36 protein-coding genes (1 of these 36 cut by a window edge) are annotated in these 46284 nt (G+C 46.9%); 4 read left to right on the top strand and 32 right to left on the bottom strand.

Features of this window, described 5'->3' with window-relative positions; translation table 11 throughout:
* From MHH93_RS15220 to MHH93_RS15200, 5 genes are all read right to left on the bottom strand, one after another.
* On the bottom strand, positions 1 to 1730 hold a 1730-nt coding region (locus MHH93_RS15220), incomplete at its 3' end, for an ATP-binding protein (RefSeq protein ID WP_500054710.1).
* Positions 1727 to 2911 (bottom strand): exonuclease SbcCD subunit D, encoded by a 1185-nt coding sequence (locus MHH93_RS15215; protein ID WP_500054709.1) that lies wholly within the window; start codon positions 2909 to 2911, stop codon positions 1727 to 1729. The genes MHH93_RS15220 and MHH93_RS15215, both read right to left, overlap by 4 nt.
* A 75-nt stretch (positions 2912 to 2986) precedes the next feature.
* Positions 2987 to 7411, bottom strand: a complete 4425-nt coding sequence (gene addA, locus MHH93_RS15210; protein ID WP_500054708.1) for a helicase-exonuclease AddAB subunit AddA — start codon at positions 7409 to 7411, stop codon at positions 2987 to 2989.
* The gene (addB, locus tag MHH93_RS15205; RefSeq protein ID WP_500054707.1) at positions 7408 to 10911 is read right to left on the bottom strand and encodes a helicase-exonuclease AddAB subunit AddB; all 3504 of its coding nucleotides are present in this window, start codon (positions 10909 to 10911) and stop codon (positions 7408 to 7410) included. The genes addA and addB overlap by 4 nt, the downstream gene beginning before the upstream one ends.
* A gap of 391 nt (positions 10912 to 11302) precedes the next feature.
* Positions 11303 to 12679, bottom strand: coding sequence for a class I SAM-dependent rRNA methyltransferase (locus MHH93_RS15200; RefSeq protein WP_047843789.1), 1377 nt, complete (start codon positions 12677 to 12679; stop codon positions 11303 to 11305).
* 349 nt (positions 12680 to 13028) lie between these two features.
* Here MHH93_RS15200 and MHH93_RS15195 point away from each other — a divergent pair, with 349 nt between their 5' ends.
* Complete coding sequence (locus MHH93_RS15195) at positions 13029 to 14030, top strand: Na/Pi cotransporter family protein (RefSeq protein ID WP_500054706.1); 1002 nt, start codon at positions 13029 to 13031, stop codon at positions 14028 to 14030.
* A 57-nt stretch (positions 14031 to 14087) separates the two neighbouring features.
* Here MHH93_RS15195 and MHH93_RS15190 read toward each other — a convergent pair whose 3' ends face one another.
* The 18 genes from MHH93_RS15190 to gpr form a co-directional block, all read right to left on the bottom strand.
* Entirely contained in the window at positions 14088 to 14522 is a 435-nt protein-coding gene (locus MHH93_RS15190; protein ID WP_500054705.1) for an NUDIX hydrolase, read from the bottom strand.
* A gap of 107 nt (positions 14523 to 14629) precedes the next feature.
* The gene (gene mtaB / locus MHH93_RS15185) at positions 14630 to 15976 is read right to left on the bottom strand and encodes a tRNA (N(6)-L-threonylcarbamoyladenosine(37)-C(2))-methylthiotransferase MtaB (protein WP_500054704.1); all 1347 of its coding nucleotides are present in this window, start codon (positions 15974 to 15976) and stop codon (positions 14630 to 14632) included.
* A 2-nt stretch (positions 15977 to 15978) separates the two neighbouring features.
* On the bottom strand, positions 15979 to 16743 hold the full coding sequence (locus MHH93_RS15180) for an RsmE family RNA methyltransferase (RefSeq protein WP_500054703.1): 765 nt from the start codon (positions 16741 to 16743) through the stop codon (positions 15979 to 15981).
* 138 nt (positions 16744 to 16881) lie between these two features.
* On the bottom strand, positions 16882 to 17562 hold the full coding sequence (locus MHH93_RS15175; protein ID WP_500054702.1) for a site-2 protease family protein: 681 nt from the start codon (positions 17560 to 17562) through the stop codon (positions 16882 to 16884).
* A gap of 3 nt (positions 17563 to 17565) precedes the next feature.
* Complete coding sequence (gene prmA, locus MHH93_RS15170; RefSeq protein WP_500054701.1) at positions 17566 to 18531, bottom strand: 50S ribosomal protein L11 methyltransferase; 966 nt, start codon at positions 18529 to 18531, stop codon at positions 17566 to 17568.
* 191 nt (positions 18532 to 18722) lie between these two features.
* A complete protein-coding gene (locus MHH93_RS15165) occupies positions 18723 to 19115 on the bottom strand; it encodes a hypothetical protein (RefSeq protein ID WP_500054700.1) in 393 nt (130 codons plus the stop codon).
* Positions 19108 to 19287 (bottom strand): YfhD family protein, encoded by a 180-nt coding sequence (locus tag MHH93_RS15160; protein WP_017687220.1) that lies wholly within the window; start codon positions 19285 to 19287, stop codon positions 19108 to 19110. Before MHH93_RS15160 ends, MHH93_RS15165 begins: the two co-directional genes overlap by 8 nt.
* A 221-nt stretch (positions 19288 to 19508) precedes the next feature.
* Positions 19509 to 19877: a hypothetical protein gene (locus MHH93_RS15155; RefSeq protein ID WP_017687219.1), complete on the bottom strand. Its 369-nt coding sequence runs from the start codon at positions 19875 to 19877 to the stop codon at positions 19509 to 19511.
* 241 nt (positions 19878 to 20118) lie between these two features.
* Complete coding sequence (gene dnaJ, locus MHH93_RS15150; RefSeq protein WP_091013948.1) at positions 20119 to 21243, bottom strand: molecular chaperone DnaJ; 1125 nt, start codon at positions 21241 to 21243, stop codon at positions 20119 to 20121.
* 129 nt (positions 21244 to 21372) lie between these two features.
* Positions 21373 to 23217 carry a molecular chaperone DnaK gene (dnaK, locus tag MHH93_RS15145; RefSeq protein ID WP_500054699.1) on the bottom strand — a complete coding sequence of 615 codons (1845 nt, stop codon included), beginning with the start codon at positions 23215 to 23217 and terminating at the stop codon, positions 21373 to 21375.
* Between the two features lie 161 nt (positions 23218 to 23378).
* Complete coding sequence (gene grpE, locus MHH93_RS15140) at positions 23379 to 23945, bottom strand: nucleotide exchange factor GrpE (protein ID WP_500054726.1); 567 nt, start codon at positions 23943 to 23945, stop codon at positions 23379 to 23381.
* 41 nt (positions 23946 to 23986) lie between these two features.
* Positions 23987 to 25018, bottom strand: coding sequence for a heat-inducible transcriptional repressor HrcA (gene hrcA / locus MHH93_RS15135; protein WP_336761980.1), 1032 nt, complete (start codon positions 25016 to 25018; stop codon positions 23987 to 23989).
* Between the two features lie 254 nt (positions 25019 to 25272).
* The gene (locus tag MHH93_RS15130) at positions 25273 to 25743 is read right to left on the bottom strand and encodes an N-acetyltransferase (protein WP_017687214.1); all 471 of its coding nucleotides are present in this window, start codon (positions 25741 to 25743) and stop codon (positions 25273 to 25275) included.
* 118 nt (positions 25744 to 25861) lie between these two features.
* Positions 25862 to 27046 carry a radical SAM family heme chaperone HemW gene (hemW, locus tag MHH93_RS15125; RefSeq protein ID WP_091013944.1) on the bottom strand — a complete coding sequence of 395 codons (1185 nt, stop codon included), beginning with the start codon at positions 27044 to 27046 and terminating at the stop codon, positions 25862 to 25864.
* A gap of 163 nt (positions 27047 to 27209) precedes the next feature.
* Positions 27210 to 29024, bottom strand: coding sequence for a translation elongation factor 4 (gene lepA, locus MHH93_RS15120; protein ID WP_500054698.1), 1815 nt, complete (start codon positions 29022 to 29024; stop codon positions 27210 to 27212).
* A 146-nt stretch (positions 29025 to 29170) separates the two neighbouring features.
* The gene (locus tag MHH93_RS15115) at positions 29171 to 29530 is read right to left on the bottom strand and encodes a hypothetical protein (RefSeq protein ID WP_500054697.1); all 360 of its coding nucleotides are present in this window, start codon (positions 29528 to 29530) and stop codon (positions 29171 to 29173) included.
* Between the two features lie 53 nt (positions 29531 to 29583).
* Entirely contained in the window at positions 29584 to 30879 is a 1296-nt protein-coding gene (locus MHH93_RS15110; RefSeq protein WP_500054696.1) for a stage II sporulation protein P, read from the bottom strand.
* A gap of 146 nt (positions 30880 to 31025) precedes the next feature.
* Positions 31026 to 32027, bottom strand: coding sequence for a GPR endopeptidase (gene gpr, locus MHH93_RS15105; RefSeq protein WP_440390575.1), 1002 nt, complete (start codon positions 32025 to 32027; stop codon positions 31026 to 31028).
* 175 nt (positions 32028 to 32202) lie between these two features.
* On the opposite strand from gpr, the gene rpsT reads away from it, so the two are divergent.
* Positions 32203 to 32475 carry a 30S ribosomal protein S20 gene (gene rpsT, locus MHH93_RS15100; RefSeq protein WP_024628504.1) on the top strand — a complete coding sequence of 91 codons (273 nt, stop codon included), beginning with the start codon at positions 32203 to 32205 and terminating at the stop codon, positions 32473 to 32475.
* A gap of 193 nt (positions 32476 to 32668) precedes the next feature.
* On the opposite strand, the gene holA is transcribed toward rpsT, so the two are convergent.
* From holA to MHH93_RS15085, 3 genes are all read right to left on the bottom strand, one after another.
* Positions 32669 to 33685 (bottom strand): DNA polymerase III subunit delta, encoded by a 1017-nt coding sequence (gene holA, locus MHH93_RS15095; protein ID WP_500054695.1) that lies wholly within the window; start codon positions 33683 to 33685, stop codon positions 32669 to 32671.
* 256 nt (positions 33686 to 33941) lie between these two features.
* Complete coding sequence (locus MHH93_RS15090) at positions 33942 to 35219, bottom strand: anti-sigma factor family protein (protein ID WP_500054694.1); 1278 nt, start codon at positions 35217 to 35219, stop codon at positions 33942 to 33944.
* Positions 35216 to 35764, bottom strand: coding sequence for an RNA polymerase sigma factor (locus MHH93_RS15085; RefSeq protein WP_017687205.1), 549 nt, complete (start codon positions 35762 to 35764; stop codon positions 35216 to 35218). The genes MHH93_RS15090 and MHH93_RS15085 overlap by 4 nt, the downstream gene beginning before the upstream one ends.
* Positions 35765 to 36116: 352 nt before the next feature.
* On the opposite strand from MHH93_RS15085, the gene MHH93_RS15080 reads away from it, so the two are divergent.
* Positions 36117 to 36419, top strand: a complete 303-nt coding sequence (locus MHH93_RS15080; protein WP_017687204.1) for a hypothetical protein — start codon at positions 36117 to 36119, stop codon at positions 36417 to 36419.
* Between the two features lie 138 nt (positions 36420 to 36557).
* Here MHH93_RS15080 and MHH93_RS15075 read toward each other — a convergent pair whose 3' ends face one another.
* The 5 genes from MHH93_RS15075 to MHH93_RS15055 all read right to left on the bottom strand — a co-directional run bounded on the left by MHH93_RS15075 (position 36558) and on the right by MHH93_RS15055 (position 44903).
* Positions 36558 to 38582, bottom strand: coding sequence for a copper amine oxidase N-terminal domain-containing protein (locus tag MHH93_RS15075; RefSeq protein WP_500054693.1), 2025 nt, complete (start codon positions 38580 to 38582; stop codon positions 36558 to 36560).
* Between the two features lie 1316 nt (positions 38583 to 39898).
* Positions 39899 to 40441 carry a nucleoside deaminase gene (locus MHH93_RS15070; protein ID WP_500054692.1) on the bottom strand — a complete coding sequence of 181 codons (543 nt, stop codon included), beginning with the start codon at positions 40439 to 40441 and terminating at the stop codon, positions 39899 to 39901.
* A gap of 352 nt (positions 40442 to 40793) precedes the next feature.
* A complete protein-coding gene (locus MHH93_RS15065) occupies positions 40794 to 43604 on the bottom strand; it encodes a ComEC/Rec2 family competence protein (protein ID WP_500054691.1) in 2811 nt (936 codons plus the stop codon).
* 103 nt (positions 43605 to 43707) lie between these two features.
* A complete protein-coding gene (locus MHH93_RS15060) occupies positions 43708 to 44229 on the bottom strand; it encodes a deoxycytidylate deaminase (protein ID WP_339306667.1) in 522 nt (173 codons plus the stop codon).
* 38 nt (positions 44230 to 44267) lie between these two features.
* Positions 44268 to 44903 (bottom strand): ComEA family DNA-binding protein, encoded by a 636-nt coding sequence (locus tag MHH93_RS15055; RefSeq protein WP_500054690.1) that lies wholly within the window; start codon positions 44901 to 44903, stop codon positions 44268 to 44270.
* 186 nt (positions 44904 to 45089) lie between these two features.
* Here MHH93_RS15055 and comER point away from each other — a divergent pair, with 186 nt between their 5' ends.
* On the top strand, positions 45090 to 45935 hold the full coding sequence (comER, locus tag MHH93_RS15050; protein ID WP_036615122.1) for a late competence protein ComER: 846 nt from the start codon (positions 45090 to 45092) through the stop codon (positions 45933 to 45935).
* Here comER and leuS read toward each other — a convergent pair.
* Positions 45916 to 46284: the 3' end of a leucine--tRNA ligase gene (gene leuS, locus MHH93_RS15045; protein WP_500054688.1), read on the bottom strand. Its footprint extends 2076 nt past the window's final position; the window shows 369 of its 2445 coding nt (coding positions 2077-2445); its start codon lies beyond the right edge, outside the window; its stop codon occupies positions 45916 to 45918. The genes comER and leuS overlap by 20 nt on opposite strands.

Raw genomic sequence — 46284 nt, 5'->3', positions numbered from 1 at the left:
TCCTGCAGCTCCGCGTGCAGGCTGCGCAGCAGTTCCAGGTCCGCATCGCCTGCGTGCGGACCTTCTCCCGGCGGCGCAGCCGGGAGCGGGTGATGCGGCGAGCCGCACACCGGGCATGGCTCGCCGTCACGCAGCTCGGCGCGCAAAGCGGAGGACAGCCGGTGCAGCTCCTGCTCACGCATCGTGCCACGCAGCTGTTCCTCCGCAAGGGCCAGCAGGCTCTGTTCGCGGCTGATGTCCTGCTCACAGGCAAGCAAGGCCTCAAGACCTGTTGACGCCTGTTCTACCAGATGCTGACGCTGATCATTCAGGCGTGTTTCTTCCTCAGCCGCCGCCTTCAGCTTGTCGGCTCCCTGTTCTGCCGACTGCTTATAGGCCTGCATGTCAGCCTTGTTTTGCTGTAACTGCTCCGCAGCAGTATCCACACGATGCTTCAGCTCAAGCGCAGCCTGAAGTTGCCTGCGTTCCTCTGACTTCACCTCATTTGGCTTGAGGCTCTCCTGTAGCTCCTCACGCCGTTTGCGCCCGCGCTGCTGCAATTCCTTTTCTTTCTCAAGCTGCTGACCCAGCGCAGTCTGTTCACCCTGCCCCTTTTCCAGCAGCTGCGCGAGACGCGAGCAATCGGCTTGAAGTCCGTCCCGTTCCCGTTGCAACTCTTTCGCTTGTTCGAGTTGCTCCAGACGCAGCAAAAGTTTTGGTTCTTCCTCAGTCATTTGCTTGCGTGCCGTCTCGGCCTTCTCCGCTTCCTGAACAGCCTGTCGCTCATGTTCCAGTGCTTGCTGATGAGATGTCTTGGCGGTATCTTGCCGCTGCTTCTGTATAGCCGTGGCATCTCGAACCGTCTGCAATGCAGGCAGTATGGCATCTGCCGCAACGGATTGTTTTAGCCGTTGTTCGCCTGCCTCTATCTGTGGTTCCAGTGCTTTCAGCTTCTGCTGTTCATCCGTCCGGGCCTGCCGTTCGTGACTTAACTCACGAATTTTGCCCAGTTGTTCAGCTTCCTTCGCAGCTTCATCCAGCGCTTTGCGGGACAATTCAGACTGCTGAACAGCGGCTTGAAGAAGACGTTTCGTCTCATTCAACGTTTCCTTCCCGGCATTGCCAAGCCCCTGTTGCTCCGCAGCAAGAGATTGGTGAACCATATCATTATCCTTGACCCGCCGACTTAATTTGATAGCCAACTGGTCACCATACTTCTCCAGATGGAATAATCGTTGTAACATCTGGCGACGTTCACTACCTTTGAGTGACAAAAACTCGGCAAATTTCCCTTGAGGAAGCACAACTGCCCGTGTAAAATCATCCATCTTCAAACCGATCACATCTTCAACGCAGCGATTCACATCTGCCAATTTATCGGCAAGTACCTGCTCTTCGCCATGGACCGTCTCTATGAATTTGCTGATCGTGTTACTTACCGACACTTCATTATTTCGTTTGAAACGTCGCTCAACTCGAAACCTTCGCGTGCCTTCCGCCGACATCAATTCGAATGTAAAAGCAACCGACAACGAATCCTCTGCATGATTCATGATGCCCTGCGTGCCGTTCACCGCACGTTCCACTTTGCCATACATGGCAAGTGTGATGGCATCAAGCAAGGAAGATTTACCACTGCCCGTAGGACCGAAAATACCGAACAGCCCCGTCTCCGTAAGCACGGTAAAATCAATCTCCTGCATCTCCCGATAGCTTTGCAGTCCGGCAACTTTTAATAGAATTGGCTTCATCTTTCCTCAACCTCCTCACGCACACCCGGCTCGTCTTCATCCACAAGTTCCAGGAAAAGCTGTACGAGGCTATCTTCCGGTTGGGCACCACCCGTCTGACGCTGATAGAATTTACGGAACAGCTCGTGAACCGGCAGCTCGGATCGTTGCTCCAAAAGTCCTGCAGCAGCCATCTCGGGATACACCGGTCGAATATGAATGATACCCTCATGTGATTTGCGAAGCTGCTGAATCTCCTTCAGGGACATCGCCTCGTCCAGCCACACTTCCATGTCGATAAAAGCTTGCGGATCACGTCCCTCGTCCAGCCAGCGATATACTTCTGGCAGACCACCACGTGCCTGCCAACGCACAAGCGGACGTCCGGACGTTAACAAAACTTCTTCTACCTGTGCAGCTCCGCCCGGTGCGAGATCAACCATCGTGACAGACTTGCTCTGTCCTGCTTCCGAGAAGCTATAGGCCAGAGGAGAACCACTATATCGAATCACACCGTCTCCTTTGACAGCCTGTGCACGATGAAGATGCCCTAGCGCCGTGTATTGTGCACCAGTCGATAAAGACGAAGGGTCCACCGTGTAGGCCCCACCGATCTGAATCGGACGTTCCGAATCACTCTCAAGTCCGCCGAGCACGTAGATATGGCTCATGGCCAAGTTCACGGTATCCGGGCGGAAAGAAGCCGACAGACGCTGCATTAACATGCCCACCCGTTGACTGTATGCCTGACGAAGTACATTTTCGTCTCCATCCGTTGTCAGTAATTCATTCAATCTGGCTTCAGAAGGATAAGGTAATGCCGCAATTAGCCCAGTCTCTCCGGTCCGCTTTGCATGTATGGTCACTGCTTCTGAAGTAGGCATACCTACGAGTGTGATACCCTGCCTGTTCACTAGTGGCGTGACAGAAGCTACACGCTCTGGCTGATCATGATTGCCTGCAATGACAACGAGAGGCCTTCCATGCTCGGTCAGACGCGCTGCTGCTTCGTAAAAAAGCTGCTCCGCCGCTGCGGGAGGATTCACCGAATCATACACATCCCCGGCCATCAATATGGCATCCGCCTGTTGCTCATCCGCCAGTCTGACGAGTTCATCAACGAAATCCTCCTGTTCACGCAGTCGACTTCGTCCCTCCAACGTTTTTCCCAAATGCCAGTCCCCTGTATGCAAAATACGCATCTTCCGTTCCACCCCTCTCCCATATGAAATCCATGGTTTTGAATTCCGATCCAATTCTTTGATAATTTAACTCTTTTATAATTTCACTGCATGTCCACCATCAAAAAAGTACAGCCATTTCCGATCCACTTTCCTACCTAATATATCTTCAATAGCCCGTCCATACAGGTCCAGCTGGAAGCGATAGTTTTTGGTGAGTTCACCCAAACCACCACGATGCTCCAACACCCGATCCGTCTTGTAATCAAGCAAGACAAGCTCGCCGTTCACCTCATACAAACAGTCAATAATCCCCTGTACAAGCACGGTTTCATTTTCAATCGTTGCCTTCATTTTGTTATCTATATTTAGTGCCTGCATATCTGAATTCGATGCCCGTTCATGTAACCATTCCACAGGAGATTGATGTGCCGGAAGCCCATATACAAACGGGATCTCCCGTTTTACCCAATCTGCACCCAACAGTTCTTTCCCTGGTTCTGTATCGAAAAATCCGACCAACTCTTCCGGTTCGATAGCCTCCGCATGATGGGACAGCAGAATCTGGAGCTTCACCAGTCGCTCAATGGTCTGCTCAATAAGCTGTGAATCAATGGCCGATCCATCTATGGGAAGATGCTGCATCAACGTATGATATACGTTCCCCCGTTCTGCTCCTGTCAGTTGGTTCTCACCCATAAATTTGGGACGACGCAGATGCAATTTGAATGACGTACCCGCAGATCCTGCATCAGGAACATTCACCGCACCGCTCGAATCTGACCTTGACCCAGTCTCATGCTCGTTCAATTCACTGGATAAGCCATGTAGGTCATGGCCTGCTTCATCTTTGGTGTAATTCATTCCTGGGGTGCTGTGATCCAATAATGTCTCGGATTGCTCTCCCAGTTCCTCCATTACCTCTACAGACTGGATATCCTGCATCGCAAGTAACGTTTTCAACTCCGTGACAGATGTACTGGCTGCCACTTGAGTTGCTGCTTCATAGGCATATGTCCACGAAAGCCGTTGATCAACCTCATGGATCAGCCGTGTCTCTTCTTCTTGAAGAGCTACCGTATCTGCACCTGCACCTGCATCTTGAATGTTTTGGTTAGCCGTATCTTGTGCACTCTTTGTCAACTCTTCTACAGTTGATAATGGAAGCAACTTTACAGGCTGAACCGCCTTTAGTGCAGCAATTCGTTCTTTCCGCACCACAGTCATCCCGTCTTCTTCTCCGAGTGTCTGATCCACCACATGGTCACGGGACACCTGATCAGCAGAGATTATAGAAATTGCCCATCGAGATTCATCCTCTGCCAGACAGGCTGAGAACGAATCATTGCTTCCGGCAAGTTCACGCAGCTCAGCCGCATCTGGATGTCTCATCAGGGATGGTCCAATCCAGTCCAGGTAGCTCCGTCCCGCAGCAAGCAGATAATCTGGCAATGCCAGTTCAGGACTGTCCTTGACCTGAGACCACGCCAACGCTTTTTTCGCCGCATCTTTTACAGTACCCAGCAAAATCATTTTCTCTTTGGGACGGGTCAACGCAACGTACAACACACGCATCTCTTCAGCAAGCAGTTCGAATTGAGCCCGACGACGAATCGCCAGATTCGCTAATGTAGGATAGGCAACCCGGTTCTCACGATCCACATACCTCGGACCAAATCCCAGTTCCTTATGCATGAGAAACGGTGCGTTCAAATCCTGCTGATTGAACATCTTGGATATGCCTCCGACAAAGACAATCGGAAACTCCAGACCCTTACTCCGGTGAATCGTCATGATACGTACAGCGTTGTCCTGCTCACCGGAACTACCCGCTACAGTCCCCAGGTCTCCCCCGTTTTCCCGCAATCTTGAGACATAGGTCAGGAAACGGAACAAGCCGCGATTTGCAGTTGATTCCTCGTATTGTCGTGCCCGATCGTACAATGCCTTAAGATTACTTTGACGCTGCAGTCCTCCGGGAAGACCACCAACCCAATCCAAATACCCGGTTTCCCGATACATACGCCAGATCAATTCACTTAGACTGCCTTGTCTTGCCTCAAGTCTCCACTGCTGCAATTGACGCATAAAACGAATTAACTTTTGCTGCAACTCCGAGCCTGAAATCTCCGTAACACCCATACCCTCGCCAGGATGTCCAGTAAAACCAGCATCTTGCATTCCATCTGTATGCACATCGAATTCATATCCATGGTCAAGAATCTCTGCCTCGACAGTAGCTGCTGTCTCCCGCTGTCCTTGTTCCATCTCTGACCAAGCTTCCGGCCACTGTAACTGGACGATATTGGAATCAGGATGATTCTCCTGCCCGGATTGTTGTAAGGCATTAGTGGAGGAATCGCCCCATTCTCCAGCAGCTGTTATAACTGCATCGTAGAAAGACTGTCTTTTGTCACCAAGCCGAATCTGTGCCAGTTCTTCTTCATCCAGTCCGACAATCGGGGAACGAAGCACGGAAGCAAGTGGGATATCCTGCCTTGGATTATCAACAAGCTGAAGCAGAGACATCATGATTTCCACTTCTGTAGCCTGAAAATAACCCTTGCTCTGTTCTCCTCCAGCAGGAATTCCCTGCTGTCTGAATTCCTCAATCATGAGCGGAGCCCACATCAAGGTCGAACGCAGCAAGATGACCATGTCACCGTAACGTGCCGGGCGCATCGTTTGCAGGGCTTTGTCATATACATGGAGGGCAGGTTTGTCTGTATCCCCAACCATCTCACGAATACGCTTTGCGATCGTCCTCGCTTCCAACTGTGCTGTTTCGAGTTCGGCACTCTCCAGTTCTGCGGAGACCGATACATCCCCATTCTCATCCGTGCTCTCTGTCAGATCCGGACCACCACCCTGACGATCGATCAGCATGAGTTCAGGTGTATACGCCTCATCACCAAGTGTTTCTGACGGGAAGGTAGCCCCATATGCCAGTTGAGCTCGTTCATCGTAAGCAATCTCAGCCACACCTTCGTTCATGAGTTGCCGGAATATCATATTGACCGAATGCACGACTTCCGCACGACTGCGGAAATTTCGTGCCAGATCAATACGTTGACCTGTACGATTCAGGTGATCTTCACCACTTCTGTCCTCAAGCGTGCTCGCTCCGTACTGGCGATACTTGTTCATAAACAGACCTGGCTCAGCCAACCGGAAACGGTAGATACTCTGTTTGACATCACCTACCATGAATCGGTTACCCGGGTTTTCTCTGGAGATCAGTTTCACGATATCTTCCTGAACCGTATTGGTATCTTGATATTCATCCAGCAACACTTCATCGAATCGCGAGCGGTACTCCATAGCCGCGTCAGAAGGCATCGACAGTTCAGGCGTTGAATCCTCATGTCGCAAAATGTGAAGACAGTAATGCTCCAGATCACTAAAGTCAACTTGCCCACGTTCCTGTTTAGCCTGTCGATAACGTTCTCCAAATGTACTCACCAGCCTCGAAAGTTCCTGCATGAGTGGTGCCGCCTGCTCCAGCTCCTGCCAGAACGAAAATGCACTTCTCCCGAACAATGAGCCTTTCAGATCGGAAACTGCCTTTTTCGCAGCCTCTCGGAGTTCCTTCACTTGATCTTGTAAAGCCGGGTCCGTTTGATCCTTTTTGCAGGGTTTCAGTTTGCCAAATGCAGCGGGTTGAAACACTTCGGGCAACCTTTCCCATGGCATAACCTGGACCGCAGACAACAGCTCCTCCACCATCACCAGATCTTCTTTTAACGTATCTGCATAAGGTGCAGGGCCTTCAGGCTGCATGGAAATATTGATGCCTTGACGGAGCAGTCCTGCTGCACCACTTAAAGCAAGAGCCGCATCACGCAAAATACTCTGAACCCATGCAGAATGTCCCAGCTCCTCCACACTTTCCACCTGAAAAGCGGATGCCATCTCTGAGAGCCAATGATCCGGCCAGGAATGGCTGCGGGAGAAATCATACAAGCGTTGCACCAGTCGGTGCATGGCATCATCGTTTCGTTCTCCACTGAACCAGTCCACCAATTCACGGAATGTGCTGCCTTCATCCTCTTCGCCATACTTTTCCTCAAAAAGTTCTTCCAGCAGTTCCTGTCGCATGATTTCCGCTTCATTTTCATTCAGGATACGGAAAGCCGGGTTCAACGGAATTTGCTGGTAGTACCGGCGAATGACTTCCATACAGAATGAATGCAATGTGGTTATGGATGCCCGCCCAAGCAGGGACAGCTGCTTACGCAAATGTTCTTCTCCCGGCTGTTCTTCAAGCGCACGTTCCAGTGCTTCCCGAATCCGCTGTTTCATCTCGGCGGCGGCCGCTTTGGTAAACGTAGCTACAAGCAAACGATCCACACTGAATCCTTGGGAGGGATCTGCGATCTTGCGAATAATTCGTTCAACCAGTACGGCTGTCTTGCCTGATCCTGCCGCAGCAGCAACCAGGATGTCTTCTCCGCTTTCGGAGATGGCACTCCACTGGTCATCACTCCAGAAGCTACCCTCCGGTTTGGGCATATTTGTCATGATGTTTCCCCTCCCTTAGTGTGAGATAACATATCCCAGATTTGCTGTTTGCCCGGTTTGGACAACAGGTTGTATTCATTTCCTTCTATATTCTCATCAAACTGACAAACAGGTTTATACGGACAGAACGTACATGCCACTTCCTGCTGAATACGATAAGGCTCAATGGCCACATCCCCATCCGTAATTCGGGTACCAATCTCACGGATATTACTGCGAACCGAAGCAAGCAGCGTATCCCATTGCTCTGGCGTAGCTACAGCAGCACTGCTATAAAAGCTTCCATCTGCCTTAAGGGCAACCGGAATAATAGCTGAATACCCCTTATCCAGAGTGTTATCCATTTGAGCGATTGCATCCCGATCCGCCAGCAGCAACCCTTTCATTTTGAACCGTTTCAGCAGTTCTTGTCCGGCCTGCTCCGATGTCATACCGTTTGCGGATTGCAGTAGCGGGTTATGCACATGGAAATACAACGTTCCTCCCGGCATCGCCGTTTCTCCGAGCCATTCTTCGGCAGCACTAAGCAGCACCTCCAGATAGGTGAGCATCTGCAATGACAGACCATAGTACACTTCATGTAACTTGAGGTCCGTCTGGCTTGATTTATAGTCAATGACACGTAAGAGCAGACCATTCTCGCCTTCTGCCACATCCACACGGTCAATCCGTCCCACAATCTCCATCACACATCCGTTCTCCAGTTCAAAACGGAGTGGCGGCAGTGTTTTATCAGGTCCAAAATCAAGCTCCAATCCGATCGGTTCAAAACTTCCACGTCTGGACTGTTCACCGAGAATAACGGATGCCCGGCTAACAATGTCCTTCAATTTGCGGAAAATATAACCGTATCGCTTGGTGCTTAACAAAATCTCCCCTTGCAGCTGTGGTGCAATCTGCTCCACGGTTTGCTCGGCTTCCTTACGGCATTGGTCTGGGGTCAAACTGCCCCAACTACGATTTTCTTCACGCAAACGCATAGCCAGCTGGCTTAGTGCAGCATGAAACAGTTGTCCGATATCAGGAGCCTGAAGGCGGTACAATTGCCGCTCTTTAAGACGCAGCCCGTGCGAAGCAAAATGAGAGAACGGACAGGCTACGAACCGCTCCATTCGCGAGACACTCGTCCTCACCTCTGTGCCATACAATCTGCGACTGGTAGCTGTACGTAGTGGCAATGCCCGATTACGATAAAAGATCGATCCCATCAACCGCTCCAGCTGAGGTCTGCTTTCCTCCTGAGATACATGCCAATTGTAGACCGCCCACCATATTTCAGGGATATCTTCTCCGCGACGCCATTTACGCAGTTGTCCAATGAGAGCAGACAAACTTTGACCTAGATGGGTGACATAGGACCAATGTGCTTCTTCCGAGTTCGCAACCGGTGGTTGAGCGAGTAATAGCTGTTCTTGTAGACCAAACATTTTCCGTACATGGCGGACAATCTCGGAAGGAAGCAGTGCTTTCCCCTCATCATCAGCCACCGGGTAACTCAGCCACAACTGGCTGCTTGCTGCTGTAAGTGCCGTATAGATTAGAAAACGTTCATCCAACATTTGCCTCGTTGCACCAGGTCCAAGCGCCATGCCTCTTTCCGTCAGTAACGCTCTCTCCAGTTCAGTTAATACGCCATCATCTTGAGGTACGGCAGGCAATTCACCATCAACTGCACCAAGGATAAATACGTATTTGATGTCCTGAAGACGTGTACGGTCCATTGAGCCAACCAAAACCTGATCAAGTGCTGGTGGTACCAGACCCAGTTTCAGTTCCGTCAATCCGGTCTCAATCATCCCGGCAAAAAGAGTGATATCCAGCCGCTCGTTGCCCATCATATCCACCATCTGATCCAATAGATCCAGCACTGCTCCCCACATCTGCCGATGTTCTCTCGACCGTTCGGGGTCACCTTGTGCTTTAGCTTCAGCAGACATGTTCTCCAGCTTCCATGGGATCTCGGCTTCTTCCAGTAGTCTGTATAATGCCTCACATTGGGCTTTCGCTGTCTTTGCCTTTTTCATCCGTTTCTCAAAAGCACCCAAGGCATCTGTAATGACCGCTCGACAACGCTCCATTAAAGAAAGCATTTGGTCCCGTCCTCGACTACGTCCATCCTGACCGTTGTCTTCAAGCGAAAGGCTTGGGACATACTTCCACGGTTTGCCGTCAGTCCAGCGATATCCATGAATACCACAAGCCAGTACATAATTCTCGAGCTGGTCCATATCTTCACGGGTGATGGAACCATCACGCGGAAGCAGCAGATCCGTTTTGACACAGCGAAATACATCCTCGTAACGCCAGTGGCGACGAACAATATCCAGTGCTGAACGGATAAACTCGGATAATGGATGATGAAGTTCATTTCTTCTGCGGTCCAGAAAGACCGGCACGCCATAATCCCTGAATAGCGGTTCAGCAATATCCGCGTAGGTATCCAACTGACGAACAAGCACCGCCATATCCCGATATCTCGCACCTTCGTTTTGTGCCAGGCGTCGCATCTCACGGAGTGCTCCCTCCATCTCAGCTCGACGGTTCTCCGCTGCAATCAGGCGGATTCCGGAATCAAGACCCTCACCTTTCCACCGGATTCGGCGGTCGAAACCAGCCTCCAGATGAGCAAGTCCCGGACGATCCTTGTATCTCGGTGGAATCTCTGCATCCAGCACGGTGATATCGCTCGGTACACCCAGTTCTTCAGCCATGCCTTTGAGACGCGCGTAGGCACTCGCCGTGGGATAGAACAGTTCCAGTTCTCCAGGCAGAGCCCCGTGATCATACGGACGATCCAATGTCAGTGCAATCGTCACGGAAGAGCACTGCAACATCAGGCGATCAATCACACTCATTTCCTGTGGCGTGAATCCCTGAAAACCATCAATCCAGATCTGTGCATCCTGCAGCAATGTACTTTCAGACAGGCGCTCTGTCAGTTCGGTCAACGTATCTTCATCATCAATATATAAATTGGTCAGTTCCTGTTCATAGTCACGATAGATCAGATTCAAGTCATGCAACTTGTCCTCCAGAATTGGTGAAGAGGATGAGGTATACCCTCCAGATAACCCTTCTTCCAGCAAAGATGGATCAACTTCATAACGTTTAAACTCACTATATAAGTCATTTAATTCGCCTATAAAACCCAGCTGGCTGCCGGATGCACCAAACAGCTTCAATTCTTCTTTACGGCGCTGGATGACTTTGTAGAGCAACATCTTTTTGCCTTCGGCTCCGATCGGAATACGAGCAGAACCGCCTGCTTCCTGCATTATACGGTAGGCTAATCGGCGAAAACCGAGCACTTCTGCACGCATGGTACCTTTAATTGCTCCAGAAGAGACCAATGCCTGCTCTGTTCGAAAAGAACTCTGTTCGGGAACGAGTAAAATCAAAGGTTTACCTTGCGGCTCCTTTTGAAGCAAGGATGTAATTTCCCGGGTAATCAGCGAGCTTTTGCCGCTGCCTGCCCGGCCAATAACAAAACGAACGGACATGTCTAATCCTCCAAACCACACGTACAAGATTTTAATTCCCAGTATAACATATCTGACTTGGTTCGGAACATACGTTTGCCACTATCCGGTAAAACCGGAGATCATCTCCGTTAACACAGTAAAACAGCAAAAAGCCCGCAGCTATCACACTGTGGACTTTTGACTTGATCTATAGATTAAATTAAAGATTATTTACACTTGCCACTCCGATGACAGAACAACCCTCCGATCGCTGTTATTCCCAGATTTTTTTGATTCAATTTTTAAAAAGTGAAAAAATCCGAGAATAAAGGCGAACACTCCGCTTCTTCAGGTTATTTCTGTCCTCTACGTTCTCGTGTAAATGTTTAAGTCCAATCTATACAGTTAAATTAGAAGGGAAATCATACAATTAATTCTTTTTACTGCGCACTTCGAAAATAGCAAATTTCAGGTAATGTCCTTCATCCACGCCCAAAATTTGCGGGTGGTCCTTACCTGCTGCCTTCCAGTCGATCAGACGAAGCACTTTACCTGCATCTTCCGCTGCATCGGCGATCGTATCCAGGAAGAGGTCTGGACGCATGTGATACGAACAGCTGGCTGTTACCAAATATCCGCCCTCATTGACCAGTTTCATTCCTTGCAGATTGATATCCTTATATCCACGGCATGCACCCTTGACCGCTGATTTCGTTTTGGCAAAAGCTGGGGGATCGAGGATAACCACATCAAACGTTTTACCGCCAGCTGCAAGTGCTTTGGAAGTATCCACTTTTTGTTCACCAGCACGCGCACGTGCGGTACGTTCATCCAGTCCCTTTACTTGTTCACGCAAGTACTGGAATGCATCAGCAACGACGAATTCAACCCGGTCAGTAAAACCATTCAGCTCTACATTGGTTCGTGCACTCTCAATAGCGTGCTCCGAAATATCAAGACAAGTTACTTTCTTGGCTCCATACTTGCAAGCATTTAACGTGAAGCTGCCCGTGTGTGAGAAGCACTCCAGTACGGTGGCACCATCCCAATAAGGGAATGTAACTACCTTACCGCTTTTATTCACAGGCAAGAGCTGCTCTGTGCCGTCCTGCTCAGTCGTTTGGAGTGTGATTCCACTCTTATAGCCCCAACCCTTCATAAGCGGTTCGATCGCTGCACGATTCTCACGTTGGTCGAAGAAGTAACCTGTCTTCTGTCCTTCCACGATGTCCACTTTAATAAGTAGTCCATTCTCGGTAACGGTGACATGTCTTGGGCATTCTCCATACAATGGACCTTTGGTCTGCTCCAAACCTTCCAGTTCACGAATCGAGACATCACTGCGCTCATATATGCCTTCAGGCTGCATTACTTCAATGAGTGCCTGAACGATAGCTTCACGGCAACGATCCATGCCAAGTGTAAGCAACTGTACAACGAGGATGCTGCCGAATCGGTCAACGATCAATCCGGGCAGAAAATCAGCTTCGCCGTACACGAGACGGTACGCCTCTCCATCCTGAATAAAACGTTCCCGATGACGCAGGCAATCGCGGAAACGCGCTGCAAAGAACGCCGTATCCATCTGTTCGGACTCCAGGGGTTGATAAGCTACAACCCTTACCGTGATCTGAGATGCGGGATTGTAATAACCTGTCGCCAGATAGCGACCTTGATGATTCAATACATTAACCAGATCTCCCGGCTCCGGGTTTCCGTCAACCGATGCAATTTCATTGTTAAATATCCATGGATGTGCATGTTCAAGCCGCTTTTTGCGACTGCGTTCGAGTGTAACTGATGGCAAGGTAGATCCACTTCCTTTAATTTAATAGTTCAAAAGATAGGTTAGGTGCAAAGGAGACGCTACGGCGACGAATTGTTCCTCTGATCGCTGTTATCCCCAGATTTTTTTGATTCCCTTTCTTAAAGGGGAAAATCCGGGGATAAAGGCGAGCGCTTCGCTTCTTCGGTAACAATTTCGTCTTCTTCGCTGCGTTTGCACGAATCACCCTATCTTTCGAATTGGGGTGCGGCAATTAAAATACTTACATTGAGGGAGGTTCGCTTCCTCTGAATTCCTTTAGGCTTGTCATGGTTGTCTCTATTTACTCATAGGATGAGGTAAGGAACCGGACGGAAGGAATGATATTTCTATGTTTAGAGATGTAATATTGCCCCTACTCTATGGGCTTATTATCTTTTTTGGTGGCATGAAGCTGATGGAGACGGCCTTGCAACGTATGGCTGGGCCCATGTTGGCAGGTTGGCTCAATCGCGCCACCTCTGCTCCATGGAAAGGCATGGCTTTCAGTGCAGGTGCAACGGCCTTGTTACAGAGCAGTACTGCGGTCACCGTACTCACCATTGGACTGGCGAATGCAAGATTAATTACCTATGGACGCACACTCGGCATCATCCTTGGCACCAACATCGGGACGTGTTTGACGACGGAGCTGGTGGGACTGCAGATCGGACGTGCTTCCCTGCCGCTACTTGTCCTGTCGCTGACCGGCTGGGCCATGTTTGTTGTACTTGGTGAACGCAATCTGGCCGCTCCTGAACGCACGCGCCGGACTCTGTTTAACATCCAGTACAGCTTCCTGGCAGCTGCGGGATTTGCACTTGTCATGACAGGCATACAGGTGATGCAATCCATTGCATTGCCACTGCGGAGTATGGGTGTATTTCAATGGTTTCTCGACCGCTCGGCCGACAGCCTGTGGTGGGGCTTCCTGGCAGGCGCATGCCTGACAGCGCTCATTCACAGCAGCGCAGCTGTCATTAGCATGGCGATTACGCTCGCAGCCACAGGGGTATTACCTGTGGAGATCGGCATCACTATTGTGATTGGGTCCAACGTGGGGACCTGCATCACCGCTGTGATTGCTGCCGCAGGCGGAGCATCCGCAGGCAAATTTGTCGCAGCCTCCCATGTGGTATTAAACATTGCGGGAGCGCTGCTGTTTATGCCGCTGATCGGCCAGCTGCATGCAGCTTCGGCCTGGCTGTCAGCGGACAACGGGGCACAGATTGCACATGCCCAGACTCTTTTTAACATCACTAGTTCACTACTTGCTTTGCCATTCTGTTACTTGCCGATCTGGCACAAAAAACCACCAGTCCACGCTCCCGCGGCGAAGTCACCCGTGACTTGATGAGCTGCCCGTCCAGGCCCACAGTACGCGCGGCTAACGGACCAGGACTATAATGCGTTATACGTTAATGCCTAACTTGTTCAGGGCTACACGCAAGATATCATCGTTATTGTCATATCCGCTCTGCTGCTGTCTGGACCATGCTTCTTCCGGAGCATACCAATCCACACCCTTGATTTCTTCAATCTGAGGCTGCAGATCACCACTCTCGGCTTCAACGAGATAATAATGAACTTCCTTGTCCACCGGACCAAAATCTGCATGTTGGTACGTATAAGCAATGATATCAACGGGCTCTACAATGCGGCCCACCATACCTGTTTCTTCCAAAATCTCGCGCAGTGCTGTCTGTTCGATTGTTTCTCCATCTTCCATTTTGCCCTTGGCGAGAGTTGTTTTACCATAACGATCTACGATAAGCTGAATTTGAAGACATCCGTCTTCCTCTTTTCTATACACAACTCCGCCTGCTGAAATTTCTTTTTTGTTCATCGTGCTCTCCCCCATCGACTTCAATATCTTATTTTTTGCAAAAGAAGGACCTCATCTCCCCGGGTAAGCTCCCCAAGGAAATGAAATCCTTGTTTCTGACGCCTCGATCACATCGCGGCGGACTTAAGATTTTCTTCCAACACACGTACCAGCGTAGCCTGACTCTCGTTGACACCAGCTTCAACCACTTTGACTCGGCACACTTTACCCACCATATCCATGGTTCCATCAAAGACCAGTTGAATGTAGTTATCGCTATAACCGTGCAGCTTGCCGCTTCCTTCGCGGCCCTTCGCTTCACCTTCGGGAATAACATCCAGTACCTGTCCGACAAACTGCTGAGCGTACTTCAGCTGCATCTGCTCAGACAAGTCAATCAGTTCATGCACACGTGCATTTTTGACCTCTTCGTCCACCTGATCTTCCATGCGCGCTGCTGGCGTACCTGTACGCTTGGAATAAGGGAATACGTGCATTTCGGAAAATCCGATCTTACGCATCAATTCATAGCCATTACGATACATCTCGTCGGTCTCACCCGGAAATCCAACAATAATGTCTGTCGTAATCGCTACATCCGGCATCGCTTCCCGAATGCGAAGCATCTTATTGTAGAACTCTTCTGTGGTATATTTGCGGCGCATGCGTTTCAACACCGTATCATCACCCGCTTGCAGCGGAATATGGAAGTGACGAACCAGTTTGTCCGAACGTTGGATTACGTCGAGCATGCGGTCATCGATCTGGCTGGCTTCAATCGAGCTAATTCGAATACGCTCCAAACCCTCTACCTTGTCCAGATCCCACAGCAGATCGGTCAAATCATAATTTTCCATGTCATCGCCATACCCACCTGTATGAATACCAGTCAGAACAATCTCCTTGTATCCGGCGTGTACGAGTTGATGCGCCTGTTGAATAATGCTGTTTGCCTCACGGCTACGTGAAAGACCACGAGACCAGGGAATAATGCAGAATGTACAGAAGTTGTTGCAACCATCCTGAATCTTCAGGAATGCGCGAGTACGGTCAGCAAAATCTGGTACATCCATTTCTTCAAAAACACGGGTTTTCATAATATTGCGCACCGCGTTAACCGGTTGACGGGACTCCTGAATTTCATTAACATATGGCAAAATCTTGTCACGGTCTTGTGTACCGATAACCAGATCCACGCCAGGGATGTCCAGAATCTCTGCCGGAGAAGTCTGCGCGTAGCAGCCTGTAACAGCCACGATCGCCTCCGGGTTGCGCCGAATGGCACGACGAATAATTTGACGGCTCTTTTTGTCGCCGGTATTGGTTACTGTACAAGTATTAATCAAGTATACATCCGCTGTCTGTTCATCAAAGTCCACTTGATCGTAACCTTCGTTTTTGAACAATTGCCAAATCGCCTCTGTATCATAGAAATTAACTTTGCAGCCTAAGGTGTAAAACGCCACGGATGGCATAATTACATTCCTCCCATTTCTCCGGATTCATATAGCACGCAAGTTAGTGCTGCCATTCCAGCTGTCTCAGCACGCAAAATGCGTTTGCCCAGTCCAACAGATACAGCACCTGCCTGATCAGCATCTGCCGTCTCCTTCTCAGAAAATCCACCTTCCGGTCCAACAACAATCAGTACTTCTGCACTTGCACCAGGTGCAAGCTGCTCCACAAACGGCTTCAGCACATCTCTCAGCTGTTTACCGTTTTCTTTCTCATAACAATAACATACCAGGCTATAGCCCTCAAAAGAAGATAACAGCCCTTTCCAGGAAAGAGGTTGCTCCACGGATGGAATGCGATTCCGGTGACTCTGCTCGGCAGCTTCCTTAGCAATTTTCCGCCAGCGCTCCAGCCGTTTGCCTTCTTTCTTGGCATCATATTGCACAATCGTACGCTCTGATAGGAAGGGTACAAAGGATACCGCCCCAATCTCAGTACATCTCTGAATGACTGTTTCCATCTTGTCACCCTTGGGCAAACTCTGTGCCACGGTTACACGAATTCGTGCTTCATGGTCCATCTCAAGAGGTTCCACAATATTGGCTGTCACTTGGCCAACTTCAATAGTCTCAATTTCCACAAGAGCTTCTCTGGAGTTTCCGTCACTGACAATCAGTTTATCTCCAGGTTTACCACGCATGACCTTGCCGATGTGGCGTGCATCATCACCTGTGATGATCACAGCATGTTCATTAAACTGTTCTGCAGATACAAAATATCGCTGCATTAGTCAATCCACCCATTCTGTCCTGTTATGACTGGAATTCACCCTGCCTGATGTCAGGCATGAATCCGGTCGCCACAGATGATCATACAACTTTTACGTGTTTCTGACCAGTATACCGGCCCAATGCCAGATGCGCTTTTAGCGATATAATTCAATAATCACCTTTGCCAGATCCACATACATTGTTTGCGCAAACTCATACAAAGGCTGAATCGTCACATTTTGCAACGGAGGTATAACAAGAATCAAGAGGAAGATAAAAACGGACCATTGCTCCACCCCTTGTAGCTTGCGGCTGATTGAAGGTGGCACTACATCTTCCAGAATCCGATAACCATCCAGTGGAGGTAACGGAATCAAGTTAAACAGAAACAGGAAAAAGTTGGTTAAGTTAAAAATAGCGAAGAACGTTGTGATTGCTGTCAGCAACCGTTCATTATCAATACCGCCGAGTGCTCCCGAACCAACCAGTGAAGCATAGATGATTGTACCGATGATTGCCAGCAACAGATTACTCAGAGGCCCTGCAGCGGAAACGATGATGCCCATCAATCTCGGCTTGTCGAAATTAGCACGATTAACCGGGACCGGACGTGCCCAACCGAAGCCGGCAATAATGAGCAACAGCACACCAAACAAGTCAAAGTGTACAACCGGATTCAGTGTGACCCGCCCCAATAGCTTGGCTGTCGGATCACCGAATTTGTTGGCAAAATACGCATGCGAGAATTCATGCACCGTAAATGCGATCAGGATCGTCAGCAGGAAAAACGGAAGCTGATCGATCGGATAACGAAAGAACGAATTCCAAAAGTCCATACGTTACCCCTTTCTGGCTACAAACGCGAGCCAATCCTCATCACGGTGGATGGCACTCACTTCGAACCCAGAGGCTACCAGTGCATCATGCACAACCTGCTCTTTGTTCTTCCAAATGCCGGATACAATATAGGTGCCACCCGGCTCAAGTGCATTGTACACATTGTCCACGAACAACAAAATGATCTCAGCCAGAATGTTCGCAACAACAACCTTAACCGGCAGTTGTACACCAAGCGCAGGGTCCTGATTCCCGAGGACAGACAACAGATCACTTTCTTTAACCGTAATTTGTTGCTCCAGCCCATTCAGTTCCACATTCTCCCTGGCACTGATTACCGCAACCGGATCAAGATCGAGCGCCAGCACATGTTTTGCGCCAAGTTTAATCGCCCCTATAGCCAAAATACCAGAACCTGTACCTACATCAATGACTTCCTCGCCGCCCTGAATAACCGTTTCCAGTGTGCGCAAGCAGAGAGAGGTCGTTGGATGTGTTCCTGTACCAAAAGCCATGCCGGGATCAAGCTCAATGATTTTCTCATCCGGACTTTCTGGCGTATACTCTTCCCATGTTGGTTTAATCGTCAGACGTTCCGATACACGTACTGGCTTGAAATATTGCTTCCAGGCTGTTGCCCAGTCATTTTCATCCACTGTACGCGTCTCATAACGAACCTCCCCTGTATCAATTCCGAATTCGGAGAGTTCCTCGATTCTCGGATGTACTTCAGACTGTAATACAACCATATCCGTTCCTTCGGAGAAGTAACCTTTGATGACCGCAAAACCTTCCGGAATATCATTCAAAGGAACGTCGTATAACTCACCATATGTGGTATCCCGTTTTTTATTTAAAGTACCGGACTCTTCTATCGAAACCCCTCCGGCACCCGCTTCATGTAAAAAATTCGAAATCATCTCCACAGCTTCTTCTGTGGTATGTATTGTTAATTCATGCCATAACATACTTGGTTTTTCCTCCTCATTTTTCAAACATCCCAACTATTGTACTACACAAGCGAGCCGGAGTACAAAGCCGCACCAGTAAAAGAAAAACAAAACAGGATATCCGCAGTCTGGCTGCTCGAATATCCTGTCGTCTAATCATACATATCTGTTTCATTTTACTTCAGCATTTTGCATCATTCAAATCTGACTTAGCAAAAACGTCCACCATTCTGAGTGATCATCTCTGCGGCTTGCGGGAGCGAATCGTTGGATACGGACACGGTCAGCAAAATTTCTTGTTTTAACCTGTTTGCCGAATCCTCTTCGGGTGTATCATACACCTGACCATTGGACAGCATTTCCGTTTCATCACTAATCAGAGCAAGTACATTCAGTTCGCCACTGAATCCACCGACAATGGCTGTAGGAGAACTATCGTAGCCTGTAACATCGTGTGAGTCCAATGCAGACGCTTCATTACCAAGGCTCTCAATACTCAATTGGTTCGGGTGCAATAACTCCAGGGCTCTGCGTGCAGACTCGGCCTCAGTCCAGCTTGTAAAAACCGCTTCGAGGGTCACTGCCGAGCGATCTTCAGTCATGAAGCTCCCGTCCCTGACGTCGATCAGCCGCTTCACTACGGCGTAATGCTTCTATATCTTCATGATCCGCAGCTTCAGCGCTGAATTCCACGTCTTCATTTTTCGCGGATTGCATACGTTTCATCTTTTCCGTTTTTGTTAGAATCTTGCCCGGGCGTTCATGTTCTGCCATTGTAATGCTCCTCCTCTAAATTAAAATGAACTAAGAAGTGTTACACTGTAACACTCCGATTGTAGTCCCATCCTCCGATCGCTGTTATCCCCAGATTTCTTCAACTCCCTTCTTCAAAGGGAAAATCCGGGGATAAAGGCGAACGCTTCGCTTCTTCAGATTGGTTCTACACTCTCCGTTAAAGTGTAATTATCTGTCCATCTTATATGGATTTTTTGAAACTAGATCATTCCACCGGCTTGTTCGATTATGGACATGGCGCGGTGATGTACCGATTCATCTACGATGACAGTAAGTAATACATCCCTTCCTGTAGGTCCACCTTGTCCACCATCACTCATGCCGCTTGCAGAAGGGTCCGCCGCAGCCATGATTCCAGCACTGGCATTCGTTTGCATCGAATCGGGTACCCATGATGAAAAACTGCCGGAAACGCCCGGCTTGTAGGAAGCCCCACTTGGTCCTACACCCGCATATCGGCTGAATCGATTAATGGACAGGTCCTCCACTCGCAATGCCTCCAGTTTTTTGGCTGCCCCTTGGGCCTGCTCCGGGCTGTGAAAGTACGCCAAAATATTTTTCTCGGTCATCCGCTTCACCTGCTTCCCTAATTTCTCGCATATCAGCTATGCATATCATTCTCGCCATGCTATCTTTCCGCAAGTCCGCTCAGAATATACCGAAATGCTCCCACAAATTGCTGTCGTTCTTCGTAGCATAATTTCCATGGATTTTGCCAAAATCACTGGAGCACTAAAAAAAGACGTAAAAAAGGACACCCTGCGGTAAAAAACCGCTATGGTGTCCTTTTGGACTTGCTATATGTTATTCTCAGTCGCCGCGGAAGGCGCGTTTAACTCGATCAAAGAAAGATTGTTCATGCTCATGTGTTTGCTCTCCATCCAGCGCGGCAATTTGGCGAAGCAGATCTTTCTGCTCGTCATTCAGCTTACTAGGTGTAACTACAACCACTTTCACATGTTGATCCCCTTGCCCCATACCGCGCAGACGTGGTACGCCTTTGCCTTTGAGACGGAAATACGTTCCCGTTTGTGTACCGGCTGGTACTTTCAACTTCACTTTCTCGGTCAACGTCGGGATCTCAACCTCATCTCCCAGAGCTGCCTGAGCAAAGGTAAGTGGGATTTCGCAATAAATATCGTCGCCTTCACGCTCGAAGAAATCATGGGTTTTCACGCGAATGACAATATACAGATCTCCCGCTGGTCCGCCACGCAGGCCACCCTCGCCCTCACCTGTCATACGCAGTTGCGCGCCGTCATCTACGCCCGCTGGAATGCGAACATGGATTTTGCGTTGCTTGCGGACTTTACCGCTACCACTGCACGTTGTACATTTTTCTTTGATAATTTGGCCCGAACCACTACAGTTCGAACATGCACGACGATTTACCATACGACCAAACGGTGTATTTTGCACGACTTCCTGCTGACCGCTACCTTGGCAGACCGAACAAGTTTCCGGTTTCGTTCCAGGTTTGGCACCTGAGCCATGACAGGTATCACAGCCTTCGGTACGCGGAATCGTAATATCGGTTTCTTTACCGAATACGGCTTCCTTGAACTCGATCGTCATGGTGTACTGCAGATCATTTCCCCGTTGCGGAGCATTTGGATCACGTCGTCCACCGCCACCGCCGCCAAAGAACATGTCGAAGATGTCGCCAAATCCGCCGCCGCCAAAATCACCGCCACCACCGAATCCACCTTGATTCGGATCGACATGGCCATATTGATCATATTGTGCACGCTTCTGACCGTCACTCACTACGTCGTAAGCTTCTTTAACTTCTTTAAATTTAGCTTCCGCATCAGCAGCCTTGTTTACGTCAGGGTGATACTGACGGGCAAGCTTACGGTAAGCCTTTTTAATCTCATCGTCGTTAGCCGTTTTACTAACGCCAAGCACCTCATAATAATCACGCTTTTCAGCCACTCTTCCACCCCCATATCATTCACCTTATCGCACATCGTGACAAAAGGAAAGCCAAAGCACGGGAGCCCCGGCTATGACTTTCCCTCTAATTCGAACGTCACCGATGTTTAATTCGCGTATAACTACGAATTAGTTTTGTTTTTTATCTTCATCCACAACTTCGTAATCAGCGTCTACGACGTTGTCACGTTTTGCAGAACCTTGTTGCTCTTCTGCACCTTGCGTTTCTTGCTCTTGCGCCTGAGCTTGCTCATACAGTTTCACGGACAGTTGTTGAACGATCTCTGTCAGTTCTTCTGTAGCAGCTTTGATATCTTCCAGGTTGTCGGAAGCGAGAACACCTTGCAGTTTTTCTTTGGCAGCATTTGCTTTTTCAACTTCGCCAGCATCTGCTTTTTCGCCAAGATCTTTGATCGTTTTGTCAACAGAGTAGATCAATTGATCTGCACTGTTTTTCGCTTCAACGAGTTCTCTGCGTTTTTTATCTTCTTCAGCGTGCAACTCAGCATCTTTCATCATTTGCTCAACTTCAGCATCGCTCAAACCGCTGGAAGAAGTGATTGTGATTTTTTGAGTTTTGTTCGTACCTTTATCTGTTGCAGATACGTTAACGATACCGTTGGCATCAATATCGAAGCTAACTTCGATCTGTGGAACGCCACGTGGAGCTGGTGGAATATCACCCAACATGAAACGTCCAAGTGATTTGTTACCCGCTGCCATCTCACGCTCACCTTGCAGAACATGAATCTCAACACTAGGTTGATTGTCTGCATACGTGGAGAATACTTGAGATTTGCTTGTAGGGATCGTTGTGTTACGCTCGATCATTTTTGTGAATACGCCGCCCGCTGTTTCAATACCCAGGGACAATGGAGTTACGTCGAGCAATACAACGTCTTTCACGTCACCAGTCAGTACGCCCGCTTGTACAGCAGCACCCAAAGCTACAACTTCATCCGGGTTAACGCCTTTGTGAGGCTCTTTACCCGTCAGTTTTTTGATTGCTTCTTGTACTGCAGGAATACGTGTGGAACCACCAACCAATACGATCTTGTCGATATCGTTAGGCGTCATACCCGCATCGCTCAATGCACGACGAGTTGGTTCAAGCGTACGCTCAACCAGACCTGCAGAGATTTCTTCAAATTTCGCACGGCTCAGGTTCAACTCCAAATGCTGAGGAACGCCATCAGCAACCGTGATGAACGGCAAGGAGATCGTTGTAGTCAATACGCCGGAAAGTTCTTTTTTCGCTTTTTCCGCTGCATCTTTCAAACGTTGAACCGCTGCTTTATCTTTACTCAAGTCAATGCCTTGATCTTTTTTGAATTCACTTACGAGATAATCAATGATCACTTGGTCAAAGTCATCCCCACCCAGTTGGTTGTCCCCGCTAGTTGCTTTAACTTCGAAGAAGCCGTCACCCAGTTCAAGAATGGATACGTCGAACGTACCGCCACCCAGGTCATATACGAGAATCGTTTGGTCTTCGGATTTCTCCATACCGTATGCCAAAGCTGCTGCTGTAGGCTCGTTGACGATACGCAGAACTTCCAAACCTGCAATTTTACCCGCATCTTTAGTCGCTTGACGCTGACTGTCATTGAAGTAAGCTGGTACAGTGATAACGGCTTGAGTTACCGTTTGACCCAGATAAGCTTCAGCATCGGATTTCAATTTTTGCAGGATGATTGCAGAGATCTCTTGTGCAGAGTAGTCTTTGCTATCGATTGTTTCCTTGTGGGAAGTACCCATGTGACGTTTGATCGACATGATGGTACGATCCGGATTGGTGATCGCTTGACGTTTTGCTGTTTCACCAACAACGCGCTCTCCATCTTTTTTGAAACCAACTACGGATGGAGTTGTACGTGCGCCCTCCGGATTTGGAATTACGACAGCCTCGCCGCCTTCCATTACTGCTACGCATGAGTTTGTTGTTCCTAAGTCAATACCAATTACTTTGCTCATCCGAAAATTTCCTCCCTCAACAATATAAAATGAATGGGTCTGATCTGACCCTTATTTAGATGTTCATGTTGCTAATCGTGCTCTATGTGTACAAACCTTTATATTAAACTTCGCCCACATTGTTCAACCAAGGAGCCTACTCATACCTTCCTATAAGGAAATTATGAGCTGACTTTAACCATAGCTGGACGAAGCACTTTATCTTTCAGCATGTAGCCTTTTTGGACTTCCTCCACAACGATACCTTCTTCGTACTCGTCGCTCTCCACTTGCATAATGGCTTGGTGGAATTCAGGATTGAACGGTTGTCCTACCGATTCCATTGCTGTCAGACCTTCATTATTCATCACCGTTTCCAATTGACGGAAAATCATTTGCATGCCCTTGGAGAAAGATTCGACCTCTGCTCCTTCCGGTACAGTAGCCATGGCGCGCTCGAAGTTATCAATAACCGGTACCAGTTCGGTGACCAGCTTCATCGAAGCATATTTAGCCAATTCTTCTTTTTCCTTCTGCGTACGGCGACGGAAGTTGTCAAAATCAGCCTGTGCACGGACATAACGCTGCTGTTGCTCCTCAGCTTCTGCCTTCAGACGTGCAAGCTCATCCTGCTCCTGATCAGCGATCTCTTCAGCTTGTGCTTCTGCAGCGCCAGCTTCATTAATAGGCTCCTGCTCAGCTGTTGTTACCTCTTGTTCTTCTGTAAATGATTGCTCCTCTTTCAAGATGTTCACCTCCTTATACGAATGAAATGGTTCATTCCCGAATCTTATTTGAAACGATGCGTCAGCATCGCCGTCAAGTCACGGGATAGTGTATTTAGAATATGAATGACACGTGCATAATCCATTCGCGTGGGTCCCAGAATACCAATCGAACCCAAAGCCTCACCGTCCAATGAATAGGAGGCTGTAATCAGGCTGCAGTTGGCAAAGGCTTCATGATCATTCTCAGTGCCGATTCGCACTTGAATACCAGATCCACCCGGCACGGGCATCATCAATTTCATGAGTGTTGGTGTCTCTTCCAGCAGGTCAAGAATATCTTTTACCTTTTCGATATCTTTAAACTCCGGTTGAGTCAACATATTGGTGGCACCACTGAGGAACAGACGATTATCATGTTCGTTATCAAAGGCACTGTTCAGCACCTGCATAACTTCCTCATAACGTGTAATATGCCGCTCCATCTCTTGCCCAAGTTCGGAATAAAGACGGGACTTCAATTTGTAGATGGGTACGCCCACAAGCTTGGTATTTAACAAACGAACCACATTTTCCATCTCGGCAACCGAGATTTCTGGTGGAATCTGTACCGTCTTGTTCTCCACCTGACCTGTATTGGTCACGATGATTGCTACAGCCTCACTCTCGTTCAGCGGAAGCAGTTGGAAGTGACGCAGGGACGTGTGGAATACTTCCGGTCCAAGCAGGATCGAAGTATAATTCGTCATATGTGACAAAATATTGGATGCATGCTGAATAACTTGTTCCATAACGTTCAGCTTTTCGGCGAAGAACGACTTCAGGTCATCCAACTCTTGAGGCTCCACCTGATTCCAGGGAACCAAATGATCGACATAATATCGATAGCCTTTATGGGATGGAATGCGTCCAGCCGATGTATGCGGCTGTTCCAGAAAGCCCATATCTTCAAGGTCCGCCATTTCATTACGGATCGTCGCCGGACTGTATCCAACATCTCCCCTTTTGGAAATGCTCCGGGACCCTACGGGCTCAGCTGAACGGATATAGTCATCCACTATAGCGTTCAGAATCATTCGTTGACGCTCTGTTAACATGGTGAGTATTCCCTCCTTCTGACTGTACTGTCCCATGTCGTTAGCACTCCGGTTAGATGAGTGCTAAGCGGTAATACAAAAATACCAAACTGACGTGAACATTGTCAAGTGAGTTTGATGAGTGGGCTCATCTATTTATAGTATAGACCAATGTCGGCGAGTCCTAACAACTTTATTGTACATCTTTTAAAGTAAAAAGGACTGCATGTAGGGCAGAGGCTGACTCGGCTCAATCCATGCAGTCCATTCTGTTGTTAGGCTGAAACGTTAAGTTCTTTCAATACCGCAATCTCATCGCAACAATCCTGCTTGCTGCAATGAACACAGTCGGTCCATACTTTCTCGGGGAAAATTTCTTTTTCCACAACAGCAAAGCCGTTTTTGAGAAAGAAGGATACCTCATATGTCAACGCCATAACCTTAGGAATCTGTTGTTTCTCCGCTTCTTCTACAAGTCGGTCCAGCAATCTGGAGCCAATACCGAGCCCTTTGTGCCCTTCCGAAATACCGAGTGATCTGACTTCTACCAGATCATTCCCCAGACGACAAAGCGATCCGCAACCCACCACTTCACCATCAACTTCGGCTACAACAAAGTGCTCCAGCTGCCGGTGCAGTATTTCCCGTGATCGCGGAAGCATGATCCCACGCTCTGCATAGCCCTTAATCATTTCATACAGTGGTTCAACATCTTCCGGCACGGCTTTTCTGCATATTACCGACATCCTGCTCTCCTCCTATTACCAAGCTTTCCAGAGGAAAGCTGACTTCGTAGTTGTTAAATTAACACGCTCTGTAAAATCAATATGAATAAATATACAACAGAGCGTATAGAATTTCAAGCTACGAATTCAGCGATATGGACCCGATAAACTCCGCAAAAACGTCATTTCCGAACAGGATACCCTGCTCGCTCAGTCGGAAGCCGTCTGCCGTACGCTCAAGTAATCCTGCGTTCAACATTTTACCCAAAGGCTTCGCAAACACTTCTTCCATGGACTCTCCGAACTGTTCGCTAAACCGTGAGGCTGAAGCCCCCTCTAACATTCTCAACCCGACCATCAGATAATCTTCCATAGCCTCCGGGCGAGCAATCTCAAAATGATCCAGACGAGGCAGTCCTGCTCGTGAAGCTTCAACATAAGGATTTATACCTTTAATATTCATATGCCGTTCGCGGCCTACATATCCATGTGCACCTGCACCCAACCCGTAGTAGTCTTCATTACGCCAGTACGTAATATTGTGACGACTCTCGAAGCCCGGCTTGGCAAAGTTACTGATCTCGTATTGTCCATAGCCTGCTTCTTTCATACGTCTCATTAATAGAAGATACATCTCCAGCTCATCATCTTCATGCGGAAGAGGGAGTTGGTTTTTCTGATACAGTGTGTGGAAAAGGGTATTCTCTTCCACTTTCAGGCTGTAGATGGAGTAATGCGGCAGATCCAGTTCCAGCGCTTTGTCGATGCTCTCATTCAACATCTCTACAGTCTGGTTTGGCAACCCGAACATCAGGTCAATGGAGAGATTAGTCAGTCCCGCTTTTCGAGCGTTCTCCAGACTCCGATATACATCATCCGTATTATGAATACGGCCAATGCCCGTCAGCAGATCATTCTGAAAAGCCTGCACGCCAAAGCTGACACGGTTTACGCCGCCTTCTTTCATTGCAGCAAGCTTCTCCGCATCGGTTGTTCCCGGGTTCGCTTCCATCGAAAATTCAATGTCGTCCGCCCAATTTGGGAAATACGTCTTCACGGAACGAAGAAATACGGCCATCTCATCCGGTTTCAGAGCTGTTGGCGTACCCCCACCTACAAATATGGTCTTGATCTCACCTGGTGGGTTTGCCTTAACTGTATGTTCCATCTCCCGCTCCAGCGCTTCGAGATATTGCATCACGGGCTGATCTTTTAGAACGTAGGAGTTAAAGTCGCAATAAAAACATTTATTTGTGCAAAAGGGAATGTGAAGATACACCGCTTGGGGCGCACCTGTCTTCCGGCTGTGTGCTGCCAATGTCATGGCAAGTCCCCCTCTATTTGAAAAAAGGAAAGCCATCCGGCTTCCCTTTCAGCTTAGTTATTTAATATTCTGTGTTGTACCTGAGAAAAAATATCGTTTATCCTTTCATACACAAATTATTGATGTACCGAAAGGATTCACGTGACGTTTGCAAGCAAACGTCTTAATCATCAATTTTCAGTACCGCCATGAATGCCTCTTGTGGCACCTCAACGTTACCAACCTGCTTCATCCGCTTCTTACCTTCCTTCTGCTTCTCAAGCAGTTTCCGTTTCCGCGAGATGTCACCACCATAACACTTGGCAAGTACGTTTTTACGCATGGCTTTTACCGTTTCACGAGCAACAACCTTAGTACCTACAGATGCCTGAATTGGCACCTCGAACATCTGCCGTGGAATCAACTCGCGCAGTTTCTCACAGACAATGCGTCCGCGGTTATAGGCACGGTCACGGTGAACGATAAAGGACAAAGCATCGACCTGCTCGCCATTGAGTACAATATCCATTTTCGCCAGATTGGACTGACGGTAACCGGACAACTCATAATCCAGGGATGCATATCCTTTGGTACCGGATTTCAACTGGTCGAAGAAGTCATATACAATCTCGGACAACGGAATCTCGTAGGTAATGGTAACCCGAGTCGTATCCAGATATTCCATATTCACATATTCGCCACGCTTGTTCTGACATAATTCCATAATAGTACCTACATAATCATTCGGTACGATAATATCTGCCTTGACGTATGGTTCCTCGACGTAATCAATCCGTCCCACCTCAGGATAGTTGGATGGGTTGTCGATTTTCATCACTTCACCATTCGTTAAGGTGACGTGGTAGATTACACTTGGTGCCGTTGTGATCAACGGAATGTTAAACTCCCGTTCGATCCGCTCTTGGATCACGTCCATGTGAAGCAGTCCAAGGAATCCGCAACGGAATCCAAAACCGAGTGCACTGGATGTTTCCGGTTCAAAGCTCAGAGACGCATCGTTCAACTGCAATTTCTCAAGTGCTTCACGCAGATCAACATAGTCCGATGTTTCAATCGGATAGAGCCCACAATACACCATTGGGTTAATTTTGCGATAACCCGGCAGAGGTTCCGGTGTTGGATTTTTGGCATCTGTCACCGTATCCCCGACTTGTGTATCGCCGACATGCCGAATACCGGCCACAATAAATCCAACATCACCCACATTCAGCTCGTCCACGATAGTCATGCGAGGTTTGAACGCTCCAACTTCAATGACTTCAAAGGATTTACCCGTTGCCATCATTTTGATTTTGGAACCGGATTTGATTTTGCCATCAACAACACGTACATATACGATTACACCTTTGTACGGGTCATAGTGCGAGTCAAAAATCAGCGCTTTCAAAGGCTGGTCAGGATCACCAGTCGGTGCCGGAACACTTTGCACCACTTGCTCCAGAATCTCTTTGATCCCGATACCCGATTTGGCCGAAGCCAAAACCGCATTACTTGTGTCCAAACCAATTACATCTTCCACTTCCTGCTTCACCCGTTCAGGATCAGCACTTGGAAGGTCAATTTTGTTGATAACTGGTAAAATTTCAAGGTTGTTATCCAATGCCAGATACACGTTAGCGAGTGTTTGGGCTTCAATTCCTTGAGCCGCATCCACCACAAGCAGAGCGCCTTCACATGCTGCAAGGCTACGTGATACTTCATACGTGAAGTCTACGTGTCCCGGTGTATCAATCAGATTCAATAAATATTCTTCACCGTCATCAGCTTTGTAGCTCAGCGCAACTGCCTGTAGCTTGATCGTTATTCCACGTTCACGTTCAAGGTCCATCTTATCCAGAACCTGTTCCTGCATTTCACGTGAGGTGAGCGCACCTGTGTACTCCAAGATCCGGTCCGCAAGTGTTGATTTGCCGTGATCTATATGTGCAATAATAGAAAAGTTACGAATTTTACGTTGTCTTGCCCGAATGTCAGTCATTCCTTACCCCCAGAAACAGCCTAGTGTCAATCACTTCATTATAACAGTTGAACCACAGTGCATCAATCCCGTGATGTCTTAACTTTTATAATAAAGTGTGATCATGAACTCCCTGAGGTACTATTGTACCTTTAAATTATGGTATTTTATTCAGCAACGCCGCTAAAAAGAGAGACCACCCACTTGATTCCACTGTGTGAGAGATTTTGCAAAAGTCCAGCCGTTTTGTCCGCCAACACATCAACCGGAGCCTTACTCTGATCTGCCCCAAGCACTTGGCTTGGGGACTGAACAGGCACAAACGTTGGTTCTTTGATTTCCTTTTGGACAGGTGCAGCTGGAACAGATTCGGTAACTGATGAAGTTGGCTCCGTTGTCACAACGGTTGACGTGCCTCCTGATGGATTGCCCATGTGAAAGTTGCTGCCTGCCAGCTGCATTCCAAACAGCACACCCAGCAACATTAATACAGCGATGGATAACAGTCTTTTACCGAATCTGGACATGTTATTTGCCTCCTGTCACTCTCTACTATTTTCATCTTCTTGCATATATAGGCTTACCCACCCTGCGAAGAGGTCTTTGCACTAGCTTTGTCCACTTTCTGATCTTCCCAGTACACTTGGGCAATCATGTCAGCGAGAATCTTCGATGTCCGTTGTAATTCAGCTCCTGTGTTGTCGATCCCGCCAATCTCAATCAAAATGCTGTTGGGTGAAAGGGTCTGGTTATACTCTCCATTGTTGGCTCCTCCGCCATCTTTGCCCCACACACCACGGGATACCCCAGGATATTTAGCTTCCAATTTCTTATGAATTTTCGCTGCAAAGGCTTCATTCTGCCGCCAATTCGGATTTTCATGTCCAATAATGAAATACACTTTGGCGTAGCCCAATTCATTAATGGTCGTTGTTGTTTTGCCATGACGCTGTGAATCGCGATGAATGTCGATGAGATACGTCAGATCGTCATTTTGAGCGAGTGCCGCTTTTACCGTTTGACGGGAGTATTTATAGGAATAGTTCCAGTTATAGTCTTTTACTTTGGTTGGATAATCGTCCTTGGCGTGTTCTACGCCGATTCCGAGCTTCTCCAGACTGTCTGAGAGATAGCTTCCCACTTGAAACACATTGCCTGTTGATTTGCCTGATGATGGATTATCACTTTTCGTACCTAGTAATGGATTGTAGCCTTCCCGCGGATGGGAATGATAGATAAGAATTGATTTTTTGCCTGTTGTCGGTGAGCCTGAATTATCTTTTTCGCCATTCTTCGCTGGTGGATCTTCTTTACCTTCTCCATCTCCAGGTTCGCTCGAATCAGGTGGATCCGTATTGTCCTGACCTGGCGGAACATGCAGCTCACTACCGGGTTTCCCTCCACCTGCGGAAGCCGTATCCGTAAGACCGGGACCTGGCTGATAATCTTCGGGAGCTTCGGCTTTTTCGTTACCAGAGCCAGGACGGAGTAGAACAGGTTGGTTCGAGCCCATGCCCGGCATTTCTCTCGCAATCAGGCTCTTGGGATCTTGAGGATTAACATTCGTTAGTAATTGGAAAACAAATGAGGTGAGATTCTCACCGGATATGGCAGATGTCTGTTCTTTCTGGGTGAGATGCGGCATCTCCATACCGAGCATATCAACAAAAAAACGGCTTGATACGGCACTCGCAAATCCTTTCATAGAAGAAACGGGGGAGTTATTCAAGCGTTTCTCTGCCATGCCCCCCAAGCCCAGTACAACAAAAAACAAGGCAGATATGATCATAAGCAACAACAACGTACGGCCCATGGCCAGCACGTGCAGACATCTTTTTTTCCACTTTCCAATATTCCAGGCCAATATCTTGTTCATTCTGCTGTCTCCTTCCCTGCTGGACAACTCTTATACTTCAACTCTATGAGCCCGCCCAATTTGATAGAACAGGAAAATGAAAGATTCCAGAAACAAAAAAAAGAAAGTCCGATAGATTCGGACCTTCTTCTCAGCAGTTTTAAGTCTTAATGTGTATAGGCGGCTACGTTATCCGGATTCACTGCATCATGAAGTGCGGCGTTAAGTCCTGTAGCAATAACATTGGCAATTCCCTCAATAAACTCATCGATTTCCTTCGGTGTAACAATGAGGTCATGACCTAGGGGCTCCAGTACCTCTTTGACCAGACTCAGGCGATCTTGCTCACCGATGTCGTCCAACATGCCCATGATCTGTTTCGTCTGATCCGTTTCCTGGCGGAAGTGGGAGCGCATCATCTCAATGACATTGTTCACAATGGTAGACGCATAACATACAGTCGGTACTCCGATGGCGATGCAAGGAACGCCCAAAATTTCTTGGGTCAAGCCACGTCGTTTGTTCCCAATACCGGATCCCGGGTGGATACCAATGTCCGCTACCTGAATCGTTGTATTTACTCGTTCCAAGGAACGGGAGGCCAGTGCATCAATCGCAATAATGGCATCTGGCTTGGTACGGTCTACAATCCCCTGTACGATGTCACTGGATTCAATGCCCGTTGTACCTAACACGCCTGGAGCAATCGCACTAACTTCCCGATACCCTGGTGCAACCTGATCTGGTACCAATTCGAAATACTGACGGGTCACCATCAGATTTTCCACAACAAGTGGACCGAGTGAATCCGGGGTGACATTCAAGTTGCCCAAGCCAACGATCAAGACCTTGGATGTTTTGTTGATTCCGGCCTTCACCATAAAATCTTCCATCTCACGTGTGAACTCGGCAGCAACTCGCTCCTGTAACTCAGTATCGCCATTCCGTAGTGAAGGCACCTCTAATGTGACATAGTGACCTTTCACCCGCCCAATGGCTTTGGCTGCTTCTTCATTCAGGACATCAATACGTGTAATTGTAATGCCCTCTTTTTTTTCTACATCTTCCCTTAACCCGGGAATCGTCTGTTTCTGTCCACCTTGTGCCATTTCCTTGGAGTCGATCGCCAAATCGGTACGAACTGTATAGTTTTGCAAATCCAGTGTCATTCTGTCCCTGCCTCCCTTACCGCATTTGAGCATATTGTGTGGGAAAAAGAGTTACTTTATGCAGCATGTCGAACATCGTAGGAATATCTGTTGCATTTTACATGCTAGCGTGATAGAATATTTTAAGTTGTGAAACGTTTGTATTCATGCAAATGCCTTACAGGAGGTGAATGTAATGCCAAACATCAAATCCGCTGTTAAACGCGTAAAAACGAGCGACAAGCGCCGCGCACTCAACGCTTCCCAGAAGTCTGCACTCCGTACAGCTGTTAAAGCTGCTGATGCTGCTCTGGTAAGTAACGAAGTTGATACTGCAAAAGCTGCGATTCAAGCTGCTTCCAAAAAGCTGGACAAGGCTGTAACTAAAGGTCTGGTTCATAAAAATGCTGCAGCACGCAAAAAGTCTCGCTTGGCGAAAAAACTGAACGCTCTTTCCGCACAAGCGTAAGAAGCGTTACTTATACGATCCAATGGAAAAATCCTGAACAGCATAGGCTTTCAGGATTTTTTAGTATCTGATTCGATAAGTATAAGACACAGACAAAGCGACCTTGATTCCGATGATCTAACCATCATGGAGCAAAGGTCGCTTTGTTTGTTCTTTAGGCTATGCTAGTAAACTATTACGTTTACGTTTCCATTCAGGCACCAAGTCTCAATAAGAACAGCTCAAGACCAAGGACTTTATCCACCGCTCCTGTTTTCATCTGGTAATCCAGTTCGCTGAGGTGACTCAGAATCATTCTCAGACGTTCCGGCTGAAATTTACGCGCTTGTTCTCCAGCGATCTTCACCGCATAGGGATGCAGACCAAGTTGACTGGCAATCTGCTGTTGGGAGTAGCTTTGTTGGCCCAACTCCTTCACCTGAATCATGATCCGAAACTGTCGTGCAATTAAAGCCGCAATTTTAATCGGTTCTTCCCGTTGCTTCAGCAACTCATAGAACAGAGCCAATGCCTTCTCCAGTCGTAAATTAGCAAGCTCTTCCACCAGCGAAAATACATTTTGCTCTGTACTACGGGCAACAAGTGACTCGATATCAGCACGCCGGATTGTTCCCCCATTACCCGCAAATAAACATAACTTGTCTATTTCAGCAGACAGTGTCTGAAGACCTGTTCCTGCATAGCTGATTAGTGTTTCCGCTGCTCCCGTCTCCAAGGAAACATCCCGCTGCTTCGCCAGTTTCACGATCCAATTCAACAGCTCATCTCCACTAAGTGGAGCAAAAGCAAGAACGACTGCCTGTTTCTTGACAGCCTTCACCAGTTTCTTACGCTCATCCAGCTTATCCCCTTGGGCCAGGAAAACAATTGTACTGTAATCTGCCGGATTTTCCATATATGTAAGCAGACGATCAACCTGATGTTCGATCTTGGATTCTTTACCTGCAGTAAACAAGCTCGCGTCCCTTACAATAATTAATTTACGTGGAACCAGAAAAGGTACGGTCTCTGCTTCTTCAATGACAACTTCCACAGCCGTTTCAGACAAATCATATGGAATAATTGCAAAATCACGATGTTCTTCTTCAATAACCTGCTCTTTTAACATATCCGTAAATTGCTGTATCTGGTACTTTTCCGTTCCATACAGCACATAGATCGGAGCCGTTTCTCCACTACGTATTGCCTTTGTTGCAGTTTTCACATCCATTCACGGTGCCTCCTTATCCCTTTTATCCTACCAGAAAACACACAAGACAACAAAGGGACCTTACATCCAGTTATGGATGAAGGTCCCCTGTCCTACATCTATATAAACGCAGGCACCAGCAGTTCTAGAAAAAGCCGGTGTGCGGTCATACGACGTCAGTTGTTTGAACTGAGATAGGACGTTTTGTTACTTCCAATATATGCTTGTCACACTGAAAATGTTCTTTCGTTTAGAGGAATGCACTCCCCAATTTTAATTATTTCGCAGGAGCTCCACCTGAAACAGCTGGCACATTAAACGAGTTCTTCGCCGTTGTTCCGTCCTTGTCCGTTTCATAATTAAATAGGGTGCCATCCTTTGACCAACCCGCTGACTTCAGCGTCCCCTCTATACTGCGTTGTTCAACCAAATTTAGAACATCAGGTTCGCTCACAGGTTTGGAGTAGATGCTGATCTGATCACCAAGAAGCATAACTACGTAAGAGCCGTCAGGTGATTTCCATTCTTTTGGTGCTGCCGTTGTAGTCATCTCCTGATCCGATCCTGCTGCAAATCCTTTGTTTCCTTCAGAGGCGTCTGCATTTGCACCGGAATCAGGAGCAGAATTGCCTTCTACTGGAGCATCTTCATTTCCATTCGGTACAATCATCTGAGAAGTGAAGGAATCTTCATTATCTGTTTCAGTTACTCCATTCTCTTCCCCATCTGCAGTAGATCTAGGGGCACTTCCTGAATCTGGATTCTTCTGCTCGGAATCTTGGTTCTGAGGCTGATTCTTCTGATTATCTGTCGAAGGAGGACTGGACGAATTGTCTTGTGCTCCTTTATTTGAAGAAGGCGTTGATTCGGTAGCCGGTTGTTGAGGTGTCGGGTCTGACTGTACCTCAGGCTCCTGTACCTTCTCTCCACCGTTCTCTTCAGGAGTTGTTTCTACTCCTTGGTTATCCGGTTCAGTTGGTGAAACATTCGACTTATCCACAAATACATCATTGCTGCTTGGTGTGGAAGAAGCTGCTGGATCATTATTTTCAATACTCTTGCTTAGTGGATTCTCATTCACATTGCCGCTCTCTTGAGAAGCTCCAGAGCTCAACATCATGGAATCGGCATTCTCAATCTGTTCAGGCTGATATCCCCATATGGCAAATCCCAATACAACTGCCGCAGCCGCTACACCCATGGACATACGTCCTGCCATCGAGTTAAGCCATTTTTGCTTCGTTTTCCGCTCACTTGAACGTTGTAAATTCTCAAATGTAGCGGGGACAGGATTCATTTCCTGTACGGTGCTGCTTTGTTCTTTCCGCGCTTCATCAATGGCATCAAGCTGTGGCATAATCGCATCAACCAGACTAAATTTTGGGGTTACTTGCGGTAACTCTTCCAGTTCTCTGGAAAGAGCTCTGAGTAAACTAAAATTCTCGGCACACTCCGGACACTTCGCCACATGTTGTAGCATCTGCGCGGTTTCCGCCTCGCCCAGATCATGATCCAGATAGCGGTGCATCCATTCCACCACCTCTTCGCATTTCATCCTGTCACACCACCTTTCTGATATTCCTGTAGTAGATTCTGCAATTGCTGTCTGGCTCTAAATAAATAAGACTTCACCGTATTCAACGGAAGATCGAGACAATCCGCAATTTCATTGTAGGATAAGTCCTGCAAATATCTTAGAACAATAACGGTACGATGATGCTCGGGAAGCTTGTTGATCGCATCCTGAATGTCCTGGGCCACATATGTAGACATGACCTCGTACTCCACATCCTGATTATCCTGAAAAACCATGTCATGTTCGTCAATGGAAACGGATGGTTTGGTTCTTCTGAATTTATCAATACAGATGTTCGTAACGATGCGTTGTACCCATGTTTTAAATTGGGCCTTTTCTTCGTATGAGTTGATTTTGGTGTAAATTCGGATCAACGCTTCCTGAGCAGCATCCAAAGCGTCCTGTTCATTATTTAGAATGTAATATGCGGTCCGATAGACGTGTTGTTCAATCTCCCGCAATAGGGTAATTAGAGCGTCGCGATCGCCCGATTGAGCGGCTCTGATGAGTTCCGGCTCTACCACAAAGGATCCCCCTCTCCCTGCAACCTTACAGACGTGATCATCAATAAAATTGTTGCAAAGTTAAGTATTTTTTTAATTTGCCATAACAAAATAACGGCGTATGTATTAGGGCCGCTGAAATCTTCTCTTAGAATAACAGAAATTGCATAACGAGTCACCAAACGTATCCAAAAGGGATTCCATTACTTACACGACTCAATTCAAATGCAATGGCATACATTATAGCGAAGCACTTTTTGGGTCCCCAAAATAAAAAAAAGTCGAAATTTGTCCAAATTTAAGCTATTTTTAATGCAATTTTCATGAAAATGGTGTATTGTAAATTTACATTCATAAACACGAGGTGATGAGCATGCCAGCTCTAGCGAAAATTCAAGCTTTAAAAGAACAAATGCCCAAAGAATACCAAAGTATTTCCCACTTTGTGGAACATGCACTGGAGTCCATTGACACTCTGGTCGAGGAACATCGGAAGTACGTAGCTGCACAGGCATTATACGGCGATAAAATCGTTGGATCGGAAGAACGCTTGTACAGAGAAACCGTACTTGATGTCAGAGCACAGCTGTTAATGACTCTTGAGAAAACGGTAGAAGATCTGTTGCACAAGGGTGACAAACACTGGAGCAAACACTTTAAGGATGGCGTGGAGTAGTTCTTATATTTCTTCTACATTTTGAAAAAATGGCCCGTTTTCCGATATTCTCCCTCGTAGAGTGTAACGGAAAGCGGGCTTTTTTTGTGTGCTGAGCTATAACTTGCGATCAAATGAAGTGATGAATTGGTGTATTCATCAATAAATCACGATCAGTTTGCCATTGAGAAACCCTAAAGCTCTTATGCCTGCTGAGCTGCCATACACCCAAACTTCGATTTTGCCTTTTGAACTCGTTTCATACGAAATGCTGGATGGATCTCCCCACGCAAGGCGCACCTGGGTTATGTTCATTCCTAGAGCTACTTCTCCGGCAATAATTTTATTCCAAGTAGATTTGGACCAATTGTATTTCTTATACGGATCAGAAGAGAAGAATTGGTTGGAATCCTTAAGCATCTCCGTCACACTGGAAGGTATACCTCCTGCGTAAGCGGAAACGGTTTTTCCTTTTGCATTACGGAAGACAATAGAGTAACTTCGATCACCGTATTTAATCTTCTCAATTTTGATATCTGATATGGTCACTTTACTGAAACGTTGCCCTAAACTCGTATCACTGTTGATCCAGTAGGACTTGCCAATGAAGCGAGCAAGATTCCCCAGCTCTTTTTTCTTGATCAGTGCAAGTGTATCCTTCGATTCCACCAGGATAGAAGAATTCCCAACCAGCACCTTGGCCTGCTTTAGCTCAGCATCCCAGCGGACCTGAATACCCGCAGCCTGTCTTAACAAGTCCGCAGGAAATACAGTTTGTCCTCCAATGGTTTGTACTTTCCCTTTCAACTTCAGTTCTTTATTGTTTAATCGCGCAACAGAACTTCCCTTTTGCAAAGTAATACTGTCTTCTCCAAATTGAATCTCAAAAGATGAGCCTTTGACATCGATTTTGGCTCCCAAAGTTTTGAACACCGACTGCACTGGCAAGTATACATTTCCATCTAACAATGTGGCGCCTGATAACTTTTTCTCTGAATTAACGTTCAGTTGAAGACTTGAAGCCAAATCGCCTATCTTCAATGTCACTTTGGTTGTTCCCATGCCCGTAACCTTCAGTTTGCCTCCCGCCTGAATCTGTGCAACTTGGGGCTGCTCCACTATAAGTTCTTCTGGCAACGGTACACGTTTGTTTTTGAAACCGTTACTATAATTCTCCTGAACGGTAAGGGTGATCGTATCCCCAATATTAGCATCCTTGGAAGATGCCGTAAGTGTCACTTGATTTAACGCAGGAGCTGATAGAGGAGCTAACTTTCCATTATCATATGTAACCCATGATCCATCCTGTAACTGTGCATATAGTTCATCCAGATTAGGCGCGTACACCATCCGCGATACGTTACTTAAACCCGCCAGTTGCTCACCCTTATATTTGGCAGTTCGATCGTAGCTCCAGACGGTTCCATCCTGCTTCACCGTGAGCAGCTTATGCGTACTCCCCCACCAAATCAAAGATTGCACATTATTTGCAACCGTGATGTAGTCATCCTCATACAGCATACTTACGATCACTACCGAGCCGTCATTTTTCAGCACAGCTGCGTAAACACCATTCGTTGCAATTGCTTTACCATCAGGTACATTTCCTGCTTTACGTATTTTGTTGTATTTGTCATAATATATATCTCCTGATGAAGATAATGCAGTATAAGAAGAATCTCTCCCAGAACTATCCCGATAAGAATCCACATCGATAATCGATTCCAAAACCTTAGCCTGATCATCAAAATTATAAAGGTTTCCATCCTTGAGCTGAACCCATCCATGGCCATATACCTTAATCACACCATTGAATTGTTTCGTTACTGGTATATGTGCATTGTTCTTATCCCATCGAATGACTTGGTCATCGGTAGTCCAACCATAGATGGAATGGTCGTCTGATTTTGAAATACCGATCAGTTTTCGATTTTGTGTCCATACTCCACTTACGGTCCCTTTAGACCAAAGTGTACCATCGTCGAGTAAAAAATCATTCCGGTCAAGAACTGAAATAATGGAGTTACCCGATCCAGATGATGCAAAAGCGGAGGAGTGTCCTGCGATCAAACCGATAACTAAAAGTCCAATGCATAGAGCTATCGTTTTTCTAATCCATTCCACTCTAAACTTCTGAGTTGCATTACTGTTACTTTTACTTTGTGTCATTTCTACAATTTCCATTTTTTTGATCCCCTTATGATTATGTATAGTGCTACGATCACTAAGTATCTCTATCCCTCCTCCAAGGCAGGCTTAACTATTATTCGGTAAAAATAACCATAATCCTGCAATAAAAATTCCTTAGCATTTATCAAATCCGTAAATAAAAACATATTTTTACATATATACAACAAACCAAAAACAAATGATTACATGTAATAATCTAGAATAGAAAACATATTACAAACGAAATAGGGCGTACAACTGTAACAAACTTCTAAATGGATATGCGGGAGACTAAATGAATCTAAAAATATTTTTCAAATACTTCCTGGGATTCTTTCTACTCAGTAGTGCTTTATTCATTGCATTTAATATGATAATAGGGCATAAAAGTTGGGATCAAATTGATCACATACTCAATTTATTCAGCGCAACTATAATTAGCTTGCCGATTAGTATCTCAAAAGCAAGAGAGTAATTCCATCCTAGTCAACTTCACGAGGCGATAACCAAAGTATCCTCATATCGCATAACGTTTGAAATGTGTTAATATCATGCAATTCAAAAAAAGTCGTTCGCAGCGGAACGACTTTTTTTCCGTTAATGGTCAACCAACTACTTACCTGTTCAATGTCCCTCACTGATTATTTCTCAGCATGTGTATGCTAAAATATAGTAACTCTCTTAGTCTATCTGTTTTTGAATATAGTTAATAAAATGGAGGTCAATTTTTGAATGACAAGCACCCATAGAATAAATAGGCCGCGCGGAAAAATACTTTCAGCTGTATTAACTGCAATTTTCATTTCACTGGCAATGGGGATATATCACTATGTCCCTTTGGATGAAAGACTAGAGAATACTTACTATTATTCATTCGGGTATAAATTTGTAGTTGGATTATTGATTAACCTCGCTATATTACTTTTCTTAATTACGCCACTTACCATATTGGTGGATGGATTGCTTTTATACAGAAAAAAAGATCATACGTTTATGAGATTGCTCGTTGCTATTGCCGCATATGCTCTATTAGGCTGCATAGGTGGGATCATCTACTCGATATTTACACTTAACTTCACTACTTTTTCCGCTCAGACTATCCACATTGTTGTATGCTCTCTTGTCTTTTTAGCTTTCCAGTTAGTATTCAATCGGGGTTTTCTTCACTCATCTTCACACCGATAAATAGATTGCGTACGACTTAACCCATAAGGTTTCCATTTGATAAACTTATGTTTCCAATAGTGATGGCACTTCAGTATGATTTTTGGTAGCATCACAAACAAATGGATAACTCAACGAAAAATTAAGAGCAAGGTTTCATTTATAGTTTATAATTGAACATTTTCATTTACTAATTCATCATTCCAATGATTATCGGTATACCCACGGCTGTTGTTCCATTCTGCTAACATTTTTCGTTGTCTCAATTCTAGATCTCTGAAAGGGGCTGCAACAAATTCGATGTCGTGGAACAGATCATTATAAATAGGTAATTCGCTATTTAATTCCTTGAATTTTTTAAATGCACCTATATCCTTATCATTTGCAGCCCAAATTACTTTTTTAATCAGTGATAACACGATTGTACCTGTGCACATGGGACAAGGCTCACAGGTAGTATATAAGGTAAGTTCATTCTTAGGAATAAATTTCTTGCTCTCAAGATGAAGTATCACATTTCCGGCTTTTCTTATAGCATCCACTTCGGCGTGAGCTGTAGAATCACAGCTTGAAAAAACTCTATTCCTACCTCGGCTTACAACTGAACCATCTGCAGCAACAATAATTGCACCGATAGGAAAAGTACCCTCATCTCTAGCCTTTTCTGCTTCTTCAAAAGCTAACAGAAGGTTTTCGTAATGCTTGTCCATCCAATACACATCCCGTCTCAGTAATTCCCAATAATAATATATTCCAGAAATATACTGCTACTCCTTCTACCATAATGCTAATTTTTTTTCTTGTACCGCTATGCTAACCTGCCCGTTGGTTAAATGAAAAGACGTCATAATGGGACTCACGGCAACTTTATGCTCCCAATTTCGACTCATGGCAAACTTATGCTTCTATTTGTGTTCTGAAAGGAAAAAAAAACGGAGATTAAATCAAATTCCAGCAAACATATGGGTAAAATTATATTCTTATGGCTTAAGCTACATTGTAAGACGTCACATCCGTTTTATAAACACTTCAACCCGCTTATTATCAGCCTTGTAAAATCCATCACTCAACACCGACTAACTTGTACCGGATATCAATCTTTCCATCTTTTACTCTCATCTGAACCTCACCCATCTGATCTGTCCGATAAATCTCTGATCCGGTAGCCTCCAGACGTTCCATCACTCCCGGATTGGGATGCCCATATGTATTGTTAACACCGGCAGAAATCACGGCGGTTTTGGCGTTCCAGTACTGGAGCCAGGCTTCAGTTGACGACGTTTTACTCCCATGATGAGCAACTTTTAACACGTCAATGGAGACGGATGCAGGGGGTTCATTATTTGAATTGTCCTGCAACGGATATTTAAGTACACGTTGTACAACTCTCTCTGTAACTCCAAGATCTGCACCTTTCTGTTCAAACTGGGCAGCTAATGAACCGTCCTGAATCATATAGAGCAGGTCCTGCTCAGCCGCAGCATCCATATCCCCAGTGAACAACATGGATGTGCCAGCCATGTCCAGTAAAAAAACAACGGAATCATGATTCTGGTGCTCAGACACAGGCAAACTGCCTGATGCATTTACATCCATCTGTGCCAGATCTGGAGCTATAAAATGTAAACTTGTCTCCTTATCAGCCTCATAGGACATCCCCTGCTGAATGGCGTAAAGAGGGATCTTCCGTTCCATGGCCGTGTTCAGTAACTTATCAAAGTTATCTTTACCACTGGTTGTGCCATTAAACATGAAACGTTTAACCGGAAGCTGTTCCAGCACAGCCTGTAGCCCTCCGGCATGATCCTGATCGGCATGCGTTACAATGACCGCATCCAGTTGATGGATACCTCTCTTTTTCAATAAAGGAACAACCACCTTGGCTCCTACCTCATACGGATCACGTCTTGTTTTCCACGATTGCTCGGTATTCCCAAAGTTAACTGTTCCCCCGCCATCCACCAAAATATGTTTGCCTTCCGGGGTTGTAATTAATGTACTGTCCCCTTGTCCAATATCCAAAAACTGCACGATACCGGTCCCAGCAGGCTGGGGAGTCTGATATGCCCACCACAATCCAGCAACAAAGCTGAGCGCAAGCAACCCGCGCATCCATCGCTGAACTTTACTCATCTGTTCATGTGCATAATATCCTGCACCTCGTGTAGTAAATGCACTTGTATATTCCGGCCAGGCAATACTGGCTCCTAATGTAGTTAATGAAGTTTCTTTTCCATCTACACGGTTCTTACCAGGTTGTCGCCTCACAAGAGGAGCCGTATCCTCCTCAAGTAACGTTGTTCCTCGCTGCTCACCCTTGCCACGATGCAACAGGTAGAGTGAGGCATACAACACGGCATAATATGCAGCAATCCATAACAGGGAAGGTGTTGCCCAGATCAACACAAAACCTGGCAGGCTGTTCATCCACTCCACGCTTACAAATGTCAGTTGATTCAATTGAATCGCAATCCATGCGAGAGGTTTTGCCAAGGGAACCCATATAAATGACAATAGCATCGCGACCGTCCCCAGAGGTAATACAATGGCGCTAATCAGAGAAACCAGCAGAAAGTTAGCCACAAAAGAAAGCAGTGAAAACTGGTTGAAATACAGAATGGTTACTGGGAACGAAATTAACTGAGCGGTCACCGTAACAGATGCTGTTGCAGCCAGAGATTTCGGCCAACTGCTGAACAGTCGGTTAATCAATGGCATGTAGATCATTAAACCTGCGGTCACAAGAAAGGATAACTGAAAGCTCACACTTAATAAAAAGTACGGGTCCCACCACATCATCAGCAATGCTGCTGTACTGATCATCTGAAGACCGTCTCTGGCCAGGCCACGGCGTGCCATATACAAACCAATTATGGACATAATGCCTGCTCGAATGACTGAAGGTGAACCACCCGATAATAGTACATATGCAGGCACCAGGATCAGAACAATCGTGAGTGCTGTCTCTCTGGTAAGCCTTAACCAGGATAAAATAAGAAGAAGAGAAGCTACATATACAGCGACATGGGTTCCGGAGATTGCCAGAATATGTGTTAGACCCAGTTGTGAAAACTGACCATACGTGCCTGGATCGATATCATTAGCCATCCCGATAATTAGACCTTTCATATATCCTCCATGAGGCTCAGGAAATAATTGCTCGACCGCTGAACCCAACGTATGTCTTGTCCAATCCGTCCATCGTAGTACGTTGAATTGTCCAAGCCCCTCCGGAGGCGTAGCTATGACCGAACTGGCTCCCTTCACTTTGAACAACAAGTGGATATGGAGAGTTCGCAAATAACTGCGATAATCAAACCCACCAAAGTTCCTCGCTTCACCAGGAAGGGTAAAAGCACCATGAAGCGTGATTGCATCGCCCCTCTTCCAGCCCGCTGCTACCTGTTGTTCTTCTTCCTCCAGCAGTCTGACTTGTACCATCAATTGTTCATCTATTTGAAATGCAGATGATGCCACAAGATCTGTATCTGCTGAAGAAGCCAACATGGGCAATATGGAAGACATCTGTATCTTAAAGTCAGCCCGATCTCCATCAATACGTACATCTGATACAAGCTCACCCTGAATTTCGGCAGTCAAACCGTCCATCTCATTAGCAGCAATATGGATGATCTCGGGCAGTCTGCTATGATTACGTACGTCATTCCATACCCAATGTGCAACACCTCCAATAAAGGCAGCGAGTAAAAATAAAATGGACCACCCACGTACATCTATGAAACGAAGCAGAAGTGGCAGACATGCCAGCGCTCCAATCATTCCCCAGATTAACGTCCAGCCTGTTAACGCGCATGCCATCCCGCTACCGCATAACCAGCAAATCGTAAAAGTCAGTAAAGGTCTGCCTTTCATCCGTCTCCCTCCTTTTGTGTAACCCGTTGAACGCAGAAAAACCTCCGGAAAGCCAATTCAGGCTTGCCGGAGGTTCTCCCTCGCATACTCGACCATATTCAGATTAATTGCTCACAGTCATCATCGTTTCCCGCGGCGGCTGGTAATTCTCCAGCTTGCGGAATGTTATGCCCTTCTGTTCCATCATATTCGTAACCTTGCCGGTATCTTTAGGATAAGAACGATGAAAGACGATTTCTGTAATCCCGCTATTCGCCAGCATATTGGCACATGTCCAGCAAGGTTCGTCGGTCACATACACAGATGAGCCTTCGCGGTCGATTCGATCTGTGAATAAAAGCAAATTTTGCTCCGCATGGATTGTGCGAATGCAGCGTTGCTTTTTCACCATGTCTTCTTGCCCATCGGTCACGACCAACTCATACTCTTCAGATATCATGCAACCTGCTTCAGAACAATCCGGAACACCGGTGGGTGCGCCATTATAGGCTGTTCCCAGCAGTTTTTTACCTTGAACAAGAACGGCACCTACGTGACGACGCGAACAGCGGGAACGGGTAGAAACCATATACGCGATGTCCATAAAATACGTATCCCAATCCTTGCGTACCTCTACTGTACTCATGCTACTTTCCTCCCGCTCAACACATTTTTATTCTCATATTACCGGATCTGCACATAGGGTGCCATCTTCTCTAGCATCTTCATGCCTATTCCTTTGACCTTTGTCAGATCACTAACTTTCGCAAAAGGACCATGTGCATTCCGATAGTCCACAATAGCTTGAGCTTTCTTCTCCCCAATTCCGGGAAGCTCGATAAGCTTGGAGACAGGAGCGGTATTCACATCAATCTTGCCATTGTCGCTAGCCTCCTCACGAACTACAGGTGGATTACTCCTTGATGCCGTCTCCGAAGTAACCGAAGGATTCAAATTAGTACCCTGCGTAACTGGTTCAATCGAATTTGAGGTGTCTGGTGGATTATCATTTGCCTGACTTGGAGTTTGAACTCCCGAATCACCTTCAACTGAAGCGCTCGCAAGCTCTTTAGACTTATCTGCCTTTGCATCATTCCCAGTCTGCATTCCACTTGCATCCGATCCTGATGATGCTCCTGTATTGCCCTGAACCGAAGTAGCCGACTGTACAGCAGGGAGTTCCTGCTCTATCGTCGGCTTTTCGGTGCCGAGCTGCAAGGGTTCCCAGCCACTAGGTGGTTGTTCACTTTTGCCCGACCATAATATGAGTATACTTCCAACCACCGCAGCAGCAATGGTCATGCCTTTGTTCCATCTCATTTCTTCCACACCTCTCCCTGAATTCAAAATCATTCATTTCGAACACGGGCGGTGCTTCCGAACCGTTGGACTTCTCTGGTGAAACAAGTTGTATATTTTTCATGTCATGTAAAACAGGTCCTCACGCATAGAATAGATGGAAAGAACTGCGCCAGTACCGTAAAGCATGAAAGGAGGCCTGAAACAATGAAGGTTGGATTTATCGGAACCGGCAGCATGGGCAGCCTGCTGATCTATGCCCTGATCCAATCAGGTGCACTCGAGCCGCGGCAGATCGCCGCCAGCAATCGAACCCCGTCCAAAGTACGGCAGTTATCCCTCCGTTACCCCGGTCTGCATGAATCCCAGAGCAATCGGGAAACGGTGATCCGAAGTAATATCATATTCCTGTGCGTGAAGCCGCTTGAATTCAAACATGTCATTGACGACATCCTGCCTGTCGTGAATCCCAATCATATAATTGTCTCGATCACCAGTCCCGTGCAGCTGCGCCATCTGGAATCTTCACTTCCTTGCAAAGTCTCCAAAGTTATTCCCAGCGTCACACATCAGGTTGGCAGCGGCGCGTCCCTGTGTATACACGGCGAACGAATGACTAGTGAAGACCGTGCTGTGCTGGAAAGTCTGCTTAGCCATATAGGCAGGCCATACCAAGTGGATGAAGCTTGTACACGCATCACATCCGACTTCTCCAGCTGCGGACCTGCATTCATATCCTTCTTTTTGGAACAGTGGATCGAAAGTGCAGTGAAGCTGACAGGTATCAAAAGGGCAGATGCCTGTGCTCTGGCTGGCGAGATGCTCCTGGGAACAGGCAAGCTACTCACCGAAGGAGGATACACACCGCAAGAGCTTCAGGCTCGTGTTGCTGTACCTGGCGGCATTACCGCTCAGGCACTTGCACTGCTGAAGGTTAGTCTCGACGGTGTTTTCGACAGCCTGATCCACACGACACATGACAAATATGATGAAGATTTGTTAAAGCTGGATGAACTATTTCGAGCCGGCGAGATTAACCGGCAACAATATTAACGAGTTTGCCTGGAACGGCAATGACCTTGCGAATGGTCTTGCCTTCCAGCGCCTGCTTAACAGGTGCCAGCTCCATCGTAAAGTCCTGCATGCCCTGTGCATCCAGATCCTTCGCAACCGTAGCACGAGTTACGATTTTACCGTTTACCTGAACAACAATTTCCACTTCCGCATCCACTGTCATGGACTCATCATATTCAGGCCAAGCCACGTAAGAGATTCCACCTTCATGTCCCAGACGACTCCACAGTTCCTCAGCCATATGCGGTGCCAGTGGTGACAACAGTTGTACAAAGTTCTCCATCGCTTCACGAGGCAGTGTATCGGCTTTGTACGCATCGTTGATGAA

This window comes from Priestia sp. FSL H7-0729, from assembly GCF_038005685.1.
Taxonomy (GTDB): domain Bacteria; phylum Bacillota; class Bacilli; order Paenibacillales; family Paenibacillaceae; genus Paenibacillus.
The sequence above is the reverse complement of the archived record's forward strand: the minus strand, read 5'-3'. Positions and strand labels throughout refer to the sequence as shown.

Bases quoted from the DNA above. Each gene is read 5' to 3' on its own strand.
- MHH93_RS15215 (WP_500054709.1), bottom strand. From the start codon at position 2,911: ATGCGTATTTTGCATACAGGGGACTGGCATTTGGGAAAAACGTTGGAG.
- addA (WP_500054708.1), bottom strand. From the start codon at position 7,411: ATGACAAATATGCCCAAACCGGAGGGTAGCTTCTGGAGTGATGACCAG.
- addB (WP_500054707.1), bottom strand. From the start codon at position 10,911: ATGTCCGTTCGTTTTGTTATTGGCCGGGCAGGCAGCGGCAAAAGCTCG.
- MHH93_RS15195 (WP_500054706.1), top strand. From the start codon at position 13,029: ATGTTTAGAGATGTAATATTGCCCCTACTCTATGGGCTTATTATCTTT.
- MHH93_RS15190 (WP_500054705.1), bottom strand. From the start codon at position 14,522: ATGAACAAAAAAGAAATTTCAGCAGGCGGAGTTGTGTATAGAAAAGAG.
- mtaB (WP_500054704.1), bottom strand. From the start codon at position 15,976: ATGCCATCCGTGGCGTTTTACACCTTAGGCTGCAAAGTTAATTTCTAT.
- MHH93_RS15180 (WP_500054703.1), bottom strand. From the start codon at position 16,743: ATGCAGCGATATTTTGTATCTGCAGAACAGTTTAATGAACATGCTGTG.
- MHH93_RS15175 (WP_500054702.1), bottom strand. From the start codon at position 17,562: ATGGACTTTTGGAATTCGTTCTTTCGTTATCCGATCGATCAGCTTCCG.
- prmA (WP_500054701.1), bottom strand. From the start codon at position 18,531: ATGTTATGGCATGAATTAACAATACATACCACAGAAGAAGCTGTGGAG.
- MHH93_RS15165 (WP_500054700.1), bottom strand. From the start codon at position 19,115: ATGACTGAAGATCGCTCGGCAGTGACCCTCGAAGCGGTTTTTACAAGC.
- MHH93_RS15160 (WP_017687220.1), bottom strand. From the start codon at position 19,287: ATGGCAGAACATGAACGCCCGGGCAAGATTCTAACAAAAACGGAAAAG.
- MHH93_RS15155 (WP_017687219.1), bottom strand. From the start codon at position 19,877: ATGACCGAGAAAAATATTTTGGCGTACTTTCACAGCCCGGAGCAGGCC.
- dnaK (WP_500054699.1), bottom strand. From the start codon at position 23,217: ATGAGCAAAGTAATTGGTATTGACTTAGGAACAACAAACTCATGCGTA.
- hrcA (WP_336761980.1), bottom strand. From the start codon at position 25,018: ATGTTAACAGAGCGTCAACGAATGATTCTGAACGCTATAGTGGATGAC.
- MHH93_RS15130 (WP_017687214.1), bottom strand. From the start codon at position 25,743: ATGTCGGTAATATGCAGAAAAGCCGTGCCGGAAGATGTTGAACCACTG.
- hemW (WP_091013944.1), bottom strand. From the start codon at position 27,046: ATGACATTGGCAGCACACAGCCGGAAGACAGGTGCGCCCCAAGCGGTG.
- lepA (WP_500054698.1), bottom strand. From the start codon at position 29,024: ATGACTGACATTCGGGCAAGACAACGTAAAATTCGTAACTTTTCTATT.
- MHH93_RS15115 (WP_500054697.1), bottom strand. From the start codon at position 29,530: ATGTCCAGATTCGGTAAAAGACTGTTATCCATCGCTGTATTAATGTTG.
- MHH93_RS15110 (WP_500054696.1), bottom strand. From the start codon at position 30,879: ATGAACAAGATATTGGCCTGGAATATTGGAAAGTGGAAAAAAAGATGT.
- gpr (WP_440390575.1), bottom strand. From the start codon at position 32,027: ATGACACTGGATTTGCAAAACTATACAGTTCGTACCGATTTGGCGATC.
- rpsT (WP_024628504.1), top strand. From the start codon at position 32,203: ATGCCAAACATCAAATCCGCTGTTAAACGCGTAAAAACGAGCGACAAG.
- holA (WP_500054695.1), bottom strand. From the start codon at position 33,685: ATGGATGTGAAAACTGCAACAAAGGCAATACGTAGTGGAGAAACGGCT.
- MHH93_RS15090 (WP_500054694.1), bottom strand. From the start codon at position 35,219: ATGAAATGCGAAGAGGTGGTGGAATGGATGCACCGCTATCTGGATCAT.
- MHH93_RS15080 (WP_017687204.1), top strand. From the start codon at position 36,117: ATGCCAGCTCTAGCGAAAATTCAAGCTTTAAAAGAACAAATGCCCAAA.
- MHH93_RS15075 (WP_500054693.1), bottom strand. From the start codon at position 38,582: ATGGAAATTGTAGAAATGACACAAAGTAAAAGTAACAGTAATGCAACT.
- MHH93_RS15070 (WP_500054692.1), bottom strand. From the start codon at position 40,441: ATGGACAAGCATTACGAAAACCTTCTGTTAGCTTTTGAAGAAGCAGAA.
- MHH93_RS15065 (WP_500054691.1), bottom strand. From the start codon at position 43,604: ATGAAAGGCAGACCTTTACTGACTTTTACGATTTGCTGGTTATGCGGT.
- MHH93_RS15060 (WP_339306667.1), bottom strand. From the start codon at position 44,229: ATGAGTACAGTAGAGGTACGCAAGGATTGGGATACGTATTTTATGGAC.
- MHH93_RS15055 (WP_500054690.1), bottom strand. From the start codon at position 44,903: ATGAGATGGAACAAAGGCATGACCATTGCTGCTGCGGTGGTTGGAAGT.
- comER (WP_036615122.1), top strand. From the start codon at position 45,090: ATGAAGGTTGGATTTATCGGAACCGGCAGCATGGGCAGCCTGCTGATC.